The sequence below is a fragment of the Actinoplanes sp. KI2 genome (genome assembly GCF_025630775.1).
Taxonomy (GTDB): domain Bacteria; phylum Actinomycetota; class Actinomycetes; order Mycobacteriales; family Micromonosporaceae; genus Actinoplanes.
In genome coordinates this window covers 1-56,417 of sequence record NZ_JAOSZE010000004.1, presented here as the reverse complement: position 1 = coordinate 56,417, position 56,417 = coordinate 1, and the positions used below count along the sequence as shown (strand labels likewise).

52 protein-coding genes and 1 riboswitch (1 of these 53 running past the window's edge) are annotated in these 56,417 nt (G+C 70.9%); of the genes, 21 read left to right on the top strand and 31 right to left on the bottom strand.

Annotation, left to right across the window (positions count from 1 at the left end):
* Window positions 1-53, top strand: partial view of a hypothetical protein gene (locus ODJ79_RS05170; protein ID WP_263022157.1) — the end only. It extends 238 nt beyond the left edge of the window; only the last 53 of its 291 coding nucleotides appear in the window; its start codon lies beyond the left edge, outside the window; it ends in the stop codon at window positions 51-53.
* A gap of 4 nt (window positions 54-57) precedes the next feature.
* On the opposite strand, the gene ODJ79_RS05165 is transcribed toward ODJ79_RS05170, so the two are convergent.
* The 4 genes from ODJ79_RS05165 to ODJ79_RS05150 all read right to left on the bottom strand — a co-directional run bounded on the left by ODJ79_RS05165 (window position 58) and on the right by ODJ79_RS05150 (window position 3,527).
* Window positions 58-1,245, bottom strand: coding sequence for an RNA polymerase sigma factor (locus ODJ79_RS05165; protein ID WP_263022156.1), 1,188 nt, complete (start codon window positions 1,243-1,245; stop codon window positions 58-60).
* On the bottom strand, window positions 1,246-1,575 hold the full coding sequence (locus tag ODJ79_RS05160; protein ID WP_411267262.1) for a YciI family protein: 330 nt from the start codon (window positions 1,573-1,575) through the stop codon (window positions 1,246-1,248).
* 76 nt (window positions 1,576-1,651) lie between these two features.
* The gene (locus ODJ79_RS05155) at window positions 1,652-2,611 is read right to left on the bottom strand and encodes a LacI family DNA-binding transcriptional regulator (protein ID WP_263022155.1); all 960 of its coding nucleotides are present in this window, start codon (window positions 2,609-2,611) and stop codon (window positions 1,652-1,654) included.
* A 61-nt stretch (window positions 2,612-2,672) separates the two neighbouring features.
* Window positions 2,673-3,527, bottom strand: a complete 855-nt coding sequence (locus tag ODJ79_RS05150; RefSeq protein ID WP_263022154.1) for a HAMP domain-containing protein — start codon at window positions 3,525-3,527, stop codon at window positions 2,673-2,675.
* Between the two features lie 240 nt (window positions 3,528-3,767).
* Between ODJ79_RS05150 and ahcY the strand changes: the two genes are divergently transcribed.
* Together ahcY and ODJ79_RS05140 are read left to right on the top strand one after the other, a co-directional pair.
* Entirely contained in the window at window positions 3,768-5,228 is a 1,461-nt protein-coding gene (gene ahcY, locus ODJ79_RS05145) for an adenosylhomocysteinase (RefSeq protein WP_263022153.1), read from the top strand.
* A 20-nt stretch (window positions 5,229-5,248) separates the two neighbouring features.
* Window positions 5,249-6,874: a Na+/H+ antiporter gene (locus ODJ79_RS05140; protein ID WP_263022152.1), complete on the top strand. Its 1,626-nt coding sequence runs from the start codon at window positions 5,249-5,251 to the stop codon at window positions 6,872-6,874.
* Window positions 6,875-6,880: 6 nt separating this feature from the next.
* On the opposite strand, the gene ODJ79_RS05135 is transcribed toward ODJ79_RS05140, so the two are convergent.
* The 7 genes from ODJ79_RS05135 to ODJ79_RS05105 all read right to left on the bottom strand — a co-directional run bounded on the left by ODJ79_RS05135 (window position 6,881) and on the right by ODJ79_RS05105 (window position 17,943).
* Complete coding sequence (locus tag ODJ79_RS05135) at window positions 6,881-8,458, bottom strand: ABC transporter permease (RefSeq protein WP_263022151.1); 1,578 nt, start codon at window positions 8,456-8,458, stop codon at window positions 6,881-6,883.
* Window positions 8,455-9,348, bottom strand: coding sequence for an ABC transporter ATP-binding protein (locus ODJ79_RS05130; protein WP_263022150.1), 894 nt, complete (start codon window positions 9,346-9,348; stop codon window positions 8,455-8,457). Before ODJ79_RS05130 ends, ODJ79_RS05135 begins: the two co-directional genes overlap by 4 nt.
* Window positions 9,345-9,956: a TetR/AcrR family transcriptional regulator gene (locus ODJ79_RS05125; protein WP_263022149.1), complete on the bottom strand. Its 612-nt coding sequence runs from the start codon at window positions 9,954-9,956 to the stop codon at window positions 9,345-9,347. The genes ODJ79_RS05130 and ODJ79_RS05125 overlap by 4 nt, the downstream gene beginning before the upstream one ends.
* A gap of 28 nt (window positions 9,957-9,984) precedes the next feature.
* On the bottom strand, window positions 9,985-10,875 hold the full coding sequence (locus ODJ79_RS05120) for an ABC transporter substrate-binding protein (RefSeq protein ID WP_263022148.1): 891 nt from the start codon (window positions 10,873-10,875) through the stop codon (window positions 9,985-9,987).
* Entirely contained in the window at window positions 10,872-12,800 is a 1,929-nt protein-coding gene (locus ODJ79_RS05115) for a putative bifunctional diguanylate cyclase/phosphodiesterase (RefSeq protein ID WP_263022147.1), read from the bottom strand. Before ODJ79_RS05115 ends, ODJ79_RS05120 begins: the two co-directional genes overlap by 4 nt.
* A 67-nt stretch (window positions 12,801-12,867) precedes the next feature.
* Window positions 12,868-15,969 (bottom strand): WD40 repeat domain-containing serine/threonine protein kinase, encoded by a 3,102-nt coding sequence (locus ODJ79_RS05110; protein ID WP_263022146.1) that lies wholly within the window; start codon window positions 15,967-15,969, stop codon window positions 12,868-12,870.
* Between the two features lie 69 nt (window positions 15,970-16,038).
* Entirely contained in the window at window positions 16,039-17,943 is a 1,905-nt protein-coding gene (locus ODJ79_RS05105) for an amino acid transporter (protein ID WP_263022145.1), read from the bottom strand.
* A gap of 178 nt (window positions 17,944-18,121) precedes the next feature.
* Here ODJ79_RS05105 and ODJ79_RS05100 point away from each other — a divergent pair, with 178 nt between their 5' ends.
* A complete protein-coding gene (locus ODJ79_RS05100; RefSeq protein ID WP_263022144.1) occupies window positions 18,122-19,264 on the top strand; it encodes a hypothetical protein in 1,143 nt (380 codons plus the stop codon).
* On the top strand, window positions 19,264-19,989 hold the full coding sequence (locus ODJ79_RS05095) for a LamG domain-containing protein (RefSeq protein ID WP_263022143.1): 726 nt from the start codon (window positions 19,264-19,266) through the stop codon (window positions 19,987-19,989). The genes ODJ79_RS05100 and ODJ79_RS05095 overlap by 1 nt, the downstream gene beginning before the upstream one ends.
* Before the next feature lie 45 nt (window positions 19,990-20,034).
* On the opposite strand, the gene ODJ79_RS05090 is transcribed toward ODJ79_RS05095, so the two are convergent.
* The 3 genes from ODJ79_RS05090 to ODJ79_RS05080 are packed head-to-tail and all read right to left on the bottom strand — an operon-like array spanning window position 20,035 to window position 22,029.
* Window positions 20,035-20,595 carry a DUF1707 domain-containing protein gene (locus tag ODJ79_RS05090; RefSeq protein ID WP_263022142.1) on the bottom strand — a complete coding sequence of 187 codons (561 nt, stop codon included), beginning with the start codon at window positions 20,593-20,595 and terminating at the stop codon, window positions 20,035-20,037.
* A gap of 25 nt (window positions 20,596-20,620) precedes the next feature.
* A complete protein-coding gene (locus ODJ79_RS05085; RefSeq protein WP_263022141.1) occupies window positions 20,621-21,340 on the bottom strand; it encodes a hypothetical protein in 720 nt (239 codons plus the stop codon).
* Window positions 21,337-22,029, bottom strand: coding sequence for an ABC transporter ATP-binding protein (locus tag ODJ79_RS05080; RefSeq protein ID WP_263022140.1), 693 nt, complete (start codon window positions 22,027-22,029; stop codon window positions 21,337-21,339). The genes ODJ79_RS05085 and ODJ79_RS05080 overlap by 4 nt, the downstream gene beginning before the upstream one ends.
* A gap of 110 nt (window positions 22,030-22,139) precedes the next feature.
* On the opposite strand from ODJ79_RS05080, the gene ODJ79_RS05075 reads away from it, so the two are divergent.
* Both ODJ79_RS05075 and ODJ79_RS05070 read left to right on the top strand, forming a co-directional pair.
* Complete coding sequence (locus ODJ79_RS05075; RefSeq protein ID WP_263022139.1) at window positions 22,140-23,237, top strand: sensor histidine kinase; 1,098 nt, start codon at window positions 22,140-22,142, stop codon at window positions 23,235-23,237.
* A 205-nt stretch (window positions 23,238-23,442) separates the two neighbouring features.
* Window positions 23,443-24,108 (top strand): response regulator transcription factor, encoded by a 666-nt coding sequence (locus ODJ79_RS05070; protein ID WP_263022138.1) that lies wholly within the window; start codon window positions 23,443-23,445, stop codon window positions 24,106-24,108.
* 15 nt (window positions 24,109-24,123) lie between these two features.
* On the opposite strand, the gene ODJ79_RS05065 is transcribed toward ODJ79_RS05070, so the two are convergent.
* From ODJ79_RS05065 to ODJ79_RS05040, 6 genes are all read right to left on the bottom strand, one after another.
* Complete coding sequence (locus ODJ79_RS05065; protein WP_263022137.1) at window positions 24,124-24,732, bottom strand: lactate utilization protein C; 609 nt, start codon at window positions 24,730-24,732, stop codon at window positions 24,124-24,126.
* Window positions 24,729-26,156, bottom strand: a complete 1,428-nt coding sequence (locus ODJ79_RS05060) for a lactate utilization protein B (protein ID WP_263022136.1) — start codon at window positions 26,154-26,156, stop codon at window positions 24,729-24,731. The genes ODJ79_RS05065 and ODJ79_RS05060 overlap by 4 nt, the downstream gene beginning before the upstream one ends.
* A complete protein-coding gene (locus ODJ79_RS05055) occupies window positions 26,153-26,884 on the bottom strand; it encodes a (Fe-S)-binding protein (RefSeq protein ID WP_263022135.1) in 732 nt (243 codons plus the stop codon). The genes ODJ79_RS05060 and ODJ79_RS05055 overlap by 4 nt, the downstream gene beginning before the upstream one ends.
* 165 nt (window positions 26,885-27,049) lie before the next feature.
* Window positions 27,050-28,447, bottom strand: a complete 1,398-nt coding sequence (locus ODJ79_RS05050; RefSeq protein WP_263022134.1) for a rhamnulokinase — start codon at window positions 28,445-28,447, stop codon at window positions 27,050-27,052.
* Window positions 28,444-30,474, bottom strand: a complete 2,031-nt coding sequence (locus ODJ79_RS05045; protein WP_263022133.1) for a bifunctional aldolase/short-chain dehydrogenase — start codon at window positions 30,472-30,474, stop codon at window positions 28,444-28,446. Before ODJ79_RS05045 ends, ODJ79_RS05050 begins: the two co-directional genes overlap by 4 nt.
* A gap of 139 nt (window positions 30,475-30,613) precedes the next feature.
* Window positions 30,614-31,657 carry a LacI family DNA-binding transcriptional regulator gene (locus ODJ79_RS05040; protein ID WP_263022132.1) on the bottom strand — a complete coding sequence of 348 codons (1,044 nt, stop codon included), beginning with the start codon at window positions 31,655-31,657 and terminating at the stop codon, window positions 30,614-30,616.
* 158 nt (window positions 31,658-31,815) lie between these two features.
* Here ODJ79_RS05040 and ODJ79_RS05035 point away from each other — a divergent pair, with 158 nt between their 5' ends.
* The 6 genes from ODJ79_RS05035 to rhaI are packed head-to-tail and all read left to right on the top strand — an operon-like array spanning window position 31,816 to window position 37,941.
* Entirely contained in the window at window positions 31,816-33,321 is a 1,506-nt protein-coding gene (locus ODJ79_RS05035) for a sugar ABC transporter ATP-binding protein (RefSeq protein WP_263022131.1), read from the top strand.
* A gap of 35 nt (window positions 33,322-33,356) precedes the next feature.
* Entirely contained in the window at window positions 33,357-34,331 is a 975-nt protein-coding gene (locus ODJ79_RS05030) for an ABC transporter permease (RefSeq protein ID WP_263022130.1), read from the top strand.
* On the top strand, window positions 34,324-35,304 hold the full coding sequence (locus tag ODJ79_RS05025) for an ABC transporter permease (protein ID WP_263022129.1): 981 nt from the start codon (window positions 34,324-34,326) through the stop codon (window positions 35,302-35,304). The genes ODJ79_RS05030 and ODJ79_RS05025 overlap by 8 nt, the downstream gene beginning before the upstream one ends.
* Before the next feature lie 16 nt (window positions 35,305-35,320).
* On the top strand, window positions 35,321-36,394 hold the full coding sequence (gene rhaS / locus ODJ79_RS05020) for a rhamnose ABC transporter substrate-binding protein (RefSeq protein WP_263022128.1): 1,074 nt from the start codon (window positions 35,321-35,323) through the stop codon (window positions 36,392-36,394).
* Window positions 36,395-36,438: 44 nt separating this feature from the next.
* Window positions 36,439-36,768: an L-rhamnose mutarotase gene (locus tag ODJ79_RS05015; RefSeq protein ID WP_263022127.1), complete on the top strand. Its 330-nt coding sequence runs from the start codon at window positions 36,439-36,441 to the stop codon at window positions 36,766-36,768.
* 6 nt (window positions 36,769-36,774) lie between these two features.
* On the top strand, window positions 36,775-37,941 hold the full coding sequence (gene rhaI, locus ODJ79_RS05010; RefSeq protein WP_263022126.1) for an L-rhamnose isomerase: 1,167 nt from the start codon (window positions 36,775-36,777) through the stop codon (window positions 37,939-37,941).
* A 7-nt stretch (window positions 37,942-37,948) separates the two neighbouring features.
* Here rhaI and ODJ79_RS05005 read toward each other — a convergent pair whose 3' ends face one another.
* Window positions 37,949-38,566 carry a hypothetical protein gene (locus ODJ79_RS05005; protein ID WP_263022125.1) on the bottom strand — a complete coding sequence of 206 codons (618 nt, stop codon included), beginning with the start codon at window positions 38,564-38,566 and terminating at the stop codon, window positions 37,949-37,951.
* A 159-nt stretch (window positions 38,567-38,725) separates the two neighbouring features.
* Between ODJ79_RS05005 and ODJ79_RS05000 the strand changes: the two genes are divergently transcribed.
* A complete protein-coding gene (locus ODJ79_RS05000; protein ID WP_263022124.1) occupies window positions 38,726-39,712 on the top strand; it encodes an aldo/keto reductase in 987 nt (328 codons plus the stop codon).
* Between the two features lie 380 nt (window positions 39,713-40,092).
* Window positions 40,093-42,303 (top strand): discoidin domain-containing protein, encoded by a 2,211-nt coding sequence (locus ODJ79_RS04995; protein ID WP_263022123.1) that lies wholly within the window; start codon window positions 40,093-40,095, stop codon window positions 42,301-42,303.
* Here the strand turns inward: ODJ79_RS04995 and ODJ79_RS04990 are convergent.
* The gene (locus ODJ79_RS04990) at window positions 42,287-43,081 is read right to left on the bottom strand and encodes a substrate-binding domain-containing protein (RefSeq protein ID WP_263022122.1); all 795 of its coding nucleotides are present in this window, start codon (window positions 43,079-43,081) and stop codon (window positions 42,287-42,289) included. The two genes, ODJ79_RS04995 and ODJ79_RS04990, sit on opposite strands and share 17 nt — an antisense overlap.
* Window positions 43,082-43,212: 131 nt before the next feature.
* On the opposite strand from ODJ79_RS04990, the gene ODJ79_RS04985 reads away from it, so the two are divergent.
* From ODJ79_RS04985 to ODJ79_RS04975, 3 genes are all read left to right on the top strand, one after another.
* A complete protein-coding gene (locus ODJ79_RS04985) occupies window positions 43,213-44,247 on the top strand; it encodes a sugar ABC transporter substrate-binding protein (RefSeq protein WP_263022121.1) in 1,035 nt (344 codons plus the stop codon).
* Between the two features lie 3 nt (window positions 44,248-44,250).
* Window positions 44,251-45,264 (top strand): ABC transporter permease, encoded by a 1,014-nt coding sequence (locus ODJ79_RS04980; RefSeq protein WP_263022120.1) that lies wholly within the window; start codon window positions 44,251-44,253, stop codon window positions 45,262-45,264.
* A gap of 85 nt (window positions 45,265-45,349) precedes the next feature.
* Window positions 45,350-46,156: an ATP-binding cassette domain-containing protein gene (locus ODJ79_RS04975; RefSeq protein ID WP_263022119.1), complete on the top strand. Its 807-nt coding sequence runs from the start codon at window positions 45,350-45,352 to the stop codon at window positions 46,154-46,156.
* A gap of 61 nt (window positions 46,157-46,217) precedes the next feature.
* On the opposite strand, the gene ODJ79_RS04970 is transcribed toward ODJ79_RS04975, so the two are convergent.
* From ODJ79_RS04970 to ODJ79_RS04945, 6 genes are all read right to left on the bottom strand, one after another.
* Window positions 46,218-46,463 (bottom strand): hypothetical protein, encoded by a 246-nt coding sequence (locus tag ODJ79_RS04970; protein WP_263022118.1) that lies wholly within the window; start codon window positions 46,461-46,463, stop codon window positions 46,218-46,220.
* An 83-nt stretch (window positions 46,464-46,546) separates the two neighbouring features.
* On the bottom strand, window positions 46,547-47,122 hold the full coding sequence (locus ODJ79_RS04965) for a TIGR03086 family metal-binding protein (RefSeq protein WP_263022117.1): 576 nt from the start codon (window positions 47,120-47,122) through the stop codon (window positions 46,547-46,549).
* Window positions 47,109-47,591 carry an SRPBCC family protein gene (locus ODJ79_RS04960; protein ID WP_263022116.1) on the bottom strand — a complete coding sequence of 161 codons (483 nt, stop codon included), beginning with the start codon at window positions 47,589-47,591 and terminating at the stop codon, window positions 47,109-47,111. Before ODJ79_RS04960 ends, ODJ79_RS04965 begins: the two co-directional genes overlap by 14 nt.
* A complete protein-coding gene (locus ODJ79_RS04955; RefSeq protein WP_263022115.1) occupies window positions 47,588-47,935 on the bottom strand; it encodes an ArsR/SmtB family transcription factor in 348 nt (115 codons plus the stop codon). The genes ODJ79_RS04960 and ODJ79_RS04955 overlap by 4 nt, the downstream gene beginning before the upstream one ends.
* 83 nt (window positions 47,936-48,018) lie before the next feature.
* Window positions 48,019-48,813: an SGNH/GDSL hydrolase family protein gene (locus ODJ79_RS04950; protein ID WP_263022114.1), complete on the bottom strand. Its 795-nt coding sequence runs from the start codon at window positions 48,811-48,813 to the stop codon at window positions 48,019-48,021.
* An 85-nt stretch (window positions 48,814-48,898) separates the two neighbouring features.
* Window positions 48,899-50,323, bottom strand: a complete 1,425-nt coding sequence (locus ODJ79_RS04945; RefSeq protein ID WP_263022113.1) for a glycine hydroxymethyltransferase — start codon at window positions 50,321-50,323, stop codon at window positions 48,899-48,901.
* A gap of 20 nt (window positions 50,324-50,343) precedes the next feature.
* A riboswitch (ZMP/ZTP riboswitch) is annotated at window positions 50,344-50,435 on the bottom strand.
* 171 nt (window positions 50,436-50,606) lie between these two features.
* Between ODJ79_RS04945 and ODJ79_RS04940 the strand changes: the two genes are divergently transcribed.
* From ODJ79_RS04940 to ODJ79_RS04930, 3 genes are all read left to right on the top strand, one after another.
* Window positions 50,607-52,172, top strand: a complete 1,566-nt coding sequence (locus ODJ79_RS04940; protein ID WP_263022112.1) for a cation:proton antiporter — start codon at window positions 50,607-50,609, stop codon at window positions 52,170-52,172.
* Between the two features lie 65 nt (window positions 52,173-52,237).
* A complete protein-coding gene (locus ODJ79_RS04935) occupies window positions 52,238-53,059 on the top strand; it encodes a helix-turn-helix transcriptional regulator (protein WP_263022111.1) in 822 nt (273 codons plus the stop codon).
* A 34-nt stretch (window positions 53,060-53,093) separates the two neighbouring features.
* On the top strand, window positions 53,094-53,819 hold the full coding sequence (locus ODJ79_RS04930) for an SDR family NAD(P)-dependent oxidoreductase (protein WP_263022110.1): 726 nt from the start codon (window positions 53,094-53,096) through the stop codon (window positions 53,817-53,819).
* 161 nt (window positions 53,820-53,980) lie between these two features.
* Here ODJ79_RS04930 and ODJ79_RS04925 read toward each other — a convergent pair whose 3' ends face one another.
* From ODJ79_RS04925 to ODJ79_RS04915, 3 genes are read right to left on the bottom strand one after another with little or no spacing between them, the layout of a single operon-like run.
* Window positions 53,981-55,210, bottom strand: a complete 1,230-nt coding sequence (locus tag ODJ79_RS04925; protein WP_263022109.1) for an SLC13 family permease — start codon at window positions 55,208-55,210, stop codon at window positions 53,981-53,983.
* Window positions 55,211-55,522: an STAS domain-containing protein gene (locus tag ODJ79_RS04920; RefSeq protein WP_263022108.1), complete on the bottom strand. Its 312-nt coding sequence runs from the start codon at window positions 55,520-55,522 to the stop codon at window positions 55,211-55,213.
* Window positions 55,523-55,551: 29 nt separating this feature from the next.
* On the bottom strand, window positions 55,552-55,962 hold the full coding sequence (locus ODJ79_RS04915; protein ID WP_263022107.1) for an ATP-binding protein: 411 nt from the start codon (window positions 55,960-55,962) through the stop codon (window positions 55,552-55,554).
* Between the last annotated feature and the right edge of the window lie 455 nt (window positions 55,963-56,417).

Genomic DNA, 56,417 nt, shown 5'->3' with positions numbered 1-56,417 from the left:
TGATCACCAGCGTGGTCAGCGCCCTCGGGATCAACGCCGCGGCCAGCTACTGACCGGTCACCCGCCCATCTCGGCGGCGCGGGTCAGCAGGGCCCGACGCTCCACCTCGGAGACGGCCGCGGCCGCGGCCGAGCGGAACAGCTCGGCCGCCCGCGGCCGGTCGCCGGCGCGGGCCACGAGGTCAGCCTCCACCGCGATCGCCGCCGGGTAGTCGTCCAGGGCGCCGTCGGCTCGGGCCGCCGCCAGCAGCGACAGCCCCTCGGCGGATCCGTAGGCGTAGCCGTGTGCCACGGCACGGTTCAAGGCCACGATCGGCGACGGCTGGAGTCGGACCAACTGGTCGTACCAGCCGGCTATCGACGGCCAGTCGGAACCGGCGACCGCGTGGCAGGCGGCGATGCGCGCCTGGATGCCGTACGGACCCTCGACCGGCGTCGCCACCAGGATCTCCATACCCTCGGCGATCGCGGCGCGGTCCCACCGGGCGCGATCCTGCCGGTCCAGCGTCACCAGGTCGCCGGCCGCGTCCCGGCGGGCGTCGCGCCGGGAATGCTGGAACAGGAACAGGGCCAGCAGCGACGACGCCTCCGGCTCGGCCGGCATCAGGGCGGCCAGCAGGCGGGCCAGTCGAATCGCTTCGGCGGCGAACGCGGGCTCGCCATCCGCGTCGTACCCCCTGGTGAACAGCAGGTAGAGGACGGCCAGGACCCCCGGCAGACGCTCGGTGAGCGCCTGCCCGGCCGGAACGCGATAGGGGATCCGGGCCGCCGCGATCTTCGACTTGGCCCGGGTGATGCGCCGGGTCATCGTCGACTCGGTGGTCAGGAACGCGCGGGCGATGTCGGCCGTCGGCACGCCGGCGATCGTGCGCAGGGTCAGCGCGACCCGCGCCTCCAGCGACAGCGCCGGATGGCAGCAGGTGAAGATCAGCCGCAGCCGGTCGTCGTCGATCTCCGGCGCCGACGGCCGCGACCGGTCCCAGAGCATGGCAACCTCCTGCAGCTTCGTCCGTTCCACGGCGGCGCGCCGGAGCACGTCGATGGCGCGGTTGCGGGCGACCGTCTGCAGCCAGCCGCCCGGATTGCCCGGCACGCCGTCGCGCGGCCAGCGTTCCAGCGCGGCCGCCATCGCCTCCTGGGCGCAGTCCTCGGCAAGCGTCCAGTCGCCGGTCACCCTGATCAGCGAGGCTACGATTCTCGCGTAGGACTCCCACCCGGCGTCGATGGCCGCCGCGACCTCAGGCATCTAGCGGTCCGCGTACGGTCGCAGCTCGACGCGTCCGCCGTACGCCATCGGATGGGCCGCCGCCACCGCGATCGCCTCGTCCAGGTCGGCGCACTCGAGGATGTCGAAGCCCACGATCACCTCCTTGGTCTCGGCGAACGGGCCGTCGGTGAGCAGCACCTCGCCGCCGCGGACCCGAACCGTGGTGGCGGCAGACGGCGGGGCGAGCACGTTCCCGGTGACCCGGCGGCCGGCGGTGTCGTTCTCCTCCACCCACACCTCGATGTCCGGCACCCGCGACTCGTCGGTCTCGGGCTCGGTGTCGGTGCAGACGAACATCATGTACTTCATCGCTGTCTCCCTGTGCTCGGTGTTCACCAGGGTGACGAACGGCCGGACCGGATCCGGACCGCCGCCGGAAGAATCTTTACGCCTCGGGCGGGTTGAACGGCGTGATCATCTGGATCGAGGAGCGGCGCGAGCGGATCGGCCCGGCCAGCGCGCCCTGCGCGCGCAGGATCGTGAGGCAGGCGTGCCGCAGGTCGGCGCGCAGATCGTGGTGCAGGACGGCGGAAAGCCGGTGCCCGCGCAGCAGGCCGGCGTTCTCGGCGTCGAGGCCGTGCGCCACGAAGACGTCATAGTTGCGGCGCTCGGCCGCGAACGCGTCGACGACCGCGGTGGTGCCGCCGATCGCCGGGGCGTAGACGGCACGCACCGACGGGTTGTCGGCCAGGATCGCACGGGCGTCGCCCTCGAGGAGGCGGCGGTTGGGGGCGCGCGCCGCCATCTCGGCGCGGAAGCCGGCCGCCCGGTCGGGCTCGCCGCGATCGGGCTCGGCACCCCGGACCAGCAGGACGTCGCCGGCCCGCTCGGCCAGCCACCGTTCGACCAGGTAGGCGGCGGTCGCCCCGGCGTCGGCGTGGTCGATGCCGACGTACGCGACGCGCCCGCTCGCCGGCAGATCCGCGCCGAGCGTGACCACCGGCATGGTCAGCCGGCCCACCGCCTCGACCACCTCGGGGCGGTCCGCGGCGTTGAGGATCACGCCCCGCGAGTGCGAGCGGCCGATCCGCTCCAGCACGGCCACCGGGTCGGCATCGCCGAAATGAAACCGCGGCTTGAGTACGGCGGGGCGCAGGTCCGGCAGTTCCGCCTCGAGCGCCTGCCGGACGACGGTGGTGAGGCGCGGCGGTCCCGGGAAGACCACGTCGATCGGGTACGCCGACCGGGCCCCGGCCTGTTCCTGGCCGAGGGCGGCGATGGCCTGGTGGACCTCGCGGGCGGTGCTCTCCCGCACTCCGCCCCGAAGGTGCAGCACGCGATCCACGGTGGCCTCGCTGAGGCCGGCCTGACGGGCGATCTCCCGAATCCGGTGCGGGTGCTTCACGCGTACAGGATGAGGAGTTTTTTTGAGGTTTTATGGAAGGACTTTGATGTGTGTTCGCGCGTTAGCGTGACGCCGCGCGGGCCTCGAGCTCGTCCACGAGGGTGACGATCCGGCGGTACTCGGTCTGGATCGAGGCGAGGTAGAGGTGCCGCTGGGTGGCCGGCATCTCGGGGTTGTCCAGCAGCTGGTCGAGCCCCTCGCCGAGCTCGGCGAGCGGGAAGCGCAGCTCGGCCACGGCCTTGACCAGATCGCCGGCCAGCTCGTCGTCGACCGCGGTGGCGCCGGTCCGGGAGAGGGTGTCGACCCGCTCGTGCAGGCGGTCGATCGCGCCGTTGAGCGATTCGCCCAGCTCGGCGACCTCGGGCGGACCTGTCACCGCCGGGAGCCGCGTGCCGGCGTCGTCGGGGTCGATCTCGCGAGCGCCCTGCGCGAGCTGCCGCAGTGGCCGCAGCACCAGGCCGCCGACCAGCCACGTTCCGGCCGCGGCAACCACGGCCGCCAGCAGCACTATGAGATCAATCATCCGGACATTTCCGTCATGTCGGCTCTCGACCTCCTCGAGGCTGATCAGGACCTGCATCTGCACGCCGGTCTTGAGCTTCTCCGCCCACGACCGCCAGTGTGATCCGTCCTCGGCGGTGACGGTGGTATAGCCGTCTTTGACCGGGGCCGAGAACTTTGTCGTCGAGCCGATCTGGGCGCGAACATTGGTGCCCTGCACCAGGCGTACGGCGAAGGAGCCGTCGGTCGCCAGCTTCCCGGTCTTCGCGGCCGTCGTGCGCACCTGGGCCGCCCGGGCGGCGAGCGCCTGATCGACGTCGGCGCGGTCGCGGTGATCGGCGAACAGCACGATGGCCAGCCCGGCGAGCGCCACCACGAGGGCGACTACCGCCGTGATGGCGAGCGTTAACTGCACGCGGATGGTCCTGGGCCGAAACACCCGGGGTAGCGCCTCTGGCACTTGCCTACCCTGCCAGTCGATTCACATGGGGCGGCTAAGAATCCCAGTCTCTTGGTACCCTGTAAAGGCCTGGCCGAGAGGCGCTGCAACGGATGGCCGTTTGATCAAGCAAGTTGATCGACACTGGTGATCCGCCACGCTCGGTCGGAGCTTGCTGACGCAAGGGCGCCTCCTGATGAGGGAGGAGCCCTCTTCATGTCCGAAAAGCTGCGGGTTGTCAACGGCCTGGAGTTCGCGGTCGCTGACCTGTCGCTGGCCGAGGCCGGCCGGCACCAGCTGCGCCTCGCCGAGCACGAGATGCCCGGCCTGATGTCGCTGCGCAAGGAGTACGGAGCGTCCCAGCCGCTGCGCGGCGCCCGGATCGCCGGCTCCCTGCACATGACGGTGCAGACCGCCGTGCTGATCGAGACGCTGGTCGCGCTCGGCGCCGAGGTCCGCTGGGTCTCCTGCAACATCTTCTCGACCCAGGACGACGCGGCCGCCGCGGTCGTGGTCGGCCCGACCGGCACCCTCGACGCCCCCGCCGGCGTACCTGTCTTCGCCTGGAAGGGCGAGACGCTCGAGGAGTACTGGTGGGCCACCATGCGGCTGTTCGACTTCGGCAACGGGGTCGGCCCCAACATGATCCTGGACGACGGCGGCGACGCCACCCTGCTCGTCCACAAGGGCGCCGAGTTCGAGGCGGCCGGCGCGGTCCCGCAGGCGACCGAGGACGACAACCACGAGTACCGGATCATCCTGGAGACGCTGCGCGCGTCGCTCGCCGCCGACCAGCGGAAGTTCACCAAGGTGGCGGCCGACATCCGCGGCGTCACCGAGGAGACCACGACCGGCGTCGCCCGGCTCTACAAGCTGGCCAAGGAGGGCACGCTGCTCTTCCCGGCGATCAACGTGAACGACGCGGTCACCAAGAGCAAGTTCGACAACAAGTACGGCATCCGGCACTCGCTGGTCGACGGCCTGAACCGGGCCACCGACGTGATGCTCGGCGGCAAGCTCGCCGTCGTCTGCGGCTACGGCGACGTCGGCAAGGGCGCGGCCGAGACGCTGCGCGGCCAGGGCGCCCGGGTGGTCGTCACCGAGATCGACCCGATCTGCGCGCTGCAGGCCTCGATGGACGGCATGCAGGTGGCCCGGCTCGAGGACGTCGTCGGCGAGGCCGACATCTTCATCACCACCACCGGCGGCACCGACATCATCCGGGTCGAGCACCTGCAGGCGATGAAGCACAACGCGATCGTCGGCAACGTCGGCCACTTCGACGACGAGATCGACATGGCCGGGCTCGCCAAGGTCCCCGGCATCGAGAAGGTCGAGATCAAGCCGCAGGTGCACGAGTGGCGCTTCACCGACGGCCACTCGGTGATCGTGCTCTCCGAGGGCCGGCTGATGAACCTGGGCAACGCCACCGGGCACCCCAGCTTCGTGATGTCCAACTCGTTCACCAACCAGGTGATGGCCCAGATCGAGCTGTGGACCAAGCCGGGCGAGTACGCCAAGCAGGTCTACGTGCTGCCCAAGCACCTCGACGAGAAGGTCGCCCGGCTGCACCTGGACGCGCTCGGCGTCCGGCTGACCACGCTCACCAAGAAGCAGGCCGAATACCTCGGCGTGGACGTGGATGGCCCGTACAAGCCCGAGCACTACCGGTACTGATCGATCCGCGTTGACCGAAGATGGATCTCGTGCATCACCCTGACGAGATCCTGCTCTTCGGCCTGCCGGCCCTGGCCGTCATCGTGGCGATGCGATGGGTGGCGCGGCGGACCGGACTTCCGTCCGCCGCGCTGCTCACGCTCATCGGGATCGCCTACTCGCTGCTGCCCGGGCCGAACATCCCCCTCAACCCCGCGCTGATCCTCACCTTCGTGATCCCGCCGCTGCTGTACAGCGCGGCGCTCGACTCCTCGCTGCTGGACATCCGGCACAACCTGCGCACCGTGATCAGCCTGTCGGTGCTGCTCGTGCTCGCGACCGCGATGCTGGTCGGCGTCGGCTTCCACCTGTGGGTCGCGGGCGCCACCCTCGCCGCCGGCGTGGCCCTGGGCGCCGCGATCGCCCCGCCCGACCCGGTCGCCGCCCTCGCCGTGGGCCGCCGGGCCGCCCTGCCCGGCAACATGATCACCCTGATCCAGGGCGAGGGCCTGCTCAACGACGCGACCGCGCTCACCCTCCTCAGCGTGGCGATCGCCTCGGTCGAGGGCGAGGGTTTCTCCTTCCCTACCGCGGTGGGCAAGTTCGTGATCGCCGCGGCCGGCGGCGTGGTGGCCGGCATGCTCGTCGCGTACGTCGTCCGCGCCCTGCGGCACCTGCGCGAAGACCCGCTGAGCGCCAACGTGATCTCGCTGATGACCCCGTTCGTCGCGTATCTGCTCGCCGAGCGCATCCACGTCTCCGGCGTGCTCGCCGTCGTGGTGGCCGGTCTGATCATCGGGCACGACGCGCCCCGCCATTCGTCCGGCGCCAGCCGGCTGCAGACCACCGCGGTGTGGCGGCTCGTCGATTTCGTGCTGGAGGGCCTGGTCTTCCTGCTCATCGGCCAGCAGCTGCGCGACGTGGTCGGCCGGCTCGACGAGTACGCGACCAGCACGATCTGGATCGCGGTGGCCGTCTCGGTCGGCGTGGTCCTGCTGCTGCGCCCGCTCTGGCTGGTCCTCACCCAGCTGCTGCCCCGCTGGATGCACTCCCGGCTGGGCGGCCTGATCGATGAGCGGCACGAGGAGAAGGCGCTCAACAGCCGGGAGGTGGTGGCCCTCAGCTGGGCCGGCACCCGGGGCGTCATCACGCTGGCCGCGGTCTTCACGTTCAAGTCCACCGTGCCCGACCGCGATCTGCTGCAGTTCTGCGCCTTCGTGGTCGTGCTGGTCACCCTGCTCGGCCAGGGCCTGACCTTCGCGCCGCTGGTGCGCCGGCTCGGGCTGAGGGCGAACAAGGCCGACCTGGCCCGCGAGCGCAACGAGTCCCGCTCGGCGGCGGTGAAGGCCGCGCTGGAACGCCTCGACGAGATCCAGCACGAGAAGCACGACCACATCGAGGACCGCGCGATCGAGAACATGCGCAAGCAGCTGACCGTACGGCTGGAGCGCTACCGCAAGCGCCTCGACCTGATCGAGAAGTCCGACTCGGACGAGGTCCCGGTCTCCCCCCAGTACGAGGCGGCGCTGGCGGTCCGCCGCGAGGTGATCGAGGCGCAGCGTGAGGAGCTGCTGCGCCGCCGCGACGCGGGCAACCTGACCGACGAGGGGCTGCGGGTGCTGGAGCGCGAGCTGGACCACGAGGAACGGCTGGCCGAGCGCTCCTGACCCGGCTCAGTCCGGGAGGTTGCGGCGGCGCAGCCCGGCCAGGCCCACCGCACCCAGCACCAGCGCCACCACGAGCAGGGTGAGCACCGGTGTCGCCGAGACGGTGCCGCCCGGCAGGTGCGGGACGTGCGTGAACGGGGAGATGTCGAGCAGCCAGTGGTTGAGCCGCAGCGTCTCGCCGACCAGCAGGATCAGCAGGCACGCCGCCGACGCCGCCCACGCCGCCGCCGACCAGCGCGGCAGCACCCCGAAGAGCAGCACGGCCACCGAGGCCAGCACCCAGACGGCCGGGAGCTGGAGCAGGACGCCGCCGACGATGTGGGCGAAGTTGCCCTGGGTGTAGACCAGGCCGGTGACCACGCCCTCGGCGAGCAGCGCCAGCGCCGGGCCCAGCAGGGAGAACATCAGGTGGCTGCCGGCCCAGGTCAGGCGGGGCACCGACGTGGCCAGCACCGCCTCGGCGTGGCCGGTGGTCTCCTCGTCGCGCAGGCGGAGGGTGGCCTGGACGGCGTAGCACGCGGCGATCAGGCCGACGAGGCCGGCCGTGCCGGCAAAGTAGCTGTCGACGATCTCGGTGGAGCCGCCGAGGCGGGCGAAGATGTCGGAGAGACCCTTGTTGTCCTTGGCGATGTCGAGGACGCTGCCGCCCACGCCGCCGAAGATCAGGCCGAGCAGGCCCAGGCCGACGGTCCAGCCGACGAGCAGGCCACGGTGCAGGCGCCAGGCCAGCGCCAGTGGCGTACGCAATGATGGTGTTGCGGTTGCCCTGCCCAGGCGCGCGGCGAACAGGCCGTCGCCCAGGTCACGCCGGCCGCGCAGATAGACCGCGACGGCGACCGCGACGACCGTGAGCAGCACCGACAGGACGACCGGCCACCAGTTGAGCGGGCCGTACGGGAAGATCCGGGTCACCCAGCCGAGCGGGGAGATCCAGGAGAGCCAGGACAGGCTGCCGGTGCCGAGCGCGGAGATGTCGCCGCCGACCCGCAGCGCGTAGGAGACGCCGAGCGCGACGATGGCGATCGAGCGGGCCGAGCGGGCGCTGCTGGTCAGCTGGGCGGTGATCGCCGCGATCCCGGCGAAGATCCAGCCGGCCGCCGCGAACTCGGCGCCGAACGCGAGCGAGCCGCTCACCGAGCCGCTCTTGCCGACCAGGCCGGCGAAGGTGAGCAGTCCGATCAGGAGGGACGCGCCGGCCGCGGTGATCAGCGCGGCGGCCAGCGGGGCGTGCCGGCCGATCGCCGCGGAGCCGATCAGCTCGGTGCGACCGGCCTCCTCGTCGGTGCGGGTGTGCCGGATGACGGTGAGCAGCACGACCAGGCCGATCATCACGGGCACGAAGCCGGCCCGCCAGTTGGTGAGCGCCGCGAACGAGTCGCCGTGCAGCAGGCCGTAGAGGGCGACGAAGCCGGCGTTGTCGGCGGAGACCCGCGCGTAGCCGATCCGCTCGGCGTCGGTCGGGAACAGACCCTCGAACGAGCTGTAGTACGCGGCCGGGAGCAGGCCGAAGACCAGGATCCAGATCGGCAGGACCACCCGGTCACGACGCAGGATGAGCCGGATCAGCCGGCCGGTCCCGGTCACTGCTCGTCCCGCTGGTACTGGCGCAGGAACAGTTCCTCGAGCGACGGCGGCTGGCTGACCAGGCTGCGCACGCCGACCTTGACCAGGGTCTGCAGGGCGGGCTCGAGCGCGTCGGCGTCCACATCGAAGCGGACCTTGCCGCTCTCGGTGCGCAGGTCGTGCACCCCGGGCATGGTGGCCAAGCCGTCCGGCGGGCCGGTCAGCTCGGCCTGGATCGAGGTACGCGTGAGGTGTCGCAGGTCGTCGAGGGTGCCGGTCTCGACCACGCGGCCGTCCCGGATGATCGTGAGCCGGTCGCAGAGCGCCTCGACCTCGGCGAGGATGTGGCTGGAGAGCAGGACCGTCCGGTCGCCGCGGCGTTTCTCCTGCAGGATGATGTCGCGGAAGACCTCCTCCATCAACGGGTCGAGGCCGCTGGTCGGCTCGTCCAGGATGAGCAGCTCGACGTCGGAGGCGAGCGCGGCGACCAGCGCCACCTTCTGCCGGTTGCCCTTGGAGTAGGTGCGGCCCTTCTTGCGCGGGTCGAGCTGGAACCGCTCGAGCAGCTCGGCCTTGCGCCGGGGGTCGAGCCCGCCGCGCAGCCGGCCGAGCAGGTCGATCACCTCGCCGCCGGTCAGGTTCGGCCAGAGCGTGACGTCGCCGGGCACGTACGCGAGCCGGCGGTGCAACGCCGTCGCGGCCGACCACGGGTCGCCGCCGAGCAGGCTGACCGAGCCGCCGTCGTGGCGCATCAGGCCCAGCAGGATCCGAATCGTGGTGGTCTTCCCGGCGCCGTTGGGGCCGAGGAAGCCGTGCACCTCGCCGGTGCGCACCCGCAGGTCGAGCCCGTCGAGGGCGGTGATTTGGCCGAACCGCTTGATCAGTCCCTCGGCATCGATGGCCTCGGTCATGGTTGCTCCTCGGTGGAGTGGAGCCGCTCCAGCGCCCCGCGCGCCAGATCGGCCTGTTCGGGGGTGACCAGTGGGGTCGAAAAGATCTCCAGCGACGCGCGCAGCACCCGGGCGAAGCCCTCGGGCTCGCCGGTGTCGACGCCGAGCACCCGGCTCAGCAGGTCGCGGGAGGTCAGCATGGACATCTTCATGACGCTCAGCAGCGCGAGGAATGCCTTCGGGTCCTCGATCTTGAGGTCGGTGGTGGCGAGCCAGCGCTCGCCGTACTCGATGAGACGGTCGAACATCGCGGTGCCGGCCGGCGAGCCGTCCAGCACCGAGCGGGTGATGTACCGCTGCTGGCGCAGCGTCTCGGGGGTGATGGCCTCGATCGTCTGGAACTCGGTGAAGCGGGTGCCGAGGCGCATCAGCTCGCTCAGCACGTACTCGTCGCAGGCGTCGCGCAGGCCCTCTTTGGACCCGAAGTGGTGCCGCAGCAGGCCGGACGAAACGCCCGCCTGCTGCGCGATGTCGCGGATCGTGGCGCCCTCGATGCCACGGTCGGCGAAGAGCTCGATGGCCGCGTCCCGGATGCGGGCACGAGCCGTCAGGTCGCTGGCGCTACTCACATGTGTAGCGTACTACACAAGCGTGTAGTCAGTGACCCCGGTTCACGACGGCGGAGGTGACTGCTCCGCCACTCAGGTTCCACCGGGCCAACAGGTCGCCGTACGCGCCGGAGGCGATCAGCTGGTTCAGCGCGGCCTGCAACGTGTCCCGCAGCGCGGTGTTCTCCTTGGCCACCGCGATGCCGAACAGGCCCGGCTCGTACTGCGCGTGCGAGGCCAGCTCGAAGTAGCTGCCCGTCCGGCTGTCCGCGGCCCGGTACATGGCGGCCGGGTAGTCGTCGAGCACCGCGGCCGCCCGCCCGGTCCGCAGCTGCAGCAGCGCGTCGGCGTGGGTCTTCGACCGACTGATCCGGATCGGCCGGGCGCCGCACTTCTGCTGCAGGCGATCCACCATCTCGGCCTGGGTGGTGCCCTGCTCGACCGCCACGATCTGCCCGCACAGCGTGTCCAGCCCGGTGACCCCGGCCGGGTTACCGCGCTGCACCACGATCGACGTGCCGGCCGAGAAGTAGTCGACGAAATCGACCTTCTTCTCCCGCGCGGGGGTGTCGGTCGCCGCCGAGAGCATGCCGTCGAACGTGCCGTCGGCGACCTGGGCCAAGGCGGTCTGGAACGTCCCGTTGACCATCTCGACCCGCACACCGAGGACCCGGCCGAGGGCGTCGGCGAGATCGGCCTCGAACCCGACGATCGTGCGGCCGTCCGGCGCGAACATCTCCATCGGCGCATAGCTTGCGTCGGTGATGAAGCGGATGCTCTTGGTGTTCCGCACCGGCTGCGGCAGCTTGTCGTGCAACGCCTGGTCGAACCGGATGGTGGTGTCCATCGCGTCGCCGCCCGACGCGGAGCCGGACGAACCGCAGCCGGCCGACAGAGCCAGCAGCAGGACGGCGCCGGCCGTCGCCACGATCTTCTTCATCGGACCGCCTCCATGGTTGGCACCTGCTTCCACGGCACCGGCCGCGAGTAGAGATATCCCTGCGCCTCGTCGCAGCCGGCCGCCGCGACCCAGGACGCCACCTCGGCGGTCTCCACGCCCTCGGCGGTGGCCCGGCAGCCCAGGCCGTGCGCGAGCGCAATCACCGAGCGGACGATCGCCTGGTTCTCGGTCGAGGTGAGCACGGTGTCGATGAAGCTCCGATCGATCTTGATCTCGGTGAGCGGAACGCCGCGCAGCCGACCCAGGCTGGTGTATCCGGTGCCGAAGTCGTCCACCGAGATCCCGATGCCGGCCGCGGCCAGAGCCCGCACCGCCTCCTGAGCCGTCTCCTCGTCATCCACCGCGGCGGTCTCGGTGATCTCGAGAATGAGCCGGCCGGACGCGGAGGGCAGCCCGGTCACGAACGACGCGAACGAGGGCGACTCCAGGTTGCGGGCCGAGACGTTCACCGAGACCGTCCAGGGCCGCCCGGCGGCCGTCCACTCCTGCTGGTCGGCCAGCGCCCGGTGCAGCACCCACGCGGTCAGCGGCTCGATCAGCCCGGACTGTTCGGCGGCCGGCAGGAACGCGGCCGGCGGCAGCAGCCCTCGCTCCGGGTGCTGCCAGCGCACCAGCGCCTCCACTCCGGTCACCACGCCGTCGGACAGCCGCACCTTGGGCTGGTAGTGCAGCACCAGTTCGTCCCGCTCCAGCGCGTGCCGCAGCTCGGCCTGGACGACCAGCCACTGCGTCGGATGCGCCGACCGTTCCCCGGCGTAGACCACGATGTCCGCGGTGCCCCGTTTGCCCTGGTACATGGCCGCGTCCGCGTGCCGCAGCAGCACCTCGACGTCCTCGCCGTGGGCCGGGTAGAGCGCGACGCCGAAGCTCGCCTCGATGGTCAGCGGCACGCCGTCCAGCACCACCTCCCGGGTCAGTTCGGCGCGAACCCGTTCGAGCAGCGCGCGCACGGCCGCCGCGTCCAGACCCGGCAGGATCAGCGCGAACTCGTCGCCGCCGAGGCGAGCCACGGCGTCCTCGGCGCGCAGCGCGCCCCGCAGCCGGTTGGCGATCACCCGCAGCAGCTCGTCGCCGGCGTGGTGCCCGAGCGTGTCGTTGACCTCCTTGAACCGGTTGAGGTCGACGACCACCACCGCGCCGTCCCGCCGGTCGGCCACCGCGGCGGTCGCCTGTTGCCGGAACGCCTCCCGGTTGGGCAGGCCGGTGAGCACGTCGTGCAGCGCCTCGTGCGCCTGCCGGACCGCGTACCGGCGCAGCGAGCGGGTGGTCGACCACGAGATGAGAGAGATGGCCAGGTAGAGCAGGCCGAGACCGATGCCGAGGCGCCGGTAGGAGCCGACGACCTGCTTGTGCAGGTTCGCGGCGATCAGGTCGTACGGGAGATACAACTCCAGCACGCCGATCGCCTCGCCGGACGCCCGGGCAACGACCGGCTGCAACACCCGGATGAGCTGCTTGTCCGACCCGTCGGCGGCCTTGACCAGGGTGGCCGTCGGTGTCCCCATCGAGGCCGACACGAATGCCGGGTCGCTGACCGGCACCCCGCCGGAGGTCGAGCCGTTGTCCGAGAAGACCACCTGGCCGTCGAAGTTGCGCAGCAGCATCCGCAGCACCGAGCCGTGGTACGCGGCCAGGTCGGTGGACTTGGCGAGGCTGTCCCGCTGCCCGGCGGTGAGGCCCCGGGCCAGGTCGGCGTCGTCCAGGGCCGGGGCGACGGCCATCTCGGCGATCACCGCGGCCTGAGCCTTGCCCTGGTCCGTGCCCGCCTTGGCGGCGTCGTCGCGGACTCCGCAGAGCAACAGCACGCCGAGCGCTCCGACCGGCAGCAGGCTGGCGACGGCATAGGTGGCGAAGAGCCGCGATACCGATCGCGTCCCCCGCCGAGCACCGCTACGTCGCCACATGGAGCGTCTATCGACGGGGTCCCGGTGCGGTTGAGGAAACTTCGCAACATCCGTCCCGCGTGCCGCCTCAGCAGGCCGGTGTGTAGGCCAGGTCCTTCACGTACCGCGGCCATTCGGCCGGGGTCAGGCCGCCGCCGAGGCGGCAGGCCGCCGGCAACGGGTCGCGCAGCGTGGTTGTCGTGCGATCCAGATCCCAGATGTTCACGTACGCGCCGTCGCCGACCGCCAAGATCGGGCGGTCGCGGCCGGTCGCGGTCCCGTCGAACTGCCCCCGGAGCACGGCGAGCAGGGCCGCCTGGCCGGTCGCCGGCACGCTCCACAGCTCGACCCGCTCGGCGGTGCTCAGCGCGAGCACCGACCCGTCCATGGCGAAGGCCGCCCCCAGGATCTGCCCGCTCCCGCCCAGCCGGCGGCGCGTCGCACCGGAGAGCAGCAGCGTGTCGGCGCCGGTGTCGGGCCGCCAGAGGTGCACCTCCTCGATGGTCCAGTAGGCGATCGCGGCCCCGTCGGCGCTCGCCGCCGAGCCGGCGCCGAAGCCCGCGTACTGGCGGGACGACAGGTGCCGGGGATGAGCCGGGTCGGTCAGGTCCCACAGCGAGATCACCTCGTCCTCGCCCGGCACGCTGGACATCACCACCAGTTCCTTGCGGCCACGGACGAAGGAGGCGCTGCTCGGTTTCGGCATCGGGATCGAGGCGAGCCGACGAGGAGCCTGATCGGCCGCGACGGCGTAGAGGATCGGAGCGGTCCCGGAGTCGACGACAGCGAGCCCGGCGGCGGGGTCGAAGTCGCGGACCGCGACCCCGGCCGGCAGCAGCCGCCGCGGGTGGCTGCCGCCCAACTCCCACAACCCTCTCCCGACGAGCGCTACCGTCGGCTGTTCCCGGCTCATCCGCACCGCTCCACCGTTCGCCGCGTTCTCATGCACCGCGGCCGGGCGACTGACGACGCGGGGATGCGCGGGGTCGGCGACGTCCCACGACGCCACCGCCGACCCCTGGCCGGTCCTCGACTCGACCGCCAGGGTGCCGGTCGCCGACACGTCCAGCGACTCGACCGGTCCGGGCTGCACGACCGAGGCGATCCGGGCCGGCGCGAGCGGGCTCGCGGTGCTCCACAGCATCGCGGTGCGGGTGACACCGAGGCTGGTGGTGAGCAGGGTCCCGCCGCCGGGTGCGAAGGTCACCGAGGTCACCGCGTCGCCGTTGCCGTCGCGGGTGCCGGTCAGGATCGGCATCGACGGGTTCCGGACGTCCCACAGCGTCACGTGCCGATCGTCGTCGACGGCGGCCAGCCGGCTGCCGTCCGGCGCGAAGGCGACCCGGACGGCGTGCGTGGCATCGGGGGGATAGACCAGGCGGCGGGGCACGGCGCGGTCGCTCAGGTCGTAGAGCCAGACCGGGTTGTCCACGGACTGCAACGCGATCGCGACCAGCGTGCCGGCCGGGTTGATCGCGATGTCCCGGACCGAGCCCAGCTTGTCGTAGTGGGCGACCTCGTGCGGCTTGGCCTGCCCGGTGCCGGAGAAGACGGTGACATTGTCGTCGGTCTCCAGCAGGTACAGCCCGCGTGCGCCGTTCGCGGCCGCGGCGCCGGCGTACCCGTCCGGCCCGCCCACCCGCCAGAGGCGCCGGGGGTGCTGCGGGTCCGCGAGGTCCCACATCGTGAAGGCCGCGCCCGCGCCGGCGACCAGCTTGCCCGGGCCGGCGAACTCGACCAGCCGCCCGTCGCCGCCGTCGGCCGCGGCCGAGCTCAGCAGCCGCGGCGCGCCGAGGTCGTGCACGTCCCACAGCTGCAGCCGCTTGCCGATCGCCGCGAGCGTCTTGCCGTCCGGGCTGAAGGCGATGTCGTTGAGGAGCTGGTCGCGGGTGTTCAAGGTGCCGACCGGGGTGTCGCCCGCCCAGAAGGTGAGCGTCCCGTCGGTGCCGGCCAGGGCGACGACCTTCCCGTCCGGCCGGTACCGGGCCACCGAGACCGCTTTGCGCGCCGGGATCTCGCCGAGGTAGCCGCTGTCGAGCGCGTCGGTCAGGTTGGCCCGGGTGCTCTCGCCGGGCGTCAGGCTCATCGCGGTGGCCGCCAGCCGCAGCGACAGCCCCGGGTCGGTCGGCCGGACATCCCGGGACTGGGTCACCAGGTTGTCCGCCACCGCGGTGCGGGCCACCCGCAGGGCTGCCGCCGCGTCCTGCCGGTCGGCCGCGCGCTGCCGCATCACGATCCCGGCCGGCACCCCGGCGGCGAGCACCAGCGCGCACGCCGCCGCGGTCGTCCGCACGATCCGCCGGGTGGTGCGCCGCGAGCGCTCGCTGTCCCGGGCCGCGTACGCCGCCCGCCGCACCTCCGGGCCGACCGGCACCGCGGTCAGCAGCCGGTCGAGCAGCTCGGCCGCGGTCGGCCGCCGGGCCGGGTCCTTCTCCAGCGCCGCGGCCACCAGATCGCGCAGTCCGCCGGTCAGCCCGTCCAGGTCGGGCGGCTGAATGAGGATCATCCCGGCGGTCGCGGCCGGCGAGTCGCCCGCGAACGGGAGGTGGCCGGTCGCGGCGTAGGTGACGACCACACCCCAGGCGAACACGTCGGCGGCCGGCGTCAGCGGCCGCCGCCGGTCGGTGTCGAAGCGTTCCGGCGCCATGTACGCGAGGGTGCCGACCACCAGGTCGGGCCGGGTGTGCTGGCTGGTCGGGACGGTCGGCTGGGCGATGCCGAAATCGATCACCTTGGGGGTGCCGAGCGCGAACAGCACGTTGGCCGGCTTGAGATCGCGGTGGATGATGCCGGCACCATGGATGGCGACCAGCGCGGTGGCCACGCCGATCGCGACGCCGTGCACGGTCGCGGCGCTCAGCGGCCCCTGGTCGTGGACCACGTCGGCGAGGCTCGGGCCGTCCACGTACTCGACGACGAGGTAGGGGGTCTCGTGGTCGGGGTCGGCGTCGAGCACCTCGGCGGTGCAGAACGGCGGCACCCGCCGGGCCTTCTCCACCTCGCTGCGGAAGCGCGCCCGGAACTCGGCGTCGCGGGAGTTCTCCGGTTTGATGACTTTGAGGGCGACCGGCCGGCCGTTGCGGCCCTTGGCGAGGTAAACGGTGCCCATGCCGCCCTCGCCGAGGCGGGCGAGCAGTTCGTAACCCCCGAGCAGAACCGGATCGTCAATTCGCAGGGCGCTTGTCGTCACGGCCGGCGTCTTTCATGAAGATCAATATGAGGCGCGCATAGGCACCCTACCTCCGGCGCGCACGCCTCGTCAGCCCACGTGGACGTGGGGGCGCTGCTTACGGTCCGGCTCGGCCTGGCGCAGGATCTCCCGGGTCACCGGCGCGACCTCGCCCTGGCCGAAGATCAGGTAGCGGACGATGTTGGCGACCGGATTGCCCTCGCTCCACTCGAAGTAGATGTGCGGCCGGCGGTGCGCGGTGTCGCGGATCCACAGCAGCAGGGCCGCCAGTGCGCTGGGCACCGACGAACTGGCCAGCGACAGCACCCGGTACCGGTGGTGCAGGACCTCCCCGCGTACGTGCAGATCGGTTTCGAAGTCCGAGGCGTCGGTGACGGTGACCTCGACGAAGATCACGTCCCGGTCGTCGGCCATGTCGTTGTCGGCGAGGATCTGGGCGATCTTGTCGCTGTACTCGCGGGCGTCGCGGGTGTCCGGCTCGTTGGCGACCAGCCGGATCTGCCGCCGGCCACATTCGCGCAGGAATACCAGCGCGATCTCGTCGGCGTCGATCTGACTGACCCGCAACTCGAACGCGCGATAGACCCGGGACAGCAGCGAGACCAGTAGGATCGCGCCGATGAAGCAGGCCGCGATCTTCACGCCGTCCGGCCGCTCGGCGACGTTCGCGACGGTGGTGTAGGCGAAGATCAGCGCGATGACCCCGAAAGCGACCCGGCGGCCCTTCTGCCGGCGATGGTGGGCGGAGAGGGTCACCGCCGTCGCGGCCGAGGTGATCAGCACGAGGACCCCGGTGGCGTACGCCCCGCCCTGCGCGTCCACATCGGCGTCGAAGATCCAGGTGATCAGGAAGGCGGTGCCGGTGAAGATCAGCACCATCGGCCGGACCGCCCGCGCCCAGGACGGCGCCATGCCGAACCGGGGCAGGTAGCGCGGGACCAGGTTGAGCAGGCCGGCCATCGCCGAGGCGCCGGCGAACCAGAGGATCGCGATCGTCGCCACGTCATAGAACGTGCCGAAGACGCTGCCCAGGCTCTCGTGGGCGAGGTAGGCCAGCGCCCGGCCGTTGGCGGCGCCGCCGGGCTCGAACTCCTGCTGCGGGATGAGCACGGTGGTCACCAGGCTGCTGGTGATCAGGAAGACACTCATGATCCCGGCGGCCGTGGTGAGCAGCAGCTTGGCGCCCCGGATCCGGGCCGGCAGCTCGCCCTTGATGTGCGGCATGACCGCCACCCCGGTCTCGAATCCGGAGAGGCCGAGTGCGAGCTTCGGGAAGACGATCAGCGCGATGCCGACCACCAGCAGCGGGTTGCCGTGCTGGGTGGTCAGCGCGGTCGTCCAGTCGCCGACCGCGTGCGGATGGGTCAGCACCTGCCACAGGCCGTCGGCGACCACCACGACATTAAGCGCGAGGTAGACGCCGACCAGCCCGACCGCGATTCCGATCGCCTCGGTGAAGCCCTTCAGGAAGACGCCACCGAGCAGCGCGACCAGCAACAGCGTGATGAGCACCTCGTGCCCGTGCAGCGCGGCGGGCAGGAACGGGTTCTCATCGATGTGCGCGGTCGCGTCGGCCGCCGACAGGGTGATCGTGATGATGAAGTCGGTGGCCGCGAACCCCAGCAGCACCAGGACGAACAGCTTGCCCTTCCAGAACGACAGCAGCTTGACCAGCATCGCGATCGAGCCCTCGCCGTTCGGGCTGTCGACCGCCACCCGGCGGTAGACCGGCAGCGCCCCGAGCAGCGTGACCAGCACGAGCACCAGCGTGGCGATCGGCGACAGCACACCGGCGGCGAGAGCGGCGATGCCCGGCTGGTAACCGAGCGTGGAGAAGTAGTCGACGCCGGTCAGGCACATGACCTTCCACCAGGCGTGCGGCTTCTCGCCCGGCTGGGCGTGCGGGCCCTCGTGGTGCTGCGCTGTTTCGTTCAGCCCGGAAAGTAGCCAGCTCCGGAGCTCTGTTGTGGTCACGCGCCGATGGTTTCACCGGATTCGACCCGCGGTTAGGGCGCGCGCGTCAAAAGCGCGTCAAAAAGGGCGGCGGACTTACCATGATCATTGCGCTGCCCGCCGACACGCCCGCGTGAACCCGCGTGTCGACCCCGGAGCGGAGTCGCATCCTCCGGCGGGGGACACGCGTTAGCCCGGCGTGCCTATCTCGAAGCATGTCCGCCGCGCCGCCATCGCCGGCGTCGCGGCCCTGGCGGCCTGTGCGGTGGCGCAGCCCGCCGACGCAGCGGTCGACGCGACCGCGCGGGTGGCCCCGGCGTTCAACGGATCGGTGTACGCGATCGCGTACCGCGGTTCGACCGTCTACGTCGGCGGCGACTTCACCAACACCATCGTCGGCGGTCGCAGCGTCGCCCGCGAGCGGCTCGCGGCGTTCGACTCGCGTACCGGCGCCCTGCTCGACTGGAAGCCGCGTGCCGACGACACGGTCCGCGCGCTCGCCGTCTCCGGCTCGTCGGTCTACGCGGCCGGCGACTTCGACCACGTCTCCGGCAAGGTCCGCGACTCGCTGGCCCGGATCGACGCCGACAGCGGCGCGGTCGGCAGCTTCGCCCACGGCATCGAGGGCCGCCCGCGGGCCCTCGCCGTCGGCAACGGCCGACTCTACGTGGGCGGCACGATCAGTCACGTGGACCGGCACGAGCGCGAGCGGCTCGCCGCGTTCTCGCTGGCCGACGGGGATCTCGACGAGGTCTGGACACCGACCGTGGACGACACGGTCAACGCCCTCGCCTACCGGGACTCGAAGGTCTTCGTCGGCGGCAGCTTCCACCGCACCGACGACGTACGGTCCACGCCGCGGCTGTCCGCGGTCGACGCGACCGGCGGCGAGCTCGTCACCAGCTTCCGGCCCACGCCGCCGGCGGTGGTGCACGCGATCGCGGCCGACGGCAACCGGGTGTACGCGGCGATGGGCGGACCGGGCGGCCGGGCCGCGGCGTACGACAGCTCCGGCCACACCCGATGGATGCGGACCTTCGACGGCGACGCGCAGGCGATCGCCGTGCTGGACGGCACCGCGTACGTCGGCGGGCACTTCGACCGTGCCTGCACCTCCGGCAGCACCGGCGCGCACGGGACCTGCACGGGCGACTCGGTCTCCCGGGTCAAGCTGGCCGCGGTACGCGACGACGGCTCGCTCGCCCGATGGGCCCCGCAGGCCAACGGCGTCGTCGGCGTGCGCACCATCACGGTCGACCAGGTGCACAGGACGGTCGCGGCCGGCGGTGACTTCACGACGATCGGCGGCCGGTCGCAGAGGCGCTTCGCGGCCTTCGGCTGATGCGGCGCGCGATCCTGTGCACGGTGACGCTGGTCCTGCTCAGCCTCACCGGCCCGTCCGCACACGCGGCGGTCACTCCGCGGGCGGTCACTCCCAACTACCTGGTGCGCTACACGTTCGACGAGCCGGCGCCGCTCGCCGACGTCAGCGGGCACGGGCACGACCTCACCCCGGTCAGCCGGCACGGCGGCACCTTCTTCACGGTCCGGCACGGCAAGGGCAGCGCGCTGGTCTTCCCGCCGCCCTGCCGTCTCGATCCGTGTCCGAGGATCGCGCTGCGGGCGTGGCCGGCCGCGGACCTCAACCCGGGCACCCGGCCGATCCGCTTCGGCGCCACGGTCCGCCTCGACTCGGACGAGACGACCAAGGGTGAGAACGTGCTGCAGAAGGGCTACTCGGCCAGCGGCAGCCAGTGGAAACTGCAGATCGACGGCGCCGAGGGCCGGCCCAGCTGCGTCTTCGTCGACGACCGGCGGCGGGCCATCCACCTCGCGCTCAGCTCGATCGGCGTCGCCGACGGGAAGTGGCACCGGCTGGAGTGCCGCCGGGCCGGAAGCAAGGTCACCATCCTGGTCGACAACGTGCGGCGGGGCGGCATGACGATCCCGGCCGATCTGGCCGTCAACAACCAGATCCCGCTCAGCGTCGGCGGGAAGGGTTCGTTCAGCAACAACGACCAGTTCCAGGGCGCCCTCGACGACGTCTGGGTGTCAATCGGGAAGTGAAATGGACCGGCTCACGACCAGCTGGGTGTCAATCGGGAAATGACGTCAGCCGGGAATTGAATAGGGCTTGCTCACGACCTGCACCTGACCGAACCAGGTGGCGATGTCGACGCGGACCTCGGGCGTGCCCGGCACCCGGGGCACCGGCGCCAGGCGCAGGTCGTGGCTGGAGAACACCACCGCGCCGGTGAGGTCGACCTCGACCCCCTCCGGCACGATCACCGTGACCTGGCCGAACAGGCACAGTCCGGCGATCTCGATGGTGCTCTCGCTGGTGATCACCTCACGCAGATCGAGCTCGGTCGCGCCGAAGAACGTGCGCAGCCACAGCCGCGGCGACTTGAGCCGCCACCGGCCGCGCCGCTTGCTCTCGCTGAAGATCGTGGTGATGCTGTCGATGGTCAGCGCCGACCCGACGATCGGCGTCGGCGCGAGATCGGCGGTGGCCCGCTCGATCTCGGCCGGCGTCTCGGCCGCCCAGACCGCGCCGACCCGCGTGCTGAACTGCTCCAGCGTCAGCCGCCCGTCGCCGCAGGCGCGCTGCAGTATCTCGGCGGCCCGCTCGCGCTCCTGATCTGACGGGGGCATCGGCGTCGGTGAGCTCACGCGAGCACCGTACCCCCTGTCGATCTCAGGTGATGTCCCGTCGCACGGTCACACCGATACCGGCGGCCACGAAGAGCGCCGCGTAGAGCATGAGCACCAGTGCCGCCTGCCAGACCGCGGGCCGATCCGCCGCTTCGGGCAGCCCGACCAGCGCCTGGCCGAGCGCGAACGGGAGCCACCGCGCGCCACCGCCGAGCAGCTCGCCGACGATGCCCTCGACCAGCGCGAGCCAGGCCAGCGCCGAGGCCACCGCGGCGCTCAGGTTGGTCAGCAGCGCGCCGACCCCGACCCCGACGACCGCGAACGCGATGTTCCAGCCGATCCCGCCGGCCATCGTCCGCCACAGCACCCCGTTGGCCAGGTCGATCGAGGAGTCCTTGGCGGCCAGCCACACCGCGTCGGCCACCAGCGCGGTCACCGACGCCAGCAGCCCGAACACGGCGCCGGCCAGAGCCGATACCACCACTTTGGACATGACGACATGTGAGCGGCGCGGCCGGGCCAGGAATGTGTCGGTGATCGTCCGATGCCGGTACTCGCCGGCCATCGCCAGGATTCCGATCAGCAGCCCGAACAGCGCCACCAGCCCGACGTGCGCGATCGCCCCGCGCTGCGCCGCGTCATTCGCCGGATCGTCCCGGCGTGCCATCAGCCCGCTCACCCCCGCGATCGCGACCAGCTGCGCGATCGCCAGCAGCAGCCAGGTGCTGCGGGCGGTGATCAGCTTGCGCAGCTCCGCGCTCATGCCACACCCCCGGTCAGCCGCAGGAACTCCGCCTCGAGCCCGGGTATCTCGGCCAGCGGCCCGTCATGCCGCAGCGTTCCCTCGCCGAGAATCACCACCCGGTCGGCGATCTGTTGCACCTCGGCCAGCACGTGGCTCGAGACGATCACCGTGCGGCCGTCGGCGCCGAGGTCCCGCAGCAGGCCGCGCAGCCAGGCCAGGCCGGCCGGGTCGAGCCCGTTGCCCGGCTCGTCCAGCACCAGCACCTCCGGGTCGCCGAGCAGCGCGGTGGCCAGCCCGAGCCGCTGCCGCATGCCGAGCGAGTAGCCCCGCACCCGCCGGTCGGCGTCCTTCGCCAAACCCACCTGGTCGAGGGCCGCCGCGATCCGGCCGGCGGGCAGGCCCGACTGGTCGGCCGAGATCAGCAGATGCTGGCGGGCGGTGCGGCCCGGGTGAAAGCCGGTCGCGTCGAGCAGCGCACCCACCACTCGGCGCGGCTGCGGCAGGTCGGCGTAGCGGCGGCCGCCCACGGTCGCGGTGCCGGCCGTCGGGCGTACCAGGCCGAGCAGCATCCGCAGCGTGGTCGTCTTGCCGGCCCCGTTGGGCCCGAGAAATCCGGTCACCCCGGGCGTCATGGTGCAGGTCAGATTGCGTACGGCCGGGACCGTCCCGAACCGTTTGGTCAGTCCGTGAAACACCACATCGGTCATGGCCCGACTCTGGCCGGACGCGTTCCTCCGCTCGTCCCCCGGCCGCGGCATCTTCCGGGTACCGCATCGGCGGTATCCCGCCCGGCCGGATCCCGCCGTACCGTGAGCGCATGCGCCACTGGCAGCGGATGGCCGACCTCGGAACCGCCGTGGCGGTGCTGGTGGCCGCCCTGTTGACCACGAGCACCGCCCATCATCTGCGCGACCCGGTCGCCGCCGGGCTGGCCGCCCTGGCCTGCGCGCCGCTGGTGGTACGCCGCCGCCGGCCGTACCCCGCGTTGCTGGTCAGCACGGTCGGCGCCGAGGGCTACCTGGCCTGGGTGCACGGCGGTGGCGGCACGCTGATCCTGGCCGCCCCGCTGATCGCGCTCTACACGGTGGCGGAGACCGGCACCCGGCGTCGTTCGCTCGTCATCGCCGCCGCGGTCGTGCTGCTGATCGGGGTCTTCCACACCGCGGTCAAGTCGGGCCGCTGGCTCGGCGCCGAGAACCTGGCGCTGGCCGCGCTCGGCGGGCTCGCGGTGGCGGCCGGGGAGGCATCCCGCAACCGGCGCGCCTACGAGGCGGAGGCGCTGCTGCGGGCCCAGGAGCGGGTGACCGCCGAGCGCCTGCGGATCGCCCGCGACCTGCACGACAGCGTCGGCCACCACCTCGCCCTGATCAACGTGCAGGCCGGGGTGGCCGCCCACGTGCTGCCGAACGAGCCCACCCCGCAGCGCGAGACGCTCGACCAGATCCGGCAGAGCGCCCGCTCGGCGCTGGACGAGCTCCGCGACGCGGTCGGCCTGCTGCGCCGCCCCGACGAGCCGCTCGCCCCGGTCGAGCCGACCGTCGGGCTGGCCGGGCTGGACGACCTGCTGGCCACGTTCGAGCGGGCCGGCCTGCGGATCAGCTGCCGCCGCGAGCAGGACCGGCCGCTGCCGCCCGCCGTCGACGTGGTCGCCTACCGGGTGGTGCAGGAGTCGCTGACCAACGCCCGCAAGCACGCGGGCCAGGTCGAGGTGCGCGTGGTGCTGCGCTTCCGCGGCCCGGCGCTGTCCATCGTGGTGGAGAACGACGGCCCGCCCGCCCCGGTCGGACCCGAGTCACACGGGCTGACCGGCATGCGCGAGCGGGTCACCGCCCTCGGCGGCTCACTGACCGCCGGACCGCGCCCACTCGGCGGTTTCCGAGTCTCCTGCCGCCTACCCACCGAGGCCGCCGCATGACCCCGCCACCCCGCCGCCCAGCCCACACCCGCATGACCCCGCCACCCCGCCGCCCAGCCCACACCCGCATGACCCCGCCACCCCACCGCCCGGCCGACACCCGCGTGAGCCGGGCGCCCCGATGGCCAGTCGCCATCCGCCGAGGCCGCCGCGTGAGCGGGGGACGGCACGCCGGCGATCGGCCGCCGCTCGCGGAGGCGGTCGCGTGATTCGGGTGGGGCTCGCCGACGATCAGCCGCTGCTGCTGGCCAGCTTCGCCACGCTGATCTCGTCGAGCGAGGACATGACCGTCTCCGGCATGGCCCGCAACGGCTTCGAGGCGATCGACCTGGCCCGGGCCGGCGAGACCGACGTGCTGCTGATGGACATCCGGATGCCGGCGCTCGACGGCCTGGCCGCCACCCGCCAGATCACCGCCGACGCGCCCGCCGTGCGGGTGCTGATCCTGACCACCTTCGAGATCGACGAGTACGTGTTCCAGGCCCTGCGCGCCGGGGCGAGCGGCTTCCTCGGCAAGAGCGCCGAACCGCACGAGCTGCTGCACGCGGTGCGAGTGGTGCACCGCGGGGACGCGCTGCTCACCCCCGCGGCGACCCGCAGCCTGATCGCCCGCTACCTGTCCCACCCGGAGCGACCCACCTCACCATCGCCGCGGCGGCTGGCCGAGCTGACCGACCGGGAGCGGGAGATCCTGATGCTGGTCGGGGCCGGTCTGTCCAACGAGGACATCGCCGGTCACCTGGTGGTCAGCCCCCACACGGTGAAGACGCACGTCAACCGCACGATGACGAAGCTGGGCGCCCACGATCGCGCACAACTGGTGGTCATCGCCTACGAGACCGGCCTGGTGAAGCCCGCGAGCCACACCTGACGGCCCTGAGAAGGATCACTGGGCCCCCGGGAGGATGACGTGCAAGTTCCGGGGGCCGTGCACCCCCTCGACCCGGTTGAGTTCGATGTCGCTGGTCGCGGACGGGCCACTGATCCAGGTGAGCGGCCGGCGCGGGTCGAGCCGGGCCACGGCCTCCGGCACCGAGGCAACCACCTGCTCGGGACGCAACACGCAGATGTGCAGGTCGGGCAGGAGCGTGATGATCCGCCGCCCCTGGTCGGGCGAGGCGTCGAGCACGATGGTGCCGGTCTCCGCGATGGCCACGGCCGCCCCGGTCACGACGCCGTCGGCCGCCGCGATCCGGTCGGCGTCCAAACCGTCGTCGACCACGGCCTCGACCCCCGGCGGAAGCCAGACGGTGGGCAGACCGGGCGGCACGACGACCGTCCCGGAACCCACGATCTCCCCGATCGCCGCCGCTATGCCGGGCTTCTCGGTCGCTACCCGGTGGACGACGGACTTGTAGTCGGCGAGCCGCTCCACCAAGAGCTCCAGATCGGGCTTCTCCGCACCACGCCGGTAATCGCGCGGAATCTCCGGCGCCGCGACGCCCGGCCCCAGCGCCGACCGAATCCGGCCGAGAATGACGTCCTTCGAGCTCATCGGCCCCGCCACCAATCCCGGAACGTCTCCTTCGGCGGCTCCGGCAGGTCGCGGCTCGCCGACCACCCGTTCAACGGCGGCGGCAGCCCTCGCCCCCGCCGTCCCGCGATCCGGGCGAGCTTGGCGGCCCGCTGCGCCGACGCGTACAGCTTCGGTCTGTCCATCGTGTATGCCGCCGCCGCCATGACGGCCGCCTCGCCGCGCGGATGTGGCGCCTGATTTCGCAGGTGCACCAGGATCGACGGGATATCGATCTTCACCGGGCAGGCGTCGAAGCACGCACCGCACAGCGACGACGCGTACGGCAGCGTCGGGTTGTCGGCCACCCCGGTGAGCTGCGGCGACAGCACCGCCCCGATCGGCCCCGGATACACCGAGCCGTACGCGTGCCCGCCCGTTCGCTCGTAGACCGGGCACACGTTGAGGCAGGCCGAGCACCGGATGCAGTGCAACGCCTGCCGGCCCACCTCGTCGGCCAGCACCGCGCTGCGCCCGTTGTCGAGCAGCACCAGGTGGAAGCTCTGCGGCCCGTCCCCCGGCGTCACCCCGTGCCACATCGACGTGTACGGGTTCATCCGCTCCCCGGTCGACGCCCGCGGCAGCAACTGCAGGAACACCTCGAGGTCGGACCAGGCCGGCACCAGCTTCTCGATGCCCATCACGGTGACCAGCGTGTCGGGCAGAGTCAGGCACATCCGCCCGTTGCCCTCCGACTCGACCACGGCCAGCGTCCCGGTCTCGGCGATCGCGAAGTTGGCCCCGGAGACCGCCACCCGCGTCGACAGGAACGTCTCGCGCAGGTATCGCCGCGCCGCCCCGGCCAGGTCCGGCGGGTTGTCGGTCAGCGACGGGTCCACCCCCGGCATCGCCCTGAGGAAGATCTCCCTGATCTCCGACCGGTTGCGGTGGATGGCCGGCACCAGGATGTGGCTCGGCTTGTCGTCGCCCAACTGCACGATCAGCTCGGCCAGGTCGGTCTCGACCGGCGTGATCCCGGCGGCTTCGAGGGCCTCGTTGAGCCCGATCTCCTGGGTCGCCATCGACTTGACCTTGATGACCCGCCGCTCGCCGGTCTGCCGCACCAGATCGGTGACGATCCGGTTGGCCTCGTTCGCGTCGGCCGCCCAGTGCACCAGCCCGCCCGCGGCCGTCACCTTTTCCTCGAGCTGCTCCAACAACCGGGGCAGATGCGCCATCGTGTACGCCTTCAGCGCCGACCCCGCGGCCCGCAGCTGCTGCCAGTCGGGCAACTCCGCGATCACCCGCCCGGACTTCCCGCGGATCGTGCTGGTCGCGTGGTGCAGATTGCGCCGCAGCTGCGAGTTTGCCAGCGCCTCCCGAGCCGCCACCGGGAACGGCTCATCCCCGCGCAAGTGGCCCACGCCGCGCGGCGCCCGAGCCGGCATCCCCAGAAAGGTCGTCATGATGCCGCCTCCGTCGACGCGAGGATCTCGGCCAGGTGGACGGTGCGGACGCCGGTGCGCAGCCGGGACAGCCCGCCGCCGATGTGCATGAGGCAGGACGCGTCGCCGGCCGTGCACACGTCGGCGCCGGTGTCGAGCACGTGCCGCATCTTGTCGGCCAGCATGGCGGTGGACGTATCCGAGTTTTTCACCGAGAACGTGCCGCCGAAGCCACAGCACTGCTCGGCCGCCAGCAGCTCCACCAGATCGAGCCCACGCACCCGGCGCAGCAACCGCAGCGGCTTGTCGCCGACCCGCAGCACCCGCAGCGAGTGGCAGGTGGGGTGATAGGTCACCCGGTGCGGGAAGTAGGCGCCGACGTCCTCCACCCCGAGCACGTCGACCAGGAGCTCGGACAGCTCAAAGGTGCGCGCGGCCACCGCGGTGGCCCGGGCGGCCAGCCGCGCGTCGCCGCCGGCGACCATCGCGTGCTGGTGGCGCACCGAGCCGACGCAGCTTCCCGACGGCGCGACGATCACCTCGTACGGCTCGAAGGTGCGGACGTGTCGCCGGACGAGCGGGACGGCATCCTTCTGATAGCCCGTGTTGATGTGCATCTGGCCGCAGCACGTCTGCTCCGAGGGGAACACGACCTCGTGACCGAGCCGCTCGAGCAGCAGCACGGTCGCTTTGGCCGCGGCCGGGAACATCGTGTCGGCGAGGCACGTCGCGAACAACGCGATCCGCATCGCTTACCACCTCCGTCCGACGAGCCATACGCTTCCGACGAGCAATACCCTGCGCCCCGCCCCAGGGGAAGAGTCAAGCCCCGGCGACCCGCTTGGCCGCCACCCGCCAGGCCGCGGAGTCACCTCCCCGCGATCCGCTTGGCCGCCACCCGCCAGGCCGCGGAGTCACCTCCCCACGATCCGCTTGGCCGCCACCCGCCAGGCCGCGGAGTCTCCGCCCGGCGAGTAGCGCACGATCTGCTGAGTCTGGCGCAAAACCGACCGCAGCGCCGCCAGGTCCCCGTCGATCACACCGGCCGCGCGCGCCTGCACCAGCACGTTCCCCAGCGCGGTCGCCTCGACCGGCCCGGCCAGCACCGGCAGCCCGCAGGCGTCCGCGGTCAGCCGGCAGAGCAGCTCGTTGCGCGCTCCCCCGCCGACGATGTGCACCGCGTCCACCGAGCGCCCGGCCAGCTCCTGCGCCTGCTCGACGGCCCGCGACTGGGCCAGCGCGAGACTGTCCAGAATGCACCGGACCACCACCGCCGGCGACGCGTCGCCGGGCAGCCCGGCCGCCTTCACCACCCGCCCGCACATGTCTCCCGGCGGCAGGAACATCGGCAGATCGAGATCGACGACGTGCCGCAGGGCCGGCTCCCGGGACGCCGCGCGGAGCAAACCGGAAATGTCCGAGTCGCCCCACTCCCGCATGCACTCTTGCAGCGGCCACAGCCCCATCACGTTGCGCAGGTAGCGGATGGTCCCGTCGACGCCGCCCTCGTTGGTGAAGTTCGCCCGCCGCGACGAGGCGGTCAGCACCGGCGACGGCAGTTCCAGCCCCACCAGCGACCACGTCCCGCACGAGATGTAGGCGAAGTCGGAGCTCGCGGCCGGTACCCCCACGACGGCCGACGCGGTGTCGTGCGATCCCACCGCGACCACCGGGGTGTCGCCGTAAAGTCCGATCTGCGAGCCGGGTTGCCGGATGGGCGGCAACAGCTCCGCCCGCAACCCCACCTCGGAGATCAACGGCAAGGACCATTCCCGGGTACGCACATCGACCAGCTCGGTGGTCGAGGCGTTGGTGTACTCCGCCCCGGGCTCTCCCGTCAGCCAGAACGCCAGCAGGTCCGGGATCAGCAGCATCTGCCGCGCCGCCGCGTACTGCGGCGTCCCCTGCGCGGAAACCAGTTGGTAGAGCGTGTTGAACGGCAGCTTCTGCAAGCCGGTGATCTCGTAGAGCCGATCGTCCCCGATCAGCGCGGCCACCCGAGCCGGCACCCCGTCGGTGCGGGCGTCCCGGTAGTGCACCGGGTTGCCGAGCAGCGCACCCGACGCGTCGAGAAGTCCATAGTCGACCGCCCACGAGTCGATCCCGATGCTGTCCACCGGCCCGGCCGCGGCGAGCCCGTCGAGCACCCCGCGGTACAGCGACAGGATGTCCCAGTGCAGCGTCCCGCCCGCCCGCACCGGCTCGTTGGCGAACCGGTGCACCTCCTCGAGCGCGACCACGCCGTCCCCGACCCGGCCGACCATGACGCGCCCGCTGGACGCGCCGAGGTCGACGGCGGCAAAACGGTTCATCGCAGGAACGCGGCCGCGACGCCCGCGTCGACCGGGATGTGCAGCCCGGTGGTGTGGGTCAGGTCGCCGCCGGTCAGCGCGACGACCGCGTTGGCGACGTGCTCGGGCAGCACCTCCCGTTTGAGCAGGGTGCGCTGGGCGTAGTACTCGCCGAGCTGCTCCTCCGGCACGCCGTAGACCGCCGCACGCTGCGCGCCCCAGCCGCCCGCGAAGATCCCCGAGCCGCGCACCACGCCGTCCGGGTTGATGCCGTTGACCCGTACGCCATGGGCGCCCAGCTCGGCGGCCAGCAGGCGTACCTGATGGGCCTGGTCGGCCTTGGTCGCGCCGTACGCCACGTTGTTCGGTCCCGCGAAGACCGCGTTCTTGCTGGAGATGTAGACGATGTCGCCGCCGAGGTTCTGCGGGATCAGCACGCGGGCCGCCTCGCGGGACACCAGGAACGAGCCCTTCGCCATCACGTCGTGCTGCCGGTCCCAGTCCTCCTCGGTGGTCTCCAGCAGCGGCTTCGAGATGGACAGGCCGGCGTTGTTGACCACCAGATCGACCCCGCCGAACGCGAGCACCGCGTCCCGCAGCGACTCGACGATCGCGTCCGTGCTGGTCACGTCAGCCGCCACGGCGATCGCGGCGTCGCTGCCACCGATCTCCGCGGCGACCGCACGGGCGGAGGCGAAGTCGCGGTCGGCCACGATCACGCAGGCACCCTCGGCCGCGAGCCGCAGCGCGATCGCGCGACCGATGCCCGACCCACCGCCGGTCACGTACGCGATCCGGGTCGCCAGCGGCTTCGGCTTCGGCATTCGCCGCAGCTTGGCCTCTTCCAGGGCCCAATACTCGATCCGGAACTTCTCGCTCTCGTCGATCGGCGCGTACGTCGAGACCGACTCGGCCCCGCGCATCACGTTGATCGCGTTGACGTAGAACTCGCCGGCCACCCGCGCGGTCTGCTTGTTGGCGCCGAACGAGAACATGCCGACGCCGGGGACCAGCACGATCGCCGGGTCGGCGCCGCGCATCGGCGGCGAGTCGCCGGTGGCGTGCCGCTCGTAGTAGGCGCGGTAGTCCTCGCGGTAGGCCGCGTGCAGCTCCCGCAGGCGGTCGATCACCTCGGCCAGGGGCGCGTCGGGTGCGGTGTCCACCACCAGCGGCTTGACCTTGGTACGCAGGAAGTGGTCGGGGCAGGACGTGCCCAGCGCGGCCAGCTGCGGCAGCCGGGCGGAGTTGACGAAGTCGAGCACGACCTCGGTGTCGGTGAAGTGGCCGACCTGGGGACGGTCGGTCGACGCGAGCCCGCGGAGCACCGGGAAGAGCTCGGCCGCGCGGATGCGTCGCTCGGGCGCCGGCAACGACGTGTGCACGGCGACGCCGAACGGATCGGGCCGCCCGTGGTCGGCGAGATAGGCGGCCGCGGTGGCGATGATCTCGCGCGAGTGAGCCTCGCACTCCTCGCTGGTCGCACCCCAGGCGGTGATGCCGTGCCCGCCCAGGAGCACGCCGATGGCCTGCGGGTTGGCCCGCTGCACGGCGGCGATGTCGAGCCCGAGCTGGAAGCCCGGCCGGCGCCACGGCACCCAGAGCACGCGGTCGCCGAAGATCTCCTTGGTGAGCGCCGGGCCGTCGGCCGCGGTGGCGATCGCGATGCCCGAGTCGGGGTGCAGGTGGTCCACGTGCGCGACGTCGACCAGCCCGTGCATCGCGGTGTCGATGCTCGGCGCCGCACCGCCCCGGCCGTGCAGGCAGAAGTCGAAGGCGGCGACCATCTCGTCCTCCCGGTCGACGCCGGGATAGACGCCGGTCAGCGCGCGGAGGCGGTCGAGCCGCAGCACGGCCAGGCCGTCCGCGGTCAGCGTGCCGAGGTCGCCGCCCGAGCCCTTGACCCAGACCAGCTCGGCCGGCTCGCCGGTGACCGGATCGGTCTCACTGCCCTTGGCCGAGGTGTTGCCCCCGGCGTAGTTGGTGGTGTGCGGATCCGCGCCGAGCCGGTTGCTGCGCTCCAGAAGCTCACGCACTGCGGGGTTCGTCATCGCTGCCTTCGTCCGTGAAACGTTTCAGACCGTACCGAGACACTACGGCCGCCCGGCTGCCCGGTCAAGGGCCGCGCGGCAGTGGAGCCGGGTCGGCGTGCGCGTCGCGTCGTGGTCCTGCCGGGAGCGCTCAGGTGCCCTACACGTCGCGCGGACGAGGCGGAAGAGCTCGGGTCGAAGCTCGGGCGACCAGCTCGGGAGTGAAGAACAGCTGCTGGTGCTCGTGCGCCGGATTGGTCGCCTCGTCCAGCACCAGTTGCGCGGCCGCGCGCCCCAGCTCCTGCCGCGGCTGACGCACCGACGTCAGCGGCACCGCCGCGGCGGCCGCGAACTCGATGTCGTCGAAACCGACGATGGCCAGATCGTCCGGCACCCGCCGGCCGGTGCCGATGCCCTGCTGCAGCAGGCCCAGCGCGAGCAGGTCGTTGGCGCAGAAGGCCGCCGTCGGCCGACGACGGGCCGGGAGGCCGGCCAGCCGCTCGCCGGCCGAGCGGCCCTCGGCGACGGTCAGCGCCTCGGTCGCCAGATGGATCAGGTCGTCGGGCGGCAGGCCGAGCTCGGCCCACACCTCGCGGGCGCCCTGCAGACGCTCGCGCACCTGACCGATCGACTCCGGCCCGCCGACGAAGGCCACCCGGCGGTGCCCCTGCTCGACCAGATGCTCGATGGCGACCCGGCCGCCGTGCACGTCGTCCACCGCGACCGAGCAACAGCTCTCGTCGCCGCGGCGGCGGTCCACGATGACCAGTGGGACGCCGCGGCGGGCGAGGTCGTCGAGATACGGCGCCTCGGGGTTGACCGGAGTGATCAGGATGCCCTGGACCCGCTGCTGAAGCAGGCGGTCGAGGTGCGCCTCCTCGCGCTCGGCGCGGCTGTTGCTGTTGCAGATGAACAGCGACAGGTCGGCATCCTCGGCGGCCAGCTCGATGCCCTGGGCGACATCGTGGAAGAACGGGTTCGTGCCGTCGAGCATCACGTACGCCAGCGCGCGGCTGGTGCCGGCGCGCAGCTGGCGGGCCGACTCGTTGCGCACGAAGCCGAGCTCGACCATCGCCCGCTCGACCCGCTCGCGGGTCCGCGCGCTGACCACTTCGGGCCGGTTCATGACGTTCGAGACCGTGCCGAGCGAGACACCGGCGGCGGCGGCCACGTCCTTCACGGACGGCGTCCTGCCGTTCAGCACCCTGGACCCCCTGTTGAAACGTTGAAGCAGCATCTTACGGTACCGCCGACCGGTGCAGGGTCATTGTTTCGGCGCTGTTTCCCTCCTGTGCTTGACAGCTGTGATGAGGGCCACCTACGTTTGTGAAACATTTCAACGGTTGCTTCGGGAGGTGGCTCGTGGCGGAGGCGGCTGCCCTGCTCGAAGTCCACGACGTGACGAAATCCTTCGGCGCCGTCGCCGCCGTGCAGGGGGTGAGCTTCCCGCTGTACGGCGGCGAGGCGCACGCCCTCGTCGGCGAGAACGGCGCCGGCAAGTCCACGATCGTGAAGATGCTGGCCGGCGTGCACCGGCCGGACACCGGCACGCTGCGGGTGCACGGGGCGGATGTCGACTTCGCCGGCCCGGCCGACGCCAAGGCGGCCGGCATCGCGGTCATCTACCAGGAGCCCACCCTCTTCCCCGACCTGTCCGTCGCCGAGAACATCGCGATGGGCAACCAGCCGGTGACCCGGCTGCGCCAGATCGACCGCAAGGCCATGCACGCCACCGCCGACCGGCTGTTCGCCCGGCTCGGCGTGCACATCGACCCGACCCGCCCGGCCCGCGGCCTGTCGATCGCCGACCAGCAGCTGGTCGAGATCGCCAAGGCGTTGTCCAGCGAGGCCCGCGTCCTGATCATGGATGAGCCGACCGCGGCGCTGTCCCGGGTCGAGGTCGAGCGGCTGTTCGCGGTGGTGCGGTCGCTGCGCGACGAGGGCGCGGCGATCCTGTTCATCTCGCACCGGTTCGAGGAGATCACCGAGCTCTGCGAGCGAGTCACCATCATGCGCGACGGCAAGCACGTCGCCACCGAGATGGTCGCCGACCTCACCGTGGACGACATGATCCGCCGGATGGTCGGCCGCGATCTGAGCGCGCTCTTCCCCAAGCAGGAGGTCGAGCCGGGCGAGGTGATGCTCTCCGTGGAGAGTTTGTCCCGGGAGGGCGTCTTCCGGGACATCTCGTTCGAGGTGCGGGCCGGTGAGATCGTCGCGCTGGCCGGCCTGGTGGGCGCCGGCCGCTCAGAGGTGATGCAGGCAGTCTTCGGCGTGGATCCCTATGACTCTGGTGTCGTAAAGATACGTGGAAAGCGCCTTAAATCCGGCAGCCCGCGCGCCGCTATGGCCGCCGGCATGGCCCTGGTCCCCGAGGACCGGCGGCAGCAGGGCCTGATCGTGGAGCTCTCCATCGAGCGCAACATCACGCTCCCGCGAGCGCGCAAGCTCGCCCGGCTGGGCCTGCTCTTCGGCGGCGTGGAGAAGCGCGCCGCCGCCACCTGGGCGGAGAAGCTGCAGACCAAGCTGGGCCGGCTCACCGACGCGGTCGGCACCCTCTCCGGCGGCAACCAGCAGAAGGTGGTGCTCGCCAAGTGGCTGGCCACCACCCCGCAGCTGCTGATCGTCGACGAGCCGACCCGGGGCATCGACGTGGGCACCAAGGCGGAGGTGCACCGGCTGATGTCGTCGCTGGCCGCCGACGGCCTCGCGGTCGTCATGGTCTCGTCCGAACTGCCCGAGGTGCTGGGCATGGCCGACCGGATCATCGTGCTGCGGGAAGGGCGAGTCGCCGCCGAGATGACCCGCGCGGAAGCCACGGAAGAGTCCGTCATGTACGCGGCCATGGGCCAGGAGGCTGCGGCATGACACCCCTGGCCCTGGAGAAGCCGCGAAAACCAACCATGAGCTTGCTCAAAACCCGCGAGTTGGGCATCCTGCTCGCCCTCGCGCTGCTGGTCCTCTACACGACGATCAACAACCCGCGCTTCCTCTCCGCCCAGAGCATCCGCGACAACCTGCTGAACACCGCGATCCTCGCGGTCATGGCCACCGGCCAGGCGGTCGTCGTGATCACCCGGAACATCGACCTCAGCGTCGGCTCGGTCCTCGGCATCTCGGCCTGGACGGTCGCCGGCATGATGAGCGACCACCAGGGCCTGCCGATGATCGTCGCCATCCTCGTCGGCCTCGCGGTCGGCGCCGTGGCGGGCCTGCTCAACGGCGTGCTGGTCCGCTATGGCAAGGTCCCGGCGCTGGTCGTCACCCTGGGCACGCTGTACATCTACCGCGGCATCACCTACCAGTGGGCGGGCGGTTCGCAGGTCAACGCCGACAAGCTGCCGGCACACTTCTTGAACTTCGCCAACGACAGCATCCTCGGCATCCCGTGGCTGGTGCTGATCGCGCTGATCGTGGTCGGCGGCGCCACCCTGGTGATGCGCAACTACCGGGTCGGCCGCGAGCTGTACGCGATGGGCTCCAGCCCGCAGGCCGCCGAGCTGGCCGGCATCAAGGTCGCCCGCAACCTGCTCGGCGCGTTCGTCCTCTCCGGCGCGCTGGCCGGCCTGGCCGGTGCGCTGTTCGCCGCCCGGTTCGGCACCGTGGACGCGAGTGCCGGCACCGGATACGAGCTGAACGTGGTCGCCGCGGTGGTGGTCGGCGGCGTCGCGGTCTTCGGCGGCAGCGGCACGGTCTGGGGCGCCGCGCTCGGCGCGCTGCTGCTCACGGTGATCAGCAGCGCCCTGGCGGTGCTCGACATCAACCAGTTCTGGCAGCAGGCCATCGTCGGCGCGCTGATCATCCTGGCCATCTGCGCCGACCGGCTGGTGGCCGTGCGGATCGCCCGCTCGCTGCGGAAGAGGGACACGCATGTTTAAGAAGCTCGCGAGCTGGGACAGCATCATCATCCTGCTCACGATCGCGGTCCTGATCGTGGCGTCGCTGGCGGTCGACAACTTCGGCACGAGCCGCAACTTCACCTTCATGGTGCTCGACCTGATGCCGATCATCCTGGTCGCGCTGCCGATGACCTTCATCATCATCACCGGCGAGATCGACCTGTCGGTGGCCAGCATCCTCGGCCTCACCAGCTCGCTGATGGGCTGGTTCTGGAACCACGACATGGCGATCCAGACGATCATCCCGCTCTGCGTCCTGATCGGCGCGGTCGCCGGCGTGCTCAACGGCTTTCTGATCACCGGGCTCGGGCTGCCCTCGCTCGCGGTCACCATCGGCACCCTGGCCCTCTACCGCGGTCTCGCCTTCGTGGTGCTCGGCGACAGCGCGGTGGCCGACTTCCCGTTCAGCTTCACCGGCTGGGTCACCGGGACCATCGATGACGGCAGCATCCCGAACGTCCTGATCCCGATCATCGCGATGGCGGTGGTCTTCGGGGTGCTCCTGCACGCCACCCCGATCGGCCGCTCGCTGTACGCCATCGGCGCCAACGCGCAGGCCGCGCACTTCTCCGGCATCCGCGTCGCCCGTACCAAGTTCTGGCTGTACGTCGTCAGCGGCGCGGTCTCCGGCCTGGTCGGGGTGCTGTGGACGCTGCGCTACTCCAGTGCCCGCGCCGACAACGGCATCGGGCTCGAGCTCGCCGTGGTCGCGGCCGTCCTGCTGGGCGGCGTGTCGATCTTCGGCGGAAAGGGCAGCCTGCCCGGCGTTCTCGCCGGCGTCGTGCTGCTGACCGCGCTGCAGAACGCGCTGCGCCTGGAGGACGTCTCCGGGCAGGCGCTGAACATCGTCACGGGCTCGCTGCTCGTGCTGTCCGTCCTGATTCCCAACATCGTCACCACCGTTCGCGGCAACTGGCAGCGCCGTCGACTCCGCCAGTCCGCCGCACAGTAGATCGTTTGGAGCCAGCATGTTGCGACACCGCATGGCCGTCACCATCTCGGCGGTCTCGATCCTGACGCTCGCCGTCGCCGGTTGTGGTGGCACGACCAAGAAGAACTCCTCCGACACCGGCGCGGGCACCCAGACCGCGGCCAGCGCGAACCCGAACGCACAGCTGAAGACCGGCCTGAAGATCGCGTACCTGCCGAAGCAGTTGAACAACCCCTACTCCGATGTCGAGACCTCCGGTGGTGAGACGGCGGTCAAGGAGTTGCAGGGCGAGTACAAGAAGGTCGGCCCGAACGACGCGTCGGCCTCGTCGCAGGTCTCCTACATCAACACGCTGATCCAGCAGCAGCAGGACGTCATCGTGATCGCCGCGAACGACCCGAACGCGGTCTGCCCGTCGCTGAACCAGGCGCGAGCCGCGAAGATCAAAGTGGTCACGTTCGACTCGGACGCCAACAAGGACTGCCGGGACATCTTCATCAACCAGGCCACCACCGAGGGGATCGGCCAGTCGCTGGCGAAGATGGCCCTGGAGCAGGCCGGGACCGCGGGCGGCGAGATCGCGGTGCTGTCCGCCACGCCGAACGCGACCAACCAGAACGCGTGGATCGCGGTGATGAAGACCGAGCTGGCCAAGCCGGAGTACAGCAAGCTGAAGCTGGTCAAGGTCGCCTACGGCAACGACGACGACCAGAAGTCCTTCCAGGAGGCCCAGGGCCTCATGCAGTCGTACCCGAACCTGAAGGTCATCGTCGCGCCGACCACCGTCGGTATCGCGGCCGCCGCCCGCTACATCGGCGGGTCGTCCTACAAGGGCAAGGTCGCCGTCACCGGCCTCGGCCTGCCCAACCAGATGCGGCAGTACGTCAAGGACGGCACGGTCTCCAAGTTCGCGCTGTGGGACCCCGCCGGCATCGGTTACCTGGCCGCCTACGCCGGCGCCGCGCTGGCGTCCGGGCAGATCACCGGCGCCCAGGGCGACAAGTTCAGCGCCGGGAAGCTCGGCTCGTACACCGTCGGCGAGAACGGCGAGGTCGTCCTCGGCCCGCCCACCGAGTTCACCCCCGAGAACATCGACAAGTACAACTTCTGAGCTGAGCCTACCCGCGGCGGAAAACCCCAGAAGAAAGACCAGAAATGGCTCGATACTGCTTCAACCTCCAGGTCCGTCCCGAGCGGATGGCGGAGTACGTGGAGCGGCACCAGTCCGTGTGGCCCGAGATGCAGGACGCACTTCGGGCCACCGGCTGGCGCAACTACTCCCTGTTCCTGCGCTCCGACGGCCTGCTGATCGGCTACGTGGAGGCGGACGACCTTGCGGCGTCCCAGGCGGCGATGGCGGCGCTGGACGTCAACACCCGGTGGCAGGCGGAGATGGCGAAGTTCTTCGCCGGCACCACGCCGACCGAAGGCTTCCCGCTGCTGACCGAGGTGTTCCACCTCGCAGAAGACCCGGAAGAGAAGTGATCCGTGATGACTGACCTGGCTGCGGTCAAGCGTGCGCTCGCCGCACAGCGCATCGAGACCCCGTCCTGGGCGTACGGGAACTCCGGCACCCGATTCAAGGTGTTCGCCCAGCCCGGCGTGCCGCGCAACCCCGAGGAGAAGATCGCCGACGCGGCCGCGGTGCAGCGGTTCACCGGCGTCGCCCCCACGGTCGCGCTGCACATCCCGTGGGACCGGGTGGACGATTACGCCGCGCTGTCCCGCTACGCCGCCGACCAGGGCGTGGGCATCGGTGCGATCAACACCAACGTCTTCCAGGACGACGACTACCGGCTGGGTTCGGTCACCAACCCCGACCCGGGGATCCGCCGCAAGGCCACCGACCACCTGCTCGAGGCGATCGACATCATGGACCGGACCGGCTCGCGGGACCTCAAGCTCTGGTTCTCCGACGGCACCAACTACCCCGGCCAGGACGACCTGCGCACCCGGCAGGATCGGCTGGCCGCGGCGCTGCGCGAGACGTACGGCCGGCTCGGCGAGCACCAGCGGATCCTGCTGGAGTACAAGCTCTTCGAGCCCGCGTTCTACGCCACCGACGTGCCGGACTGGGGCACCGCCTACGCCCACTGCGTCGAGTTGGGCGAGCGCGCCACCGTCTGCATCGACACCGGCCACCACGCTCCGGGCACGAACATCGAGTTCATCGTGGCGTTCCTGCTCCGCCAGGGAAGGCTGGGCGCCTTCGACTTCAACAGCCGCTTCTACGCCGACGACGACCTGATGGTCGGCGCCGCGGACCCGTTCCAGCTGTTCCGGATCATGTACGAGATCGTCCGCGGCAACGCTCTCGACCCGGCCTACGGCATCGCTTTCATGCTCGACCAGTGCCACAACATCGAGCGCAAGATTCCCGCGATCATCCGCTCGGTGATGAACGTCCAGGAGGCGACCGCGAAGGCCCTCCTGGTCGACCAGGACGCGCTGACCGCGGCGCAGAGCGACGGCGACGTCCTGGCGGCCAACGCGGTCTTCATGGACGCCTACAACACCGATGTCCGCCCGCTGCTGGCCGAGGTCCGCGCCGATGCCGGCCTCGACCCCGACCCGATCGCCGCCTACAAGCGCAGCGGCTACGACGAGAAGATCGTGGCCGAGCGGGTGGGCGGCACCCAGGCCGGCTGGGGCGCCTGACCCGGAGTCACTGCTGCACCGCCTCGACATAGGTCTGGGTCGGCAGCGTCGACGGGTTCGCTTGCGCGGCCGGAACCGGCGCGGCTGCCACCTCGGGCGGGGTGGCCTCGCGGACGGTTGCGGTCGCGGCCGGCGCCGCCGGTGCGGCCCGCTCGATCGGCGCGGCCGAGGCGGCTGCCGACGCTGCCGGCGCTGCCGCCGGCACCACCTGCACCACCTGCACCACCGACTGCCGGGCCAGCAGGCCCTTGCCCAGCGCGGTCAAGGTCGCCAGCACGGCGACATTGAGCGCGGCGCTCCAGTGGAACGTCGTGAGGTCGAAGACCTTGGCGGCCGCGATCGACGCGCTCAGCGAGCCGAGGAACGTCTTGACCATCCGCACGAGCAGGTCGGGCCAGAACGACAGGTTCGTCTGCTTGGCCAGGTACTGCACCGCCGTGAGCACGATCGAGGAGACCGCCGCGCTGAAGGCAAGGGTCAACGAGTAGGCCCAGGGCAGATTGGCAACCGAGACCGTGGTCCCGCCGGCCAGCAGGGTGGCGAAGAAGACCTCACCGGCCGACCAACCCGCCCGCTCCAGAAAATCGAGCACCACGGCCCGCCATTTCGCCGCACCCCACGCCATCTGCCGAGCCCTTTCGCTACGCCGTCCGCCAGTGTCCACAGCGTCCTCACGCCCAGCCCACCCCGCAAGAGGCAAACCGGTGGGAGGTAACGCCAGAACCTCCCTGGGCCCGGTCCGGCCGCTATAGCGTCCGCGGTAGCGACTATGAGGGAGACGACGATGCAGACGCGCATTCTCGGTAGGGATCTCGAGGTCTCGGCCATCGGGTTCGGGGCGATGGGGATGAGCCAGAGCTACGGTCCGGGCCCCGGGCGGGACGACAACATCGCACTGCTGCGGGCGGCCGTCGACCGCGGCGTCACGTTCTTCGACACGGCCGAGGTCTACGGGCCGTTCGTCAACGAGGAGCTGGTCGGGGAGGCGCTGCAACCCGTACGCGATCAGGTCGTCATCGCCACCAAGTTCGGGTTCGCGTTCTCCGCGGACGGCAAGCAGGCCGGGCTGTCCAGCCGTCCGGAGCACATCAAGCGGGTCGCCGACGCGTCGCTCACCCGGCTGCGGACCGACCGGATCGACCTCTTCTACCAACATCGGGTCAACCCCGAGGTGCCGATCGAGGACGTCGCCGGCGCGGTACGGGAACTGATCGAGGCCGGCAAGGTGCGGCACTTCGGCATGTCCGAGGCTGCCGCGGCGACGGTACGCCGGGCGCACGCCGTGCAGCCGGTGACCGCCCTGCAGAACGAGTACTCGCTGTGGTGGCGGCGGCCCGAGGCGGAGATCCTGCCGATGTGCGCCGAGCTCGGCATCGGCCTGGTCCCGTACAGCCCGCTCGGCAAGGGCTTCCTGACCGGCGCGATCGACCAGAACACCACCTTCACACCGGGCGACATCCGCGGCACGATTCCCCGCTTCGAGGCCGAGGCGCGGGCCGCCAACCAGGCCGTCGTCGACCTGCTCGGCAAGGTCGCCGCCGGCCGGAACGCCACGATCGCCCAGATCGCGCTGGCCTGGCTGCTGGCCCAGCGCCCCTGGATCGTCCCGATCCCCGGCACCCGCCGCCTGGAGCGCCTGACCGAGAACATCGGCGCCGCCGCGGTCGACCTCACCGCCGACGAGGTACGCGACCTGGACGACGCGGCCGCGCGGATCGAGATCCAGGGCGGTCGCTACCCCGAGCAGCTGGAACGCATGACCAACATCTAGGAATGTCGGGAAGCGCTCTCTCATGACCGACTGGGCGGTATGTCGGGAAGGCTGCTTTTCCTGATCAGCGCCGGAACCGGTTCCGGGGTCTTCGTTATCGGCCGGGTTCGATCGCCTCGGCGGTGATGAACGGGAAGTTGCGGAACGCCATTGAGCTGCGACTATGCCCATAAGGGCAAGTCGTCATGGCAAAGTGTTGTGACATCCGCAAGTCCACCGCGGTTATCGATCGGTTCCGGAACCGTGGCCAACTCTGGACAGGGCGCGGCGGGGCTACCTAGCTTCGATTGCGGGGGAGCGCTCTCCCCGAAATGTGGAGAGATCGGCCTCCCCGAGGGTGCAAGCAGTCCCCCTTGCAGTTCCCCGCCCAAGGAGAAGCAATGACCATCCCCGTCAGCTCCGCACCTTCGCGGAGACGCTCCCCCTGGCGCCTCGGCGCGATCGGCGGCCTCGTGGCCGTCGTGGTCGCCGGGTTCGCCGCATTCACGACCGTCGGCGCCAGCGCCGCGGAAACCCTGCTCTCGCAGGGCAAGCCGGCGACCGCGTCGTCGACCGAGGCGGCCGGCGCCTACCTCGCCTCCGAGGCGGTCGACGGCAATCTGGGCACCCGCTGGTCGTCGCAGTTCTCCGACCCGCAGTGGCTCCAGGTCGACCTCGGCAGCAGCCAGACGATCACCCGGGTCGAGCTGGACTGGGAGACCGCGGCCGCGAAGGCGTTCCAGATCCAGGTGTCCGACAACGCCACCAGCTGGACCTCGATCTACTCGACCACCACGAGCACCGGTGGCACCCAGTCGCTGACGGTCAACGGCACCGGCCGGTACGTCCGGATGTACGGCACCCAGCGCACCACCGGCTACGGCTACTCGCTGTGGGAGTTCAAGGTTTACGGCGGCGGCGTCACGACGCCCCCGACCACCACGCCGCCGACCACCGGGCCGACCGTCCCCCCGGGCGGCTCGCTGGGCGCCAACGTGATCGTGTTCGACCCGAGCATGTCGAGCGCGTCGATCCAGAGCCAGGCCGACACGATCTTCCACCAGCAGGAGTCGAACCAGTTCGGCACCCAGCGGTACGTGCTGGCGTTCAAGCCGGGCTCGTACAGCGGCCTGAACATCCAGGTCGGCTTCTACACCTCGGTGCTCGGCCTCGGCCAGAACCCGCAGGACGTGCAGATCCACGGCGACATCACGGTCGACGCGGGCTGGATGAACGGCAACGCGACCCAGAACTTCTGGCGGTCGGTGGAGAACGTGTCGCTCTACCCGGTCTCCGGTGACGACCGGTGGGCGGTCTCGCAGGCCGCGCCGTTCCGCCGGATCGACGTGCACGGCGGCGTGAACCTGGCGCCGAACGGCTACGGCTGGGCGTCCGGCGGCTACATCGCCGACTCGCGGATCAGCGGCACCGAGGGTCAGTACTCGCAGCAGCAGTGGTTCACCCGCAACAGCCAGATCGGGTCGAACTCGAACGCGGTGTGGAACCAGGTGTTCGTGGGCGTGCAGGGCGCACCGGCGACCAGCTTCCCGAACCCGCCGTACACCACGATCGGCACCACCCCGGTGATCCGGGAGAAGCCGTACCTGTACCAGACCGGCGGCAACTACGCGGTGTGGGTGCCCAACCTGCAGACCAACGCCTCCGGCGTGACCTGGGCGAACGGCAACACCCCGGGCAGCAGCCTGCCGCTGACCCAGTTCTACGTGGTGAAGCCGGGCGACTCGGCGGCGACCATCAACCAGGCCCTCTCCCAGGGCCTGAACCTGATGTTCCAGCCGGGCATCTACCACGTCAACCAGACGATCAACGTGACCCGGGCGAACACCGTGATCATGGGCCTCGGCTACGCGACCATCATCCCGGACAACGGGGTCACCCCGATGCAGGTGGCCGACGTGGACGGTGTGAAGATCGCCGGTCTGCTCTTCGACGCGGGCACCACCAACTCGGCGAACCTGCTGGTCGTCGGGCCGTCCGGCTCGTCGGCGAGTCACGCGTCCAACCCCACCACGATCCAGGACGTGTTCTTCCGGATCGGCGGGGCGGGCGCCGGCAAGGCCACCAACAGCCTGGCCGTGAACAGCAGCAACGTGATCATCGACCACATCTGGGCGTGGCGGGCCGACCACGGCACCGGCGTCGGCTGGACGGTCAACACCGCGGACACTGGCCTGATCGTGAACGGGCAGAACGTCACGGCGTACGGCCTGTTCGTCGAGCACTACCAGAAGAACGAGGTGCTCTGGAACGGCAACGGCGGGCGGACCTACTTCCTGCAGAACGAGCAGCCGTACGACCCGCCGTCCAACGCCGCCTGGCGCAGTGACGGCACCGGGTACCCGGCGTACAAGGTGGCCGACAGCGTGACCAGCCACGAGGCCTGGGGCCTGGGCAGCTACTGCTACTTCAACGCGAACCCGGCCGTGCACTCGGCGAACGGGTTCCAGGCGCCGGCGAACGGCGGGGTGAAGCTGCACAACATCTTCACCATCTCGCTCGCCTCCGGCACGATCGACCACGTCGTCAACAACATCGGCGACGCGGCCACGGCCGACGCGGTCACGCCGCGCACGGTCACCAACTTCCCGTAGGGATCTCACCGCTGCCGCGCGGGATCAGAGTCGTCGGGACCCTGATCTCGCGCGGCGGTCCTTTGTCGCCGTCCATCCGGTCGAAGAGGGTGGTCACGGCCGTCCGTCCGATCCGCGCCGGGTCCTGCGCGACCACGGTGACCGGCGGGTCGAGCAGGTCGGCGAGCGGGAAGTCGTCGAAGCCGACCAGGGCGACCTCGTGCTGGCGGCCCAGCCTCCGCAGGGCCCGCACCGCGCCGACCGTGATCACGTGCCGGGCCGCGAAGATCGCCGTCGGCGGGTCGGGCGCGCGCAGCATGGCGATCGTGGCCCGCTCGGCCGCGGCCGAGTCGCGCAGTTCGTGTGCCACCGGGCCGGTCCGGCCGCCGAGCGCTCGCAGATAACCCCGATGCCGGTCCCGCGCCGTCGTCAGCCTGCGCAGGTCTCCCAGGTACGCGATCCGCCGGTGCCCCTGGGCGACCAGATGCCGGGTGCCGGCGGCCGCCCCGGCCACGTTGGTCGACACGATCATGTCCCCGGCCAGCCCGGCCGGCCCGCGATCGACGAAGACGACCGGCCCGACAAATCCGGACAGGTGGCTCTGATCCGCCGCCATCGGCGCCAGGATCAGGCCTTCCGTTTTCCGCGCGAAGGCCGCCGCGAGCTGCCGTTCTCGCGCCGACGAAAGGCTGCCGGTGATCACCTGGACCCCGCGCGCTTCGGCCTCCTCGGACACGGCTCGATGCAGGGCGGCCGCGAACGGATGGGACACGTCTTCGATCAGCACACCGATGGTCATCATCGACCTCCGTCAATGAAGATCACGTAGCGCAACCTGCCGGAAACTCGCTGTTGACATAGATGGTGCCTGGGCGTCTACTGCGAATCAACGTTGTCCCTCGATTTGTGCTAAATCGGTTGGGAGATGGCATGCTCATAACCGGAAGGACGGTGGCCGCCGGCTGCGTGATGACGCTGGTGCTCGGCTCGACTGTCGCCTGCAACCGAGGGTCCGGCGAGGACGTCGTCGGACTGATCACAAAGACCGACACGAACCCGTTCTTCGTACAGATGAAGAAGGGCGCCCAGAGCGAGGCCAGGAAGCAGGGCCTCGAACTCCAGACGTTCGCCGGCAAGCAGGACGGCGACAACGAGTCCCAGGTGCAGGCGATCGAGAACCTGATGTCGTACGGCGCCAAGGGTTTCCTGATCACCCCGAACGACTCCAAGGCGATCGTGCCGTCGATCGACAAGGCGCACCAGCAGAAGATGCTGGTGATCGCCCTGGACACGCCGGTCGACCCGCCGGACGCCGCGGACGCCACCTTCGCCACCGACAACTACCAGGCCGGCAAGCTGATCGGCCAGTGGGCGAAGGCGAAGTTCGCCAAGGACGGCAAGCAGGCGAAGATCGCCATGCTCGACCTCAACCCCAACGGCGTCTCCGTCGACGTGAAGCGGGATCAGGGCTTCCTCGACGGCTTCGGCATCCCGGTCGGCGACCCCAACAAGATCGGTGACGAGAACGACCCGCGGATCGCCGGGCACGACGTCACCGACGGCGCCGAGGACGGCGGCCGGACCGCGATGGAGAACCTGCTGCAGAAGGACCCGTCGATCAACCTGGTCTACACGATCAACGAGCCCGCGGCGGCCGGCGCGTACCAGGCCATCAAGAACGCCGGCAAGACCAAGGACATCACCATCGTCTCGATCGACGGCGGCTGCCCGGGCGTCGACAACGTCTCCAAGGGCGTGATCGGCGCGACGAGCATGCAGTTCCCGCTCAAGATGGCCGAACTCGGGGTCCAGGCGATCGCCGCGTACGCGAAGGACGGCACCAAGCCGCAGCCGACGCCCGGCAAGGACTTCTACGACACCGGGACCCAACTGATCACCGACGACCCGCAGGCCGGCGTGGAGGCGAAGGACTCCACGTGGGGCAAGCAGAACTGCTGGGGGTGAAACATGGCAACCGCCACCGCTGACTTCGATGTGCGCCGGCACGACTCGTTCGGCCTGCGCGTCCAACACGCCCTGCACGCCAACCCGGTCCTCGGGCCGCTGGCCGTGCTGATCGTGGCGATCATCGCGTTCTCCATCGTCAACGCCCGGTTCCTCACGGCCACGAACCTCTCGCTGGTCCTCCAACAGGTCACGGTCATCGCCACGCTCGCCCTCGGGCAGACGCTGATCATCCTGACCGCCGGCATCGACCTGTCGGCCGGCGCCATCGCGGTCTTCTCCTCGATCCTGATGGCGAACTTCTGCACCAAGGCCGGCATGCCCGGGGTGATCGCACTGATCCTCGGGCTGGCCTGCGGCACGGCGATGGGCGCGATCAACGGCATGCTGGTCACGAAGATCAAACTGCCGCCGTTCATCGTCACGCTCGGCACGCTCACCATCTTCTTCTCGCTGAACTCGGTGGTCAGCCAGTCGCAGACGGTCCGCGGCACGGACATGCCGGCGCTGATGACCTGGACCGGAACCTCGTTCCCGATCGGGAACTTCCGGCTCACCTACGGCTCGATCATCATGCTGCTGCTGTTCGCGTACTTCTTCTATGCCCTTTCCCGTACGGCCTGGGGCAAGCACGTGTACGCGACCGGCGACGACGTCGAGGCCGCGCGGCTGGCCGGCATCCAGACCGGCCGGGTGCTGTTCTCGGTCTACACCGTGGCCGGGCTGCTCTACGCGATCGGCGGCTGGATCCTGATCGGGCGGCTCGCGTCGGCCAGCCCGAACGTCGGCACCGAGTACAACCTCGACTCCATCACCGCGGTCGTGCTCGGCGGCACCAGCCTCTTCGGCGGCCGGGGCAGCGTGATCGGCACCCTGATCGGCGCGCTCATCGTCGGCGTCTTCCGCAACGGCCTGCAGCTGGCCGGTGTCGAGGTCGTCTGGCAGGGCTTCGCCATCGGCCTGCTCGTCCTGGTTGCGGTCTCGCTGGACCAGTGGATCAGGAAGGTAAAGACATGACCGCCTGCACCGAGCTGCAGCTAGCCGCAGCGGACGACGGCATCGGACGCGAGGGCCAGAAGGGCATGTCAAAGGAGGCGCAGTCGTGACGACCAACGGCAGTCCGGTCCTTCAGGCCAAGGGCCTCGTGAAGCGCTACGGCCGGGTCGTGGCGATCGACGGCAGCGACCTCGAGCTCTACCCCGGCGAGATCCTCGCGGTGATCGGCGACAACGGCGCCGGCAAGTCCAGCCTGATCAAGGCGCTCTCCGGCGCTCTCATCCCGGACGAGGGCCAGATCTTCCTGGACGGAAACCAGGTCCATTTCCGTACGCCGATGGACGCCCGCGCCGCCGGCATCGAGACGGTCTACCAGACGCTCGCCGTCGCCCCGGGCCTGGACATCGCCGACAACCTGTTCCTCGGTCGCGAGGAGCGCAAGCCCGGCGCGCTCGGCTCGGTCTTCCGGATGCTCGACCGCAGCCGGATGCGCGCCGAGGCGAAGCAGCACATGGCCGACCTCGGCGTAGGCACCCTGCAGAACATCGGCCAGGCCGTCGAGTCGCTCTCCGGCGGCCAGCGGCAGGCGGTGGCGGTGGCCCGGTCGGCCGCGTTCGGCAGCAAGGTGGTGATCCTCGACGAGCCGACCGCGGCGCTCGGCGTCAAGGAGGGCAACCGGGTCCTCCAGCTGATCCGCGACGTCCGCGACCGGGGGCTACCGGTGATCCTGATCAGCCACAACATGCCGCACGTCTTCGAGGTCGCCGACCGCATCCACATCCAGCGGCTCGGCCGCCGGGCCACGGTGATCACCCCGAAGTCGCACTCGATGTCCGAGGCCGTGGCGATCATGACGGGGGCCGCGCCGCCGCCCGATCAGCAGGTGGGCGCAGCGGTTTCGCCGGGCGAGTGATCGCCCGGCGTCACCGCCGAACGACGACGACCGGCCGCTGCGGGCCGGTCGTCGCGTACGTCTATCGCTTTCGCTTCTTGGCTTTCTTGCCGTTCCTGCCGCCCTTGGCCCGCTCGCTGAACACCAGATCTTCGTAGACCCGGCGCTCGTGCTCGTTGGCCAGGTCCCGGGCGGTCTTGGGCACGGGGATGAACAGCTTGAACGCGATCGCGCCGACCGCGAAGACCCACACCCACCACGGAATGCCGGATTCCGGACCGAACAGGTTGCTGGCCACGACGTAGGCGTTGTCCACGAACTGGTTCATGACCCCTCCTCTCCGCTCCGGTTCGGCCCCCAATATCGGATGCGGGCGGGGCCGGCATTAGCAAAAGCGCGGGAGCAGTCCGGCTAGGCTGCGGGCTTCCAGTACGGGTCGCGCCCGATGAAACCCAGCATCCGGGCCTGCACGTCCGCATCGGCGGGCACCTCGACCCGCGGGCCGTACTGGCCGGACGAGCGGATGATCTCCTCCATCGGCTCCATCCCGCTCAGCAGCGTCGCGCAGAAGCCGGGATCCAACCGGTCGTCCTGGCCGGTCGCGCGGGACAGGTCCCAGGTGTGCATGAAGACGTCGGAGGTGTAGAACTGGTCGATCGCGGCATCCAGCGGCAGGCTGCCGAGGTGCGGGTTGGTGAGCTTGCGATCGGCCGTCCCGGGGTCGTCGAGCAGCGCCTGCACCGCGTCGGCGTGCGCCTGCCAGGCGCCGACCGGGTCTTCGTCGACCGGCGGCCCTTTGGGCAGCTCGATCTGCGCGCCCGAGGCGAGGAACGCGGGCAGCCACTCCACCAGGTGACGGACGACGTCGCGGGCGGTCCACTCCGGGACCGGGGCCGGGACGTCCCACTCCCGCGTGCCGCGGACCCGGTCGGTGAACAGGCCGGCGATCTGCCGGTGACGCTCGGCGGGACGGTCAGAGATTCCCATCGAGAAGCATCCTCTCCAGCTTGGCGTAACCCTCGTTGACGCCGACCTCCATGCCGGACCGCAGCCAGGCGTCCCGGGCGGCGAAGCTGTCGACCAGCGACTGGGCGCGCAGCCGGCTGCGGCCGTCGCCGAGGTCGTCGATCCAGAGCGTCTCCAGCGCCACGCCGTCGGGCTCGCCCTCGTACGTGAAGGTCTGCACGATCCGGTCCGGGCGTACGTCATGGAAGCACCCGCGGAACCAGAACTCCTGGCCGTCGCCGACCGAGCAGTACCGCCAACTGCCGCCGGGCCGGGCATCCCACTGCTCGATCTTGGTGGTGAGCCGGTCGGGCCCTACCCAGCGGGCGAACAGGGCGGGATCGGTGTGCGCGCGGAACAACCGCGCGGCCGGGGCGGCGAACTCGCGGGTCAGCCGGATGACCGGCACGCTCGGGTCGGCCTCGATGGTGGTCTCGGGGATCAGGTTCATGCCTCGTCTCCGTCCGTCTCGGTTTCGTCGAATGCGGCCAGCAGTGCGTCCAAGCGGCGGTAACGCTGCTCGGCGCGCCGGCGGTGTCGCTCGATCCAGTTGTCCATCAGGTCGAACACCTGCACCTCCAGATGGACCGCGCGGGGCTGCGGCCCCGGCGGGCGGGTGACCAGACCGGCGTCCTCCAGCACTCGCAGGTGCTTGTAGACCGCCTGCAGGGTCATCCGATACGGCTCGGCCAGCTGGTTGGCGGTGGCGTCGCCCTCGGCGAGCCGGGCCACCATGTCGCGGCGGGTCGGGTCGGCGAGGGCGGCGAAGACGCGGGTCAGCGTGTCCGTGGTCATCGGCCGGCCTTTCAACTTTGCGGTTGAAAGTCACCGTAGACCCGACTCACCGTGGAGTCAACCGGATGGTTTAAAGCGCTGCTCTATCGCGTGAGGTGCAGCGTGGTCGCGACCGCCGCCGCGGTGGCGTCGGCGATCTGCCGGTGGCCCGCGGCGTTCGGGTGGTCGCCGTCGTCGGAGAGGTAATGCGTCTCGTCGTACGCGTAGTCGGGGCCCTTGAAGGCGGCCCGCAGGTCGACATAGACCGAACCGGATGCGGTCGCCACCGACTTGATGGCCGCGTTGATCTCGTCGGTCAGCTCCTGGGCGGTCGCCACGTAGGCCTCGCCCTCGGCGGCCGCGTAGCTTCCGCCCAGCCAGACACTCCAGTAGTCCAGCAGCACGACCACGACGTGCGCGCCGCCGGTCAGTTCGTGCACCCGGGCGACGATGGTCGTCAGGTTCTTCTCCACCTGCGGGATCTCGTCGGTGTAGCAGGACAAGTCGGTGCCGCAGGAGCCGGTGTGCGCCACGTCGTTCGCGCCGACCTCGATCTCCACGACGTCCGCGCCGCCGACGTGCTTGATCACGGATTCGTCCTTGTCGAGCTGCCGCAGCACGCCGTCGGTGGTGTAGCCGGCGACGGAGTCGTTGGTGGCGCTCACCTCGGACCCGATCGTCGTCCCGAGGTCGCCGGCCGTGAGCGGCGGGTACGGCGTGCAGTCGCAGTTGGTGCCGCGCGGCACCGAGTCACCCAGCGCGACGATCGAGCGGGGGAGCGCGGCCGCGCCGGAGGCCGAGCCCGGGCTGCTCGTCGGCGGCGCGGCACGGCCACAGCCCGACAGCACGCCGCCGGCGAGCACCGCCACCAGGACGGCCGCGAGACCACCACGCATCATGACCACAACCGTGCCAGTCCGCCGTGCGCCGGGGCTCACCCGGACGGGATGAGCCCCGGCGCCGGCCAATACTGGACTTGAAAAATCAGCCCAGGTCGACCGACGGGTAGAGCGGGAACGGCGCGAGCAGCTCGGTCGCCTGCTTGCTGACCCGGTCGGCGAGGGCCGGGTCGAGGTTGTACTTGGCCTTCGAGCCCTCGGCCGGGCTGGTGTTGGCCAGCACGGTGTGGATCAGATCGGCGATCTGGTCCATCTCGTCGACGCCGAGGCCGCGGCTGGTCAGCGCCGGGGTGCCGATCCGGATGCCGGAGGTGTACCAGGCACCGTTCGGGTCCTGCGGGATCGCGTTGCGGTTGGTGACCACGCCGCTGTCCAGCAGGGCCTGCTCGGCCTGGCGGCCGGTGAGGCCGAACGGGTGCACGTCGAGCAGCACCAGGTGGTTGTCGGTGCCGCCGCTGACCAGCCGGACGCCGCGCTTGACCAGGCCCTCGGCGAGCGCCTGGCTGTTGGTGACGATCTGCTGGGCGTAGGTCGCGAACTCGGGACGACGCGCCTCGGCGAAGGCGATCGCCTTGGCCGCCATCACGTGCGAGAGCGGGCCGCCGAGGACCATCGGGCAGCCGCGGTCGACCTGGTCGGCGAGGCCGGGCTGGGCCAGGACGGCGCCGCCGCGCGGGCCCCGCAGGCTCTTGTGGGTGGTGGTGGTGACGATGTGGGCGTGCTCGACCGGGTTGAAGTCGCCGGTGAAGACCTTGCCGGCGACCAGGCCCGCGAAGTGCGCCATGTCGACCATGAAGGTGGCGCCGACCTCGTCGGCGATCTCGCGCATCTTGGCGAAGTTCACCTTGCGCGGGTAGGCCGAGTAGCCACCCACGATGATCAGCGGCTTGAACTCGCGGGCCGACTCGCGGAGGGCGGCGTAGTCGATCTGGCCGGTGGCCGGGTCGACGCCGTAGCTGCGCTGGTTGAACATCTTGCCGGAGATGTTCGGCCGGAAGCCGTGCGTGAGATGACCGCCGGCGTCCAGCGACATGCCCAGCATGCGCTGGTTGCCGAAGGCCTCGCGCAGCTCCGCCCACTCGGCCTCGGTCAGGTCGTTGACCTGGCGCTTGGAGAACTTCTTGAGGTACGGGACCTCGACCCGGTCGGCCAGGATCGCCCAGTACGCGACCAGGTTCGCATCGATGCCGGAGTGCGGCTGGACGTACGCGTACGGCGCGTCGAACAGGGCTTTCGCGTGCTCGACGGCGACCGCCTCGACGGTGTCCACGTTCTGGCAGCCGGCGTAGAAGCGACGGCCGATGGTGCCCTCGGCGTACTTGTCGGAGAGCCAGTTGCCCATGGCGAGCAGCACGGCCGGGGAGGCGTAGTTCTCGCTGGCGATCAGCTTCAGGGACTCGCGCTGGTCGTTGAGTTCCTTGGCGATCGCGTCGGCGATGCGCGGCTCTACGGAACGGACCACCTCGAGCGCGCTGCGGAAAGCGGCGGACTCGGCATTCAGCTCGGACATGGGTCCTCCTTATCACGGTGCAAGGGGGCCCAGGCGCGCGGCAGTCGTCATTGGCGACGGGGCCGCTCCCCAATGGTTATCCCATCCGAACACGCCAGTCACGGCCCGTCGGTGAGCATACCGGCGTCGGCGGGCCAGGCACCCCCATTAGGTGGAGCGATGCGTCCCACAACCGGCATTCCCCGGCCAGGTTTCGGGCCGCTCCGACATCCACCAAAACGCGCTTTCCAGCGAATTCGCCCCATCCGTCGGTCCGTCGTACTCCCCCTTTAGCCTGATCACCGTGGACGGCGTGCAGCTCCTGCTCATCATCGGTGCCGGCATCGCGATCTCGGCGGTCGCCAAGAAGCGGAACATCGAACCTGGGCTGATCATCGTGGTGCTCGCGGCGGCGGCCTCGTTCCTGCCCGGGGTGCCGCAGCTCGAGCTGAAGAGCGAGCTGATCCTCGCCGTCGTGGTGCCGCCGCTGCTCTACTCGGCGACCCGCGGCGCGTCGTTCAGCGCGTTCGGCGCGAACCTGCGCGCGATCGTGACGCTCGGCGTGCTGCTGGTGCTGCTCACCGCCGGCCTGCTCGGGCTGGTCGCCTCGTGGCTGCTGCCCGGGATGGGCGCGGCCGCGTTCGTGCTGGGGGCGGTGCTCGCCCCGCCCGACACGATCACCACCGTGTCGCACGGCGACGAGATCGGCCTGCCCAAGCGGGTCACCTCGATCCTGACCGGGGAGAGCCTGGTCAACGACGCCACCGCGCTGACCCTGTTCACGATCGCGATCGGCGCGGTCAACGGCGAGCACACCTCGTGGCAGCACGGCGGGCTGGAGCTGCTGCGGAACTCGTTCGTCGGGATCGGGATCGGCGGCCTGCTCGCGGTCGCCACGCTGTTCATCCGCAAGCGACTCGGCAACGCCACGCTGGAGACGACGCTGGTGCTGCTGCTGCCGTTCACCGCGTACCTGGTCGCGGAGGAGGCGCACGCGTCCGGCATCCTCGCGGTGGTGATGGCGGCGTTCTTCGTGAGCATCAACCTGACCCTCGACCCCAAACATCAGTACCCGGGCGCCTACCTCACCCGGCTGCAGGAGGACGCGTTCTGGCCGGTGCTCGACTTCCTGCTGGAGACGTTCGTCTTCGCGTACATCGGCCTGCAGTTGAAGTTCGTCCTCGAGGACCTCGCGCACGAGTCCGAGCCGGGCCTGTCCCGGACGCTGGTCGCCGCGGGCGTGCTGCTGGCGGTGGCGATCCTGTTCCGGCTGGTCGCGGTGTATCTGCTGTTCGGACGCTGGAACCTGCGAGAGTGGATGGTCGCCCGCCGGCTCGCGCGGGACGCGGAGTTCAAGGCCGCATGGCAGAAGCGGATGTCCCGGCGCCGGCGGCGCGGCGGCGAGCCACTGGCCCCGCCGACGCAGAAGGAGACGCTGCTGGTCGGCTGGATCGGCATGCGCGGCATCCTCACCCTCGCCGCGGCCGGCTCGATCCCCGAGAGGGTGCCCGGCCGGAACGCGATCCTGGCGATCGCGCTGTTCGTGACGCTGGGCACGCTGCTGGTGCAGGGCACCACCATCGGCTGGCTGACCCGGCGGCTCAGGTTCGACCTGTCCGGCGAGCGCGCCGAGGAGGAGCGCTTGCAAGAGGTGGGGCGGCAGGTCGTGGCCGAGGCCGCCGCCGAGCCGGCCGCCGACGTGGACGGGTCGTTCGACGCGCAGCGGCGGGCGCTGGGCCTGGCGGTGAACGAGCACCGGCTGACCGAGGAGGTCGCCCGCTCGATGATCGAGGACCTCGACCTGCGTCAGGCCGCGCGGCACACGGTGCATCCGTCGGGCGGTAGCCAGGGACAGTCGATCCCTGGATAGGTTCGACCTTCCTCGGATCTCGCGTTCGGGCCAGTCTTTAGTGGTCACCACGGGAGGCTGAGCTGATGGATCGGGCGCAACTGGCCGACTTTCTCCGGACCCGCCGCGAGGCGCTCCGGCCGGAGGATGTCGGGCTGCCGCGGGGGCAGCGCCGCCGCACCGGCGGGCTCCGCCGCGAGGAGGTCGCGGCGCTGGCCGGCATGTCGGCCGACTACTACGGCCGGATCGAGCAGCAACGCGGCCCGATGCCGTCCGAGCAGATGCTCGCGGCGCTGGCCCGGGCGCTGCACCTGAGCCTCGACGAGCGTGACCACCTCTTCCTGCTCGGCGGGCACCCGGCGCCGCGGCGGGCGCTGCGCGAGGACCACATCGGCCCCGGCATGATGCGGATCTTCGACCGCCTCGCCGACACCCCGGCCCTGGTGCTCTCCCGGTTCGGCGAGACGCTGCGGCAGACCCGGCCGGCCGTGGCGCTGCTCGGCGACGAGACGCGGTACAGCGGGCTGGACCGCTACATGGTCTACCGCTGGTTCACCAACCCCGACTCGCGCCGGATCTACCCGGTCGAGGACCACCCGACGCACGCCCGCGTCTTCACCGCCCAGCTGCGCGAGGTGTACGCGACGGCACCGGACAGCCGGGCCGGCGAGCTCGTCACGGCGCTGCTCGCGGCCAGCCCGGAGTTCGCCGAGATCTGGGCCGCCCACGAGGTCGGGGTCACCCATCTCGACCGGAAACGCTTCGCCCATCCCTCGCTCGGCGAGCTCGAGCTCTACTGCCAGACGCTGCTCGACCCCGACCAGTCGCAGGTGCTGCTGGTCTTCACCGCGGTTCCCGGCTCGCCGAGCCACGAGAAGCTCCAGCTGCTCGCCGCGGTCGGCGACTGAGCCCCATCCACCCCGTACGCAGAAAGGCACCACCATGCCGAAAATCGCCCTGATCACCGGCGGCAACCGCGGACTCGGCCGGGCCACCGCCCTCGCCTTGATCGAGGAGGGCGTCGAGGTCATCTACACGTACCGGGAAGACCCGGGCGAGAAGATCGACGCGATCGCTCTCCCGCTGACGGTCGGCGACCTCGACTCGTATCCGGCGTTCGTCGAGTCCCTGCGCGAGGTGCTGCGCGACCGGTTCGGCCGGGAGGACCTCGACTTCCTGGTCAACAACGCCGGCGTCGGCATCGGCGGGAAGATCGCCGACTTCCCGGTCGCGGCGTTCGACGAGTTGATGAACGTCCACCTGCGCGGCATGTTCTTCCTGACCCAGGCGCTGCTGCCGATGATCGCCGACGGCGGCCGGATTCTCAACGTCTCCACCGGGCTGGCCCGCTTCACCGGGGACGGCAGCTACGCCGCGTACGGGTCGATCAAGGCGGCGGTCGAGGTCTTCACCCGCTACCTGGCCAAGGAGTTGGGCCCGCGCGGCATCGGCGTGAACGTGGTCGCCCCCGGCGCCACGGCGACCGACTTCGGCGGCGGCATGCTGCGCGACAACGACGCCGTCCGGGCGCATCTCAGCGGCCAGATCGCGTTCGGCCGGCTCGGCGAGCCCGAGAACATCGCCGGCGTGATGGTCGCGATGCTCGCGGACAACACCAGATGGATCACCGGTCAGCGCATCGAGGCGTCCGGGGGCATGCTCCTGTAGGCGCCGGTGTGCCGAAACCGGTTCCGTAACTCAGATTACTTGCGTGTTACGGAATGCATCGACAAGACTAACTTCGTCGGACGCACCCCGCCGCCGATCCCCCTCCGGATCACCTCGGTCGTTCCCCGGACCGATCCCGGCGCGGCGGCGGTGGTGCGCTCCTAGGTTCCGGTCAGGGCCAGTGCCAGCCAGAGCGCGAGCACGCCCGCGACGAGCGCGGCCGGCACGCTCACCAGACCCAGCTTCAGGAAGTCCCGACCGTCCGGCGGGGCGTCCCGGCTGTGCAGGATCTGCCGCCACAGCAGGGTGGCCAGCGAGCCCACGTACGTGAGGTTCGGCCCGACGTTCACCCCCAGCAGCACCGCCAGCAGCAGCGCCGGGCGCGCCTGCACGGCCGGCACCAGCACCAGCGTGGCCGGCAGGTTGTTCACCACGTTGGCCAGCAGTGCCGCGAGCCCGGCGACCGCGAGCAGCTGCCATCCGCCCGCGCCGGCCGGGACCAGCGCGTCCACCACCCGGTCCAGGCCGTGCTGCCGAACCGCGAGCACCACCACGCCGAGCGCGAGCACGAAGGCGCAGAACGGCAGGTTCGCCTCGCGCAGCAGCACCCGCGGCCCGACCCGGCGGGGCACGGCGAGCGCGAGCGCACCCGCGGCGGCAACCCAGCCCGGGTGCACGCCGAGCGGCTGCGCGACCACGAAACCGGCCAGCGTCAGCCCCAGCACGACCAGCGCATAGCGGGGCGCGGACGGCACGTCGCCCGCCATCACGGGTTTGGCCGGCGCGCTCAGGTCGACGCGGAAGTACCAGCGGAACACGGCGTACTCGGTGAGGATCACGGCGAGCCAGGGCAGCGCCATCACCCCGGCAAACCCGAGAAACGTCAGCCCGCTCGCCGCGAACGCCAGCAGGTTGGTCAAGTTGGACACCGGCAGCAGCAGCGACGCCGAGTTGGCCAGGTGCGCCGACGCGTACGCGGCCGGGCGCGGCCGAGCCCCGGTGCGCGCGGCGGTGGCCAGCACGACCGGCGTGAGCAGCACGACTGTGGCGTCCAGGCTGAGCACGGCGGTGGTCAGCGACGCCACCACGAAGACCGCGGTCAGCAGCCGGGACGGCGACCGGCCGCTGATCCGGGCGGTCAGTGCACCGGCGTACCGGAAGACGCCGTGCTCGCCGGCGAGGTGGGCGAGCAGCAGCACGGCGGCGAGGAACCCGACGGTCGGCCCGAGCGCGCGCACCTCGGCCACCACGTCGCGCCAGGGCAGCAACCCGGCGACGACGGCGACGACGGCCGCGGGCACCGCCACGGTCGCCTCGGGCAGGCCGCGCGGGCGCACCACCGCGAACGCGAGCACGCCGACCAGCAGGGCCGACGCGTACAGAAGAGGCATCTATCCGCCGAACAGCTCCAGCACGCCGGACACCTTGAGCACCCGGGCGACCAGGCCGTGCGCGTTGACCACCCGGAACCCGGCGGGCCGGGCGCGGGCGGCCTGGTAGGCCTCGATCAGTGCGCCGAGCGCCTCGGAGTCGACGAAGGTCACCGCATCCAGGTCGATCACCACATCGCCGTCGTCGAGGGCGGCGAGGATCGTCTCGCGCAGCGTGTCGCGGGCGGTGATGTCGAGTTCGCCGCCGAGGTGCAGGAGCGTCGCGGACCCGTCGGCCGCTCGCTCCTGGCCGATCACGTAGGAGTCCGCCACGGGGAACTTTGTACCAGCAGTTGGCGCAATCAGCGCGGGAAGCTGGCCCAGACGTGCTTGGTGAGCTCGGTGGAGTACCAGCCGACGTCGATCGCGAACGTGCGGGTGAGCTGAAGTCCCAGGCCACCGGCGCCGAGCGGCCGGTCCTCGGCGACCCGCGGCTCGGCCTCCCGGTCGTGGTCGGAGACGTCGATGATCAGGCGATCGCCCTCGCTCAGCAGGCGCACGACGGCCGGCGGCAGGCCGTACCGCAGCGCATTGGTGGCCAGCTCGTTGGCGACCACGGTCATCCGATCGGTGACATCCGGACCGGCCGCCGCCACGTCCACCGCCGCGCGAAGGTCGGCCCGCAGCCCGCGCAACTCCCCGAAGCTCGCGAGCGTCCACCGGCATATCTCGTCGGCCCTCGGGTACGGAACCGAGGCGGGCAGCGAGGACATGGCGTCCATCTTGCCCGGAGCTGGAGTTTTGCCGCATCGGCCGACCGGCGTGACGTGGACGACCATCGAACGATCACTCCGTATTAGTTGTCATCACGCAAAGTCACTCATACTTTCGGCTAGTCTTTTCTCCACCTCTCGGCTAGGGTCTTGGTAACCGAACGGCCGAATGCAGCGTCGACGGAAACCGGATCGATAGCCGTCGACCACCGATAGGGACGCCCGACCGACCGGGTCTGCAACAGGGACCGGGCTCTCCGGGAAGGTGCCAGGGAGGACCAAGCATGACCGTCACCGAGACGTCGCAGATCTCGCCGGCCGCCCACACCGGCGCCACCGCGCCGGCCGACAGCGCCGCCGAGTTGCTCAACGCGATGGCCGCGATGCCGATCGGCCATCCGTCCCGCGCCCAGCTGCGCGACAGTGCGATCGAGGCGTGGCTGCCGCTGGCCCGC

Bases quoted from the DNA above. Each gene is read 5' to 3' on its own strand.
- ODJ79_RS04930 (WP_263022110.1), top strand. From the start codon at position 53,094: ATGCCGAAAATCGCCCTGATCACCGGCGGCAACCGCGGACTCGGCCGG.
- ODJ79_RS05115 (WP_263022147.1), bottom strand. From the start codon at position 12,800: ATGTGGCGACGTAGCGGTGCTCGGCGGGGGACGCGATCGGTATCGCGG.
- ODJ79_RS05045 (WP_263022133.1), bottom strand. From the start codon at position 30,474: ATGACGAACCCCGCAGTGCGTGAGCTTCTGGAGCGCAGCAACCGGCTC.
- ODJ79_RS04960 (WP_263022116.1), bottom strand. From the start codon at position 47,591: ATGAACCTGATCCCCGAGACCACCATCGAGGCCGACCCGAGCGTGCCG.
- ODJ79_RS05120 (WP_263022148.1), bottom strand. From the start codon at position 10,875: ATGAAGAAGATCGTGGCGACGGCCGGCGCCGTCCTGCTGCTGGCTCTG.
- ODJ79_RS04950 (WP_263022114.1), bottom strand. From the start codon at position 48,813: ATGATGCGTGGTGGTCTCGCGGCCGTCCTGGTGGCGGTGCTCGCCGGC.
- ODJ79_RS05085 (WP_263022141.1), bottom strand. From the start codon at position 21,340: ATGAGCGCGGAGCTGCGCAAGCTGATCACCGCCCGCAGCACCTGGCTG.
- ODJ79_RS04915 (WP_263022107.1), bottom strand. From the start codon at position 55,962: ATGTCCTCGCTGCCCGCCTCGGTTCCGTACCCGAGGGCCGACGAGATA.
- ODJ79_RS05165 (WP_263022156.1), bottom strand. From the start codon at position 1,245: ATGCCTGAGGTCGCGGCGGCCATCGACGCCGGGTGGGAGTCCTACGCG.
- ODJ79_RS05005 (WP_263022125.1), bottom strand. From the start codon at position 38,566: ATGGCGTGGGGTGCGGCGAAATGGCGGGCCGTGGTGCTCGATTTTCTG.
- ODJ79_RS05080 (WP_263022140.1), bottom strand. From the start codon at position 22,029: ATGACCGATGTGGTGTTTCACGGACTGACCAAACGGTTCGGGACGGTC.
- ODJ79_RS04945 (WP_263022113.1), bottom strand. From the start codon at position 50,323: ATGTCCGAGCTGAATGCCGAGTCCGCCGCTTTCCGCAGCGCGCTCGAG.
- ODJ79_RS04995 (WP_263022123.1), top strand. From the start codon at position 40,093: ATGACCATCCCCGTCAGCTCCGCACCTTCGCGGAGACGCTCCCCCTGG.
- ODJ79_RS05060 (WP_263022136.1), bottom strand. From the start codon at position 26,156: ATGACGACCTTTCTGGGGATGCCGGCTCGGGCGCCGCGCGGCGTGGGC.
- ODJ79_RS04980 (WP_263022120.1), top strand. From the start codon at position 44,251: ATGGCAACCGCCACCGCTGACTTCGATGTGCGCCGGCACGACTCGTTC.
- ODJ79_RS04965 (WP_263022117.1), bottom strand. From the start codon at position 47,122: ATGGGAATCTCTGACCGTCCCGCCGAGCGTCACCGGCAGATCGCCGGC.
- rhaI (WP_263022126.1), top strand. From the start codon at position 36,775: ATGACTGACCTGGCTGCGGTCAAGCGTGCGCTCGCCGCACAGCGCATC.
- ODJ79_RS04935 (WP_263022111.1), top strand. From the start codon at position 52,238: ATGGATCGGGCGCAACTGGCCGACTTTCTCCGGACCCGCCGCGAGGCG.
- ODJ79_RS05140 (WP_263022152.1), top strand. From the start codon at position 5,249: ATGGATCTCGTGCATCACCCTGACGAGATCCTGCTCTTCGGCCTGCCG.
- ODJ79_RS05055 (WP_263022135.1), bottom strand. From the start codon at position 26,884: ATGCGGATCGCGTTGTTCGCGACGTGCCTCGCCGACACGATGTTCCCG.
- ODJ79_RS05015 (WP_263022127.1), top strand. From the start codon at position 36,439: ATGGCTCGATACTGCTTCAACCTCCAGGTCCGTCCCGAGCGGATGGCG.
- ODJ79_RS04955 (WP_263022115.1), bottom strand. From the start codon at position 47,935: ATGACCACGGACACGCTGACCCGCGTCTTCGCCGCCCTCGCCGACCCG.
- ODJ79_RS05000 (WP_263022124.1), top strand. From the start codon at position 38,726: ATGCAGACGCGCATTCTCGGTAGGGATCTCGAGGTCTCGGCCATCGGG.
- ODJ79_RS05025 (WP_263022129.1), top strand. From the start codon at position 34,324: ATGTTTAAGAAGCTCGCGAGCTGGGACAGCATCATCATCCTGCTCACG.
- ahcY (WP_263022153.1), top strand. From the start codon at position 3,768: ATGTCCGAAAAGCTGCGGGTTGTCAACGGCCTGGAGTTCGCGGTCGCT.
- ODJ79_RS04970 (WP_263022118.1), bottom strand. From the start codon at position 46,463: ATGAACCAGTTCGTGGACAACGCCTACGTCGTGGCCAGCAACCTGTTC.
- ODJ79_RS04990 (WP_263022122.1), bottom strand. From the start codon at position 43,081: ATGACCATCGGTGTGCTGATCGAAGACGTGTCCCATCCGTTCGCGGCC.
- ODJ79_RS05160 (WP_411267262.1), bottom strand. From the start codon at position 1,575: ATGAAGTACATGATGTTCGTCTGCACCGACACCGAGCCCGAGACCGAC.
- ODJ79_RS04985 (WP_263022121.1), top strand. From the start codon at position 43,213: ATGCTCATAACCGGAAGGACGGTGGCCGCCGGCTGCGTGATGACGCTG.
- ODJ79_RS05075 (WP_263022139.1), top strand. From the start codon at position 22,140: ATGCGCCACTGGCAGCGGATGGCCGACCTCGGAACCGCCGTGGCGGTG.
- ODJ79_RS05030 (WP_263022130.1), top strand. From the start codon at position 33,357: ATGAGCTTGCTCAAAACCCGCGAGTTGGGCATCCTGCTCGCCCTCGCG.
- ODJ79_RS05095 (WP_263022143.1), top strand. From the start codon at position 19,264: ATGCGGCGCGCGATCCTGTGCACGGTGACGCTGGTCCTGCTCAGCCTC.
- ODJ79_RS05130 (WP_263022150.1), bottom strand. From the start codon at position 9,348: ATGACCGAGGCCATCGATGCCGAGGGACTGATCAAGCGGTTCGGCCAA.
- ODJ79_RS05050 (WP_263022134.1), bottom strand. From the start codon at position 28,447: ATGAACCGTTTTGCCGCCGTCGACCTCGGCGCGTCCAGCGGGCGCGTC.
- ODJ79_RS04925 (WP_263022109.1), bottom strand. From the start codon at position 55,210: ATGCCTCTTCTGTACGCGTCGGCCCTGCTGGTCGGCGTGCTCGCGTTC.
- rhaS (WP_263022128.1), top strand. From the start codon at position 35,321: ATGTTGCGACACCGCATGGCCGTCACCATCTCGGCGGTCTCGATCCTG.
- ODJ79_RS05065 (WP_263022137.1), bottom strand. From the start codon at position 24,732: ATGAGCTCGAAGGACGTCATTCTCGGCCGGATTCGGTCGGCGCTGGGG.